The sequence below is a fragment of the Pseudomonas abieticivorans genome (genome assembly GCF_023509015.1).
Lineage (GTDB): Bacteria > Pseudomonadota > Gammaproteobacteria > Pseudomonadales > Pseudomonadaceae > Aquipseudomonas > Aquipseudomonas abieticivorans.
This window is the reverse complement of sequence record NZ_CP094975.1, coordinates 3,057,442-3,114,576: the sequence shown is the minus strand read 5'-3', so window position 1 is coordinate 3,114,576 and position 57,135 is coordinate 3,057,442. Positions and strand designations below refer to the sequence as shown.

Here is a 57,135-nt window from a genome sequence, read left to right as displayed (position 1 = left end):
ACCTTGGCTTGCACCAGCTCAACGCTGCTGCCGGCCAGGTTTTGCTGCTGGCTGCGGTCCACCGAAAACAGACGATCGGCCTGGGACACCGTGGATTGGTTGGTGGTGGAACGGTCGACCGCGCTGCTGGCGATCTGGCTGGCAGCCTGGTCGGCGCGCGCAACGCCTGACTGAATGGCGCTCAGACCGGCGTAATAGGCACTGCCCCCTGAGATTTGCATGTGAAACTCCATCAGGCGTAAAGCGAATGAGCGCCCATTGAAACAGAGCGCGTCAAAAAATACCCGTCAAAAACACTAATGGCACAGTGCCCTGCCATAGACAAAATCTAGTCCAGCAAATCCAGCTGCAGGTGCTCGGCCACCGCTGCGGCAGTCATCACCTTCAACCGTGGCACGCGGCCCAGGCAAGGTGCAGGCAAGCGTTCGGCCAAGGTGGCGAGATTCTCTTCAAGCCGTGAGGTCTTGCCATCGATCACGTTAGCCACCCAGCCGGCCAGTTGCAAACCGTCACGGGCAATGGCTTCGGCCGTCAGCAGGGCGTGATTGATGCAGCCCAGGCGCACACCCACCACTAGAATCACCGGCAGCTTGAGCGCCACGGCCAGGTCCGACAGGTTGGCTTGGTCAGACAGCGGCACACGCCAGCCACCCGCCCCTTCGATCAAGGTAAAGTCGGCCCCGTGGGCAAGAATGTCCCGCATTGGCCCCAACAGAGCCTGCACGCTCAAGGCCACGCCGGCTTCACGGGCGGCCAGGTGCGGCGCGATGGGCGGTTCGAAAGCGATCGGGTTGACCGCTTCGTAGCTTAACTGGATCGAGCTTTCGGCCATCAGGGCCAGGGCGTCGGCGTTGCGTAGCCCCTTGGGGGTGACTTCACAGCCGGAGGCCACAGGCTTGGCGGCCAAGGTGCTCAGGCCATTGAGCCGCGCGGCATGTAGCAGGCCGGCGGCGATGGTGGTTTTGCCGACATCGGTATCGGTGCCGGCGATGAAATAGCTCTGGCTCACTTCGCGTGCCCCTGTTCCAGCGGTTTGTGCAGCACGGCGTACACCACCTGGTAAGTCGCCGGCAGCCCCTGAGGTTGGCGAAAGCGCTCGTAGGCTTCAAGCAGCCCGGTCATGCGCGCGCGCCCGGTAAGGCCACCTGGCCTGCCGGGATTGATGTTGTGCGCACCAAGGGCTTTCAATTCATGGGTCAGCCCCCTTACATCAGCGTAGTACAGCACATGCGGCAGGCGCGTCAGGGTCGATAACTGCAGGCCGCTGGCGGCGCACAGTTGCTGGTAATCCTCGAAACGGCGGAAGCGGTTCACGTGCACCATGCCGTCTACCGCCTGCCAACTGTCGCGCAACTCTTGCAGGGTACCCACGCACAGGCTGGCGAAGGCAAAGGTACCGCCAGGCTTGAGCACACGCAGCGCTTCGCTCAGCACTGAGGCGAAATCGCTGCACCATTGCACCGCCAGGCTGGAAAACATCAAGTCGACGCTTGCACTGCGCAACGGCAAGCGCTCGGCGTCGCCCACCACGTAGTGGCTGGCACCGCCCAAGGTACGGGCATGGCGCAACATGCCTTCGGCAATGTCCACGGCAGTACCGGCATCGGCACCGTAACGCTCGGCCAAGGCGCGGCTGAAGTAGCCGGTGCCACTGCCCAGGTCGACCCAACGGGCCGGTTGCGCCATGGCGGGCAAGCGCTCGATCAACGCCGAACCGACGGCGCGCTGCAAGTCGGCAACGCTGTCATAACTGGTCGCGGCGCGGGAAAAGGAAGCTGCAACCTGACGTTTGTCAGGCAAGGCGCCAGGTAGCGTGGGCTGGGAAAGGTCAGTCATCACCGGACTCGTGCAGGAAAGCCTGGATGGCCGCCGCCAATTCATGCGGGTCCTCCAGGGGGAAAGCGTGGCTGGCCTGCTCGATCACGCCCACTTCGATATCAGGCAGCAGCGTCAGCAGGTCGTTGGCGGCTTCGGCAGGCACCAAGGCATCCAGCCCGGCAAACAGATGAAACTGCGGGCCAGGGTAATGTTGCAGCGCTGCGCGTATGTCCAGGTTCGCCAACAACTCCAGGCCATGGCGCAAACTGTCGACCGACGCCGTTGGCGCACCGGCATTGAGCAGGCGTGCCAGGCCGCGCGGGTCTTGGGCGGCGCCTTGGGCGCAGAGCAGGCTGAAGCGCTTGAGGGTGGCTTGCGGATCGCTCGCGCAACCGGCCAGGAAAGCATCGAAGGTTTCCCCGTGCATCGCGCTGGGCCACTCGGCCCGGGCCACGAAACACGGGTTGCTGGCCAGCGTGACCAGCCCGCAGCATCGGTCACCGCGCCGCGCCGCCAGTTCTGCGGCGAGCATGCCGCCTAGCGACCAGCCACCCAGCCAGACGTCTTGCGGCAGGTCGGCATCCAGCTCGTCCAACCATTCGGCCAGGTCACTGGTGGGTAAGTCCGGCAACGGCTCGATCTCGACCCGCAAGTGCTCATCCAACCCCTGCAAGGCCGCGGCCAGCGGCTCCAGCACCGAAATACCCAGGCCCCAGCCGGGCAGCAGAATCAAACGGTCACGCATCGCTCGGCTCCAGCAACGGGTAGCAGTCTGCCAATGCATTCAACAATAGCTGCACCTGCGCCTCGCTGTGGGCGGCCGACAGGGTGACACGCAAACGCGCGCTGCCCGCCGGCACGGTCGGTGGGCGAATCGCGGTGACCATCAACCCACGCTCGCGCAACATCTGCGAGAGTTTGACCGCACGCCCGGCGTCACCGATCAAGATCGGTTGGATGGGCGTGAAACTGTCCATCAATTGCAGGCCAATCTGCTCGGCGCCTTGGCGGAACTGGCGGATCAACGCATCCAAATGTTCGCGACGCCAATGCTCGCTGCGCAGCAACTCCAGGCTTTTGAGCGTGGCGCAGGCCAGCGCCGGCGGTTGGCTGGTGGTGTAGATGTATGGGCGGGCAAACTGGATCATGCTTTCGACCAATTCTTCACTGCCGGCAACAAAGGCGCCAGCGGTACCAAACGCCTTGCCCAGGGTACCCACCAGCACCTGTACGTCATCGCAGCCCAAGCCGAAATGCTCGACGATACCGGCGCCATTGTTACCCAGTGGGCCGAAGCCATGGGCGTCATCCACCATCAGCCAGGCGCCCTTGGCCTTGGCGGCGCGGGCCAGGGCCGGCAGGTCGGCAATGTCACCATCCATGCTGAACACGCCGTCGGTCACCACCAGGGTATTGCCGACGGCTTTCTCCAGGCGGTTTTCCAGGCTGGCGGCATCGTTATGCAAATAGCGGTTGAAGCGCGCCCCACTCAGCAGGCCGGCATCCAGCAACGAGGCATGGTTAAGGCGGTCTTCCAACACCGTGTCGCCCTGCCCCACCAGCGCCGTGACCGCACCCAGGTTGGCCATGTAGCCGGTGGAAAACAGCAGCGCACGCGGGCGTCCGGTCAAGTCGGCCAGGGCTTCTTCAAGGGCATGGTGGGGGCCACTGTGGCCGATCACCAGGTGCGAGGCACCGCCGCCCACGCCCCAGCGCTCGGCGCCAGCACGCCAAGCGGCAATCACCTCGGGGTGGTTGGCCAGGCCCAGGTAGTCGTTGTTGCAAAAAGCCAGCAGCGGCTGGCCATCGACCACCACCAAAGGCCCCTGCGGGGTTTCCAGCAAGGGCCGCTGGCGATACAGGTCTGCCGCCCGGCGCTCGGCCAGGCGAGCGCTCAGATTGAAGGCCATGAATCAGGCAGACGCAGCGTCGTAGAACAGTTCGCTGCTTTTCTGCTCGACCAACGCTTGTTCGATCGCGGCCTGGTGCACTTCATCGGCGTGCTCTTCGCGCGCTTCGGGCTGGATACCCAGGCGGGCGAACAGTTGCATGTCCTTGTCGGCCTGCGGGTTGGCCGTGGTCAGCAGTTTGTCGCCGTAGAAAATCGAGTTGGCGCCCGCCAGGAAAGCCAGGGCCTGCATCTGTTCGTTCATCGCTTCGCGGCCAGCGGACAGGCGCACATGCGATTGCGGCATCAGGATACGAGCCACGGCCAGCATGCGGATGAAATCGAAGGGGTCGATGTCTTCGGCGTTTTCCAGCGGCGTACCGGCGACTTTCACCAGCATGTTGATCGGCACCGATTCCGGGTGCTCCGGCAGGTTGGCCAGCTGGATCAGCAGCCCTGCGCGGTCGTCCAGCGACTCGCCCATGCCCAGGATCCCGCCCGAGCAGATCTTCATGCCCGCGTCACGTACGTAGGCCAGGGTTTGCAGGCGCTCGCCGTAGGTACGGGTGGTGATGATGCTGGCGTAGAACTCAGGCGAGGTGTCCAGGTTGTGGTTGTAGTAGTCCAGGCCTGCTTCAGCCAGGGCAGCGGTTTGCTCCTGGTCCAGCTTGCCCAGGGTCATGCAGGTTTCCAGGCCCATGGCCTTGACGCCCGCCACCATCTTCAACACGTAGGGCATGTCCTTGGCAGACGGGTGCTTCCAGGCCGCGCCCATGCAAAAACGGGTCGAGCCGATGGCCTTGGCGCGGGCGGCCTCTTCAAGCACCTTCTGCACTTCCATCAGCTTTTCTTTTTCAAGGCCGGTGTTGTAGTGGCCGGACTGCGGGCAGTACTTGCAGTCTTCCGGGCAGGCGCCGGTCTTGATCGACAGCAGGGTGGAAACCTGGACGCGGTTGGCATCGAAATGCGCCCGGTGCACGCTTTGCGCCTGGAACAACAGGTCGTTGAACGGCTGAACGAACAGGGCTTTGACCTCGGCCAGAGACCAGTCGTGACGAAGCGTTGCAGTTGTGCTGGCGCTCATGGGCGATTCCTTGTTTATGCTTGGGCTGGCGCTGGGGTCATGGATAACCCACAGGCGCGACACGGTTATTGGGCATATTTAAGGAAGACGCATGAACTGTCAACCTGGTCACGGACGCTCGGTTTACATCTGGTCAAAAAACAACCACACCTGCTTGTTATGCGATGAGCCCACCGATCAGGCCTACCCGCTATGCGTGCCCTGCGAGGCCGAACTGCCCTGGCTGGACCAGCGCTGCGAAAGGTGCGCCCTGCCCTTGCCTATCACCGGCATGCTCTGTGGCGCCTGCAACCGCCAATCGCCTGCGTTCACCCGAGTAGAGGCGCCTTGGCATTTCGGCTTTCCGCTGGACGCCTTGGTCAACCGCTTCAAACATCACGGCCGCTGGCCCATCGGGCGCTTGTTAAGCGAACTGCTAGGGCACTGGCTGGCGCACCGATTCGACGAAGGCCTACCCCGCCCAGGCTGCCTGCTGCCGGTGCCCATGGGCCGTAAACGCCTGCGCCAGCGCGGCTACAACCAGGCTGCCATGGTGGCCGGTTGGCTGGGCAAACAGCTGAACATCCCCTGCGACGAGCACATGTTGCTGCGCCCCCACGACACCCAGGCCCAGCAGGAACTGAACGCCCGCGCCCGCCTACGCAACCTGCAGGGCGCCTTCACCCTGGCCCCCGGCGCACGCATCAAGGGCCGCCACCTGGCGCTGGTCGACGATGTGCTGACCACCGGCGCCACCGCCCAGGCCCTGGCGCTGCTATTGCTCAAGGCCGGGGCTGCGCGGGTCGACGTGTACTGCCTGGCGCGCACGCCAAAGCCTGGCAGCGCTTGACTTGGCCAAGGCTTGCGGGCAACGTCCAACGCTATATAAAACCAGATACAGCGCGCCCCCCATGCCGATTTCCGCCCTGCTGACCCAGTACATTGCCCGCCGCCCGCAACGCATCGCCCTGCTGCAGCACATCGCCGAGCAAGGTTCCATTACCCGCGCCGCCAAAAGCGCCGGGCTGAGCTACAAGGCCACGTGGGATGCGATCGACGAACTGAACAACCTCACGCCCAAGCCGTTGGTCGAGCGTGCGGTCGGCGGCAAGGGTGGCGGTGGCGCCAAACTTTCAAGTGAAGGTGAACGGGTGTTGCGCCTGTACCTGCGCCTGCAATCGCTGCAAGCCCAGGTGCTGGAAGCAGCCGAAGAAGCCGGCGACCTCGACCTGCTCAGCCGCCTGATGATGCGCACCAGTGCGCGCAACCAATTGCAGGGCCGCGTCAGCGCCATCGTCGCCCAAGGCCGCAATGACCTGATCACCCTGGACCTGGGCGGCGAGTACGCCCTCACCGCCCAGATCACCCATGAGAGCACCGTGCAGCTTGAGTTAGAGGTGGGCAGCGAAGTAGTGGCGTTGATCAAGGCCGGCTGGTTGGAGTTACATGGCCCGCACGAAACTTGCCCGGCGCAGCACAGCGGGCTGCTGGGGCAAGTCGAGCAGATCATTACCGACCTCCAAGGGCCGAGCGAAGTGCGGATCGGCTTGCGGAACGGGCAGACGTTGTGTGCATTGGCGGACGCGGCGCGGGTTGATGAGTTGCGCCTGCAAGCGGGTGGCAGGGTGCTGGTTTCTTTCGCACCTGGGTATGTGTTGCTGGGGACGCCTTTGTAAACCGGCATACAGGCGATGCATCCTACAAAAAATCGGGAATCGGCTGATTTAGTTTCTTGATATTGGTCTGTAAGTTTCGCGATTACACATTTTTCGGATGATCTCGCGATGGCCAACCACGGCTACATGACCATAACGGGAACGACTCAAGGGCTTATTTCCGCGGGGTGCTCCACTCAGGACTCCATCGGTAACAAGTGCCAGGTCGAGCATCGTAACGAGATCATGGTGCTGTCCTTGACTCACAACATGGCCAACATCGGGAACGTCCATCGCTCTACCATTACCCCATCATCATCACCAAACACATCGATGCAGCCTCCCCACTACTGGCCCAAGCCTTGGCGAACAGGGGAGAGTTGCACTGCAAAATCTCCTTTTATCGAGTTTCCGAGTCCGGCGGCCGAGAAAAGTACTACACCATTGAAATCTCAGGTGGCCAGATCGCCAACCTCAACGTCGACATGCCCAACAACGTCTATGAGAACGGACAAAATCTAATATAGCGTCGTTCGAATGCACAAGGCTTTTTGAGAAAGGGTTATCAGCATGTTTCCAAAGCGCTTGGAAGAAGTGAGGCTGAGGGTAATATAGCTTATGGGGCAATTGACTTAGGAATGTCAGGGTATGGGCTACTGCGGGGCGTTATAAAACCTGAAAGCTGGCGCCTATTTAGGCACATACAACAGGACTATGTGCGCGGTTATAAAGCGATGGGGGAGATTTCGCTGCTCGTGGAAAGCTTCGGAAACGCAGCAACAATCATATCAATGCACGACGAGCTGAACAATGATAAGTGACAACCCGACCACCATTTATGCTATCTACTGCACCCTCTCTTTGGTCACGTTCATTGCATGCAGAACAGTTTCCAATTTTTCATCAGGCCCTCGCCCAACTTTTCGCTGGCCGCTCGCTAGCATTCTGCTTTCTTTTTTTTGCGGAACTGCACATATAAACATAGCAAAATTTGGAAAACCCTTATTCCTTGCCGAATATTTTTATTCTTTCGCAGACGACGAACTTATCCGCTGGACAGCATTAATAGCAGCAGTCTTTCAATGCAAATGCTTCCCCTCCGATAAAAAGCCAACACATTGGTTTTTTCGAAATAAAAAATACATGCCATAGCGAAACTGCCGGGGCAGCGTGCTCATGGCTTAAAAATTGATATCTGAGATTTTTCCTACAGCACTCTCGGACGTAGCTATCTGTCACCCTCACCTCCCGCACCCTATAGTCATTCCGTCGTTTCCAAATTAACGACCGGGCGTGCAAACCCGTGCTGCAGTGCTATGGCGCTTGATCTGTGCAACAGGCATATTTATGCCTGTTGTTCAGCTATGGTGGCTGTGCGCGGGAGACCTGCGGGTCTGCCGACTCTGGAGCTCGGTTTTGCACACCTGCGCACAGCCGCCACCCATCATGTGCAAATGATGCTGGCGGATCATTTAATGCTCCGGAAAAACATCATGAATGAACTAAATACTGCAACCCCAATCCTCCTTATCAACCCCAGCGCAACCCCTCGCGACCTGATCGAATTCGCCGACCGCCGCTTCCAAACCATCCGCAACCTGATGGGAAGCCTCTCCTGCATGAACACTAGCTTTGCAGAAGGCAAAGACCTCAGCGCTGTAGCCGATGTGGCTTATCAACTGTTGCATGAGGGGTGTGAAGCTCTGGCGGTGGCGCAGAATACGTGAGCCTCCAGCGCCTCGTCGGCTTTGTCGATGTTGTTTGCCTTCGTGAACACGCCCTGTAGGATGAACCTGCGAAAAAAATCGTTGAATATAGGCAGACGCCTTCGCGGATAAATCCTACAGAACGGTGGCATGTAGGAGCGGATTTATCCGCGAAGCAGACGACGCAACCTGCCTAACAAACCGCAGTGGCCTTTTCGCGGATAAATCCGCTCCTACAGGGCCTGCTGAAGAAGGTATTGCCAAATATGTACTGCAACCAATCCGTCACAACCACCGATTAGCGTCACCTGCCTAACCGCAGGGAGCCTGATCATGCAGCTATTAGAAGAAAACCAAACCACCGACCTTGAACAGATGGTTGGCCTCAGCCGTCGTAAATTCATTGGCGCCGGTGCGCTGTTCGGCGCAGCAATGTTTCTGGGTGGCGGCACATTGAGCCGCAGCGCGCTGGCGGCGGTCGTCAGCCAAAGCCCGTTGCTGGGCTTCGATCCGATCGCCGCCGCTACCGCCGACAGCATCAGCCTGCCGCCCGGCTACAAGGCCCAGGTGTTGATCAGTTGGGGCCAACCCCTGCACAAGGGCGGCCCCGCCTTCGACCCCAGCGGCCAAGGCAGCGCGCAAGACCAGGAAGCCCAGTTCGGCGACAACAACGACGGCATGAGCCTGTTCCCGTTCCCTGGCGAGCCCGACCGCGCACTGATGGCAATCAACAACGAATACACCAACTACCGCTACCTGTACGCCCATGGCGGCGCGCCGCAGTCGGCCGAGGAGGTGCGCAAGGCCCTGGCCTGCGAAGGCGTATCGGTGATCGAGGTACAGCGCAAGGGCGGCCAGTGGCAGTTCGTGCAGGGCTCGCCCTACAACCGACGCATCCACGGCAACGCGCCGATCACGGTCAGCGGCCCGGCAGCCGGCCACGACCTGCTCAAGACCGCCGCCGACCCCAGCGGCACCCACGTGCTGGGCACCTTCCAGAACTGTGCGAACGGCAAGACGCCATGGGGCACCTACCTCACCTGCGAAGAAAACTTCACCGACTGCTTCGGCAGCAGTAACAACGCGCAAGCCTACGATGCCGCGCAAAAGCGCTACGGCGTGACAGTTGCCAGTAAAGATGTGAACTGGCACCCCCACGATCCACGTTTCGACATGGCCAAGAACCCCAACGAACTGAACCGTCACGGCTGGGTGGTGGAAATCGACCCGTTCGATCCTAAATCCACACCAATCAAACGAACGGCCTTGGGCCGCTTCAAGCACGAAAATGCCGCCCTGGCGCAAACCGCCGACGGTCGCGCCGTGGTCTACATGGGCGATGATGAGCGCGGCGAGTTCATCTACAAGTTCATCAGCCGCGACGCCATCGCATCCGGCAAGCGCGACCTGCTCGACCATGGCACGCTGTACGTCGCCCGTTTCGACGCCGGCGACAACAACCCTGACCGGCCCAAGGGGCGCGGCGAATGGGTCGAACTGACCCACGGCAAACACGGCCTGGACGCCAGCAACGGCTTCGCCAGCCAAGCCGAGGTGCTGATCCATGCACGGTTAGCCGCCAGCCACCTGAAGGCCACGCGCATGGACCGCCCCGAGTGGATCGTGGTCAGCCCCAAGGACGGCCAGGTTTATTGCACCCTCACCAACAACATCAAGCGCGGCGAGGAAGGCCAACCGGCCGGCGGCCCCAACCCACGGGACAAGAACGTCTACGGGCAAATCCTGCGCTGGCGCGAGTCGGCAGGCGACCACGGCGCCATGACCTTCAGTTGGGACTTGTTCGTGGTGGCCGGCAATCCTCTCGCCCACCCCGGCAACACCAAGGCGGGCTCGGCCAATATCACCGCGCAGAATATGTTCAACAGCCCCGACGGCCTGGGTTTCGACGACGCCGGGCGCCTGTGGATACTGACCGACGGCGATGTCAGCAACACCGGCGACTTTGCTGGCATGGGCAATAACCAGATGCTCTGCGCCGACCCGCACAGCGGCGAGATCCGCCGTTTCATGGTTGGCCCGGTGGGCTGCGAGGTCACGGGCATCAGCTTCGCCCCCGACCACAAGACGCTGTTCGTTGGCATTCAGCACCCTGGCGAAAACGGCGGTTCGACCTTCCCCGAGCATTTGCCGGGCGGCAAACCCCGCTCTTCGGTCATGGCCATCAGCCGCGAGGACGGTGGCGTGATCGGCACCTGATCGCAGTGCCCCTTTAACGCTGCGTCTGCGCTACCATGGGAGGCCGGACGCGGCAGCCTGCTGCGCGCAGGAGTGAGCATGTCCCACCCGTTTGCAACACTGACACCCGATCTGGTCCTCGATGCCGTCGAAAGCATCGGCTTTTTGAGCGACGCCCGCGTCCTGGCGCTCAACAGCTACGAGAACCGGGTTTACCAGGTTGGCATCGAAGATGCCGAGCCACTGATCGCCAAGTTCTACCGCCCTGCGCGCTGGACCAACGAGGCGATACTGGAAGAACACGCCTTCACTGCCGAGCTTGCCGACTGCGAAGTGCCGGTGGTCGCGCCCATGGTGCACAACGGCGCCAGCCTGTTCGAGCACGCGGGCTTTCGTTTCACGCTGTTCCCGCGCCGCGGTGGCCGCGCGCCAGAGCCAGGCAATCTCGACCAGCTGTATCGGCTGGGCCAACTGCTCGGCCGCTTGCATGCCGTGGGCGCCACCCGCCCGTTCGAGCACCGCGAGGCACTGGGCGTGAAGAACTTCGGCCACGATTCCTTGGACACCCTGCTTGAAGGCAACTTCATCCCCCGCAGCCTATTGCCGGCCTACGAGTCCGTTGCCCGTGATGTGCTCAAGCGCGTGGAGCAGGTGTACAAGGAAACCCCGCACCAGAACATCCGCATGCACGGTGATTGCCACCCGGGCAACATGATGTGCCGCGACGAGGTATTCCATATCGTCGACCTGGACGACTGCCGCATGGGCCCGGCCGTACAGGACCTGTGGATGATGCTGGCCGGTGATCGCCAGGAATGCATGGGCCAGTTGTCGGAACTGATGGATGGCTACAGCGAGTTCCACGACTTCAACCCTCGCGAACTGGCGTTGATAGAACCCCTGCGCGCCCTGCGCCTGATGCATTACAGTGCTTGGCTGGCACGCCGTTGGGACGACCCGGCGTTCCCCCGTAGCTTTCCCTGGTTTGGCACCGAACGCTATTGGGGCGACCAGGTACTGGCCTTGCGCGAGCAACTGGCGGCACTCAATGAAGAGCCCTTAAAGCTTTTCTAGGAGTTGCTGCAAGCCATACGCCATACGCCATACGCCAACCTGCACTTACTTGAAGCTCGTAGCTTGAAGCTTCAAGCTGCTCCACCTTCTAAGGATTTTGCATGCAAGCCGCCAACCCGCGTCGCGGGTACATTCTGGGCCTCACGGCCTACATCTGCTGGGGTCTGTTCCCGCTCTATTTCAAAGCCATCCAGGCGGTGCCGGCGGTGGAGATCATCGTCAGCCGGGTGCTCTGGTCGGCGTTTTTCGGCTCACTGTTGCTCGTGGTCTGGAAACACCCCAACTGGTGGCGGGAACTGCGCGACAACCCGAGTCGGCTGGCGATCCTGGCCGGTAGCGGGTTGCTGATCGCGGCCAACTGGCTGATCTACGTGTGGGCGGTAAACAACGGGCGCATGCTTGAAGCGAGCCTGGGTTACTACATCAACCCGCTGGTGAACGTGTTGTTGGGCATGCTGCTTTTGGGTGAGCGCTTGCGGCGCATGCAGTGGGTGGCCGTGGCGTTGGCCGTGATTGGCGTTGCGCAGCAGATCTGGCACGTGGGCAGCCTGCCCTGGATCTCCCTGGCACTGGCACTGACTTTTGGCTTCTATGGGCTGATCCGCAAGCAAGCACCCGTCAAGGCGCTGCCGGGGCTGGTGGTGGAAACCTGGATGCTGGTGCCCGTGGCGATTGTCTGGTTGGCGCTGAACACCGAAGCGCAAAGCGCCCAGCCTGAGTTCTGGAGCAGCGCGCAGGGCTTGCTGTTGATGTTGGCGGGGCCCATCACCCTGGTGCCGCTGGTGAGCTTCAACGCCGCGGCCCGGCACTTGCCCTACACCACGCTGGGCTTTCTGCAGTACCTGGCGCCGACTCTGGTGCTGTTGCTGGCGGTAACCTTGTATGGCGAACACCTGACGGCCAGCAACCTCACGGCATTCCTATTCATTTGGGCCGGGCTTGCGGTGTACAGCGTCGATGCGTGGTTGAGCTTGCGCAGCAAGCGCTGATACCCCTCCACGCCGACTCCCCTGTGCAGGAGCGGCGTATTGGCTCAAGCATCCGTACGCAACACCAACTCCACCATCAAATCATCCGCCAAGGTTTCCAGCCGCGCCTGCAACTGATCCAGAGGCAGGTTCAACGGCACCCCCAATACAGCCTCGGCATGGAACAGCGGCTCGCTGCTCATCGGTGCCGGGCGCACGTCAGTGACCAGGCGCTCGACATTGACGCCCTGCTCGGTCAGCAAGCGGGTGATATCACGCACGATGCCAGGCCGGTCGTTACCGATCAGCTCCATGGCAATGGGTTTCCAGGTACACGCCTGCTCGATACCGCTCTCGGCGATCAGCACCCGGATGCCATGGTCGGCCAGGCCGTGCAGCGCCCCCACCAATTCCTCATAGGTCTCGTTAGGCACTGCCACCCGCAAAATGCCGGCGAACTGCCCGGCCATGCGCGACATGCGGCTCTCCAGCCAGTTGCCATTGTGCTCGGCGATGCATTGGGCGATGCGTTCGACCTGCCCTGGTTTATCGGGCGCGAAAACCGTCAATACCAAATGATCCATGCTGCCGCCCTCTTGTTATGGTGGCCCGTCTAAGCTGATGGGCTTGGGATCGGGAAAGTATAGGCAAGGCTTGGCCACACGCCTGAATCGGCCATTCGGAACAAAATCTGTATACGGTTTTTGTATTTATATGGAACAATTGGTCGATCCCTTGGAAACATCAGGTTCGCACTGTGACTGAGCATCCCATTTCAGTCGCAGAAGGACGCTTTTAGTCTGATTTTCACAACCGCAAATCATCATGTAGTATGCCGCAGCGCGGACTACATAATGCTGAATCGATGTCTGCCGAGGCGCCGGTGAAAATATGCAAAGCTTGCCCGCACATGCAGGCAAGCGAGCCCAGCCGCCCTTGCGGGCACGTTCTGGCAGCATGTTCAAAGCAGCGCGACAGGCTTTAAATAGAAGAGCTGAATAGCTGAGCAGAGTGAGGCAAGCAATGACTGAACACGTTCAAGTCGGTGGCCTTCAGGTCGCCAAAGTCCTGTTCGACTTCGTGAACAACGAAGCCATTCCCGGAACCGGCCTCAACGCCGAACAGTTCTGGGCCGGGGCGGAAAAGATCATCAACGACCTCGCTCCAAAGAACCGGGCGCTGCTGGCCAAGCGTGACGACCTGCAGGCGCAAATCGACGCCTGGCACCAGGCGCGCAAGGGCCAGGCCCACGATGCTGCGGCTTACAAAGCCTTCCTGCAAGACATTGGTTACCTGCTGCCAGAAGCAGCGGATTTCCAGGCCACGACGCAAAACGTCGATGACGAAATCGCCCGCATGGCCGGCCCACAGCTGGTTGTGCCGGTGATGAACGCCCGTTTCGCCCTCAACGCTTCCAACGCCCGCTGGGGCTCGCTGTATGACGCCCTGTATGGCACCGATGCCATCAGCGACGCTGGCGGCGCGGAAAAAGGCAAAGGCTACAACAAGGTCCGCGGCGACAAAGTCATCGCCTTCGCCCGCGCCTTCCTCGACGAGTCGGCCCCGCTGGCGGCCGGTTCACACGTCGACTCCACCGCGTACAAAATCGTCGACGGCAAGCTGGTGGTCGCCCTCAAGGGTGGCAGCAACAGCGGCCTGCGCAACGACGCGCAACTGATCGGCTACCACGGTGACGCCTCGGCACCCACCGCCGTACTGCTGAAAAACAACGGCCTGCACTTCGAAATCCAGATCGACGCCAGCACCCCGGTCGGCCAAACCGACGCGGCCGGCGTGAAGGACGTGCTGATGGAAGCCGCCCTGACCACCATCATGGACTGCGAAGACTCAGTCGCGGCCGTGGACGCCGACGACAAAGTGGTGATCTACCGCAACTGGCTGGGCCTGATGAAGGGCGACCTGGCCGAAGAAGTGGCCAAGGGTGGTGCCACCTTCACCCGTACCATGAACGCCGACCGCAGCTACACCGCGCCCAAGGGTGGCGAGGTCAGCCTGCACGGCCGTTCGCTGTTGTTCGTGCGCAACGTGGGTCACCTGATGACCATCGATGCCATTCTCGACAGCCAGGGCAACGAAGTGCCAGAAGGCATTCTCGACGGCCTGCTGACCAGCCTGGCGTCGATCCACAGCCTGAACGGCAACAACACCCGCAAAAACAGCCGTACCGGCTCCGTTTACATCGTTAAACCGAAGATGCACGGTCCGGAAGAAGCCGCGTTCACCAACGAGCTGTTCGGCCGCATCGAAGAAGTACTGAACCTGCCGCGCAACACCCTCAAAGTCGGGATCATGGACGAGGAGCGCCGCACCACGGTCAACCTCAAGGCCTGCATCAAGGCCGCCAGCGAGCGCGTGGTGTTCATCAACACCGGCTTCCTGGACCGCACCGGCGATGAAATCCACACCTCCATGGAGGCCGGCGCCGTGGTGCGCAAGGCCGCCATGAAAGCCGAGAAGTGGATTGGCGCCTACGAGAACTGGAACGTCGACATCGGCTTGAGCACCGGCCTGCAAGGCCGCGCGCAAATCGGCAAAGGCATGTGGGCCATGCCCGACCTGATGGCGGCGATGCTCGAACAGAAAATCGCCCACCCACTGGCCGGCGCCAACACCGCCTGGGTACCGTCGCCGACGGCTGCCGCGCTGCATGCGCTGCACTACCACAAGGTCGATGTGTTTGCCCGTCAGGCAGAACTGGCCAAGCGCGAGCGCGCATCGGTCGACGACATCCTGACCATCCCGCTGGCCAAGGACACCAACTGGTCGCCGGAAGAAGTACAGAGCGAGTTGGACAACAATGCCCAGGGCATCCTCGGCTACGTGGTGCGCTGGATCGACCAGGGCGTAGGCTGCTCCAAGGTGCCAGACATCCACGACGTGGGCCTGATGGAAGACCGCGCCACCCTGCGGATTTCCAGCCAACTGCTGGCCAACTGGCTGCGCCATGGCATTGCGACCGAGGAGCAGATCCTGCAAAGCCTCAAGCGCATGGCTCCCGTGGTAGACCGCCAGAACGCCAACGACCCGCTGTACCGCCCATTGGCGCCAGACTTCGACAGCAACATCGCCTTCCAGGCGGCGGTCGAACTGGTGATCGAAGGCGCCAAGCAACCCAACGGTTATACCGAGCCGGTGCTGCACCGCCGTCGCCGTGAGTTCAAGGCCAAGAACAGCCTGTAACCCACAGCACCCCGTGTAGGAGCGGATTCATCCGCGAACGGCGCGCCGCGGTCTTCCTGAAGAGCCGCAGCGTACCTTTCGCGGATGGATCCGCTCCTACCGTGTTATTTAGTTAAGCCCCAGTTCTTTTTTCGCCAGCTTCACCAGCTGCGCGCTATCGATCGGCTTGAGCAGAAAGTCCACCACGCTCAGGTGCATCGCTTCAATTGCGTCCTTCACCCCAGCATCCCCCGACATGATGATGATCGGCAAGGCCACACGGTCCGATTCGCGAATGCGGCGGATCAATTCCAGGCCGTTGACCGGGTGCATGCGCAAGTCGGTAATCAGCAAACCAATCGAGCGATCGACCGCCAGCCGCCCGAGCGCCGCTTCTGCGCTTTGCTCGGTCACGCAGGCTACGCCGTGCCAGTTGAGGATCTCGCACAGCAGGTTGAGCGAATCGCGGTCGTCATCGACCAACAAAGCCTGCAACGCCGGCAACTCCGGCGCCTGCATGGCCTCGCTCAATGCCGCACGCTCGGCATCGCTCAGGATATCTTGGTCGGGCATATGCCTCTCATTATGAAAAAACCAACGGGATCCATAGTTTCAGACCACGGCGATATGATTTTGCCACTGCAGTTCGTCGGTTGGTGGAGCGAATGGCAGCATGATGCTGACGAAATCGGCGATCTAGAAGCTTTTTTTATCGCTCGACGCATTTTTCAATCCGTTGCGAGTAGACGTGTAGCCTGCTACACATTTTCCAGCCGACAACGATGCATCCGATACATCGGGCAAGGCGTTTAGACTTACGTCCAATGGGCACTCAGGCCCCAGGGGCCGACCATGGCTGACGACAAGAACAATGCGGTATCGGTAATGAGTAAAGCGGACGCCTTCGCCCAGGCAGGGAAAACAGCGGTGCTGCAAAATATCCAGGGGACCTTGCAGTTCCTCCAGCGTTTTGCGCCCTTCAACAAGATGGAAACCAGCCACCTGGCGTTTCTGGTCGAGCAGTGTCAACTGCGCTTTTATGCGGCTGGGGAAAGCATCATCAAGCCCAGCGACGGGCCCATCGAGCACTTCTATATCGTCAAGCAGGGCCGCGTGGTTGGCGAACGCCAGCATGTCACCCGCCCCGGCACCGAAACCACCTTCGAGATCGCCAGCGGCGAGTGCTTCCCGCTGGCCGCCCTGCTGGGCGAGCGCGCCACCCGCACCGAGCACCTGGCAGCCGAAGACACCTTCTGCCTGCAGTTGAACAAGCCGGCGTTCATCAAGTTGTTCGAGTTGAGCGAGGCATTTCGCGATTTCGCCCTGCGCGGTGTCAGCAGCCTGCTCGACCAGGTCAACCAACAAGTACAGCGCAGCGCAGCGCAAACCCTGGGCAACCAGTATTCGTTGAACACCCGGTTGGGCGAGCTGGCCATGCGTCACCCGGTTACCTGCAGCCCGCAAACGCCGTTGCGCGAGGCGGTGGCCCTGATGCACGAACAGCAGGTGGGCAGCATCGTCGCGGTGGACGCGCACAAAGCCCCGCTGGGGATTTTCACCCTGCGCGACCTGCGCCAGGTAGTGGCCGATGGCTGCAGTGATTTCAACCAGCCGTTGCAGCAGCACATGACGCAATCGCCGTTTGCCTTGAGCCCGGATGCCAGCGCCTTCGATGCCGCCATCGCCATGACCGAGCGGCACATCGCCCACGTCTGCCTGGTCAAGGACCGGCGCCTGTGCGGCGTGGTATCGGAGCGCGACCTGTTCTCCCTGCAACGAATCGACCTGGTGCACCTGGCCCGTACCATCCGCACCGCTGGCCGCCTGGAAACCCTGGTATCGCTGCGCGGTGAAATAAGCCAGCTGGTCGAGCGCATGCTCGCCCACGGCGCCTCGTCGACGCAGATCACCCAGATCATCACCCTGCTCAACGATCACACCGTGTGCCGGGTGATCGAGCTGACCCTGCAAGACAAGGGCGACCCGGGCATACCCTTCAGTTGGCTGTGTTTCGGCAGCGAAGGGCGCCGTGAGCAAACGCTGTACACCGACCAGGACAACGGCATTCTGTTCGAGGCGCGTGACGCCGCCCATGCCGCCGAGATACGCGGCAAGTTGCTGCCCATTGCCCACCAGATCAACCAGGCGTTGGCGCAGTGTGGTTTCAGCCTGTGCAAAGGCAACATCATGGCCGGCAACCCTGAGCTGTGCCTGTCGCGAGCCGAATGGGCGCGGCGCTTTTCGGCTTTTATCCGTGAGGCAACGCCGGAGAACCTGCTGGCCTCCAGCATTTATTTCGACCTGCGGGTGGTGTGGGGCGACGAACAAGGCTGCGAGCAACTGCGCCGCAGTATCCTCGAGCAGGTGGCTGACAACCGTCTGTTCCAGCGCATGCTGGCCGAAAACGCCTTGCGCCAACGCCCGCCGGTGGGGCGTTTTCGCGAGTTCGTACTGACTCGCAAGGGTGGCGACAAAGCCGCCACCCTCGACCTCAAGGTGCAAGGCCTGACCCCCTTTGTTGATGGTGCGCGGCTGTTGGCCCTGGCCAACGGCATCGATGCCAACAACACCCTGCAGCGCCTGCGCCAACTGGTGGCCAAGGAAGTCATCGACAAGCTCGATGGCGCGGCCTATGAAGAGGCATACCACTTTATCCAGCAAACCCGCATGCAGCAGCATCAGGTGCAAATCCGCGAGAACCGTCCCTATTCCAACCGGGTCGACCCCGACAGCCTTAACCACCTGGACCGGCGCATCCTGCGCGAATCGTTGCGCCAGGCTCAGCGCCTGCAATCGAGCCTTAGCTTCCGGTACCAGCTATGAGCCTGTTCGCCTGGCTGCGCCCGCCCGCCCCGGCCCTGGACCACGGCCAACAACAGCGTCTGCAAGCCTTGCAACCCTGCAAGCCGGGGGCCGTGCACAGCCTGCGCGAACAGCGCTGGGTGGTGCTGGACCTGGAAACCAGCGGCCTGAACGTGAACCGTGACCAGGTGCTGTCGATTGGCGCCGTGGTGATCGAGGACGGCGCCATCGACTTGTCGCAGCAATTTGAATGCACCTTGCAGCAAACCGATCACAAACTCAGCCCCAGCGTGCTGCTGCATGGCCTGGGGCCCAGCGCCCTGGCAGCCGGCACCGAACCCGTCGAGGCGTTGCTGGCGCTCATGGCGTTTGTGGGGGACAGCCCCATCCTAGGGTTTCACGCGCCCTTCGATCAGCGCATGCTGGCCCGCACGCTGAAAACCCACCTGGGCTACCGCTTGGAGCATCGCTTTATCGACCTTGCCCAATTGGCCCCCCTGCTCAACCCCGACGTGACCCTGCGCGAAGCCGGCCTGGATGACTGGACCCGGCAATTCGGCCTGCAAGCCGACGAGCGCCACAACGCCAGCGCCGATGCCTTGGTCACCGCCCAATTGGCCTTGATCCTGTTCAGCCAAGCCCGACGCCAGGCCCTGGACAGCCCGTTACAGATCGAGCAACGGCTGGGGCAGTGGCAGCGGCGCCAGCAAGCGCAGCCTTACTAGGTCGCCCGTAGGAACGGATTTATCCGCGAAAAAAACACCATGGTTTATCAAGCAGACCGGGTTGGCTGCTTCGCGCATAAATCCGACTTACCGACAGCAGTGATGTCAGGAAACATTTCCCCGATAAGCGTCGATTGCACGTTCGATGACGCTCTGCCACAATCGCGAATAATTCTCGTTAGTTTAAACGCATTCAATCGGGGAACACCGTGTCGTCAGTCCAGAGCCTTAACAGTGAGCTGGTGGGGGCGCTTTATCGCGACCATCGCAGCTGGCTGCTTGCCTGGCTGCGGCGCAACATTGCCTGCCCGCACCGTGCCGAAGACCTGAGCCAGGATACCTTCGTGCGCCTGCTGAACCGCGACCAGTTGAGCACCCCCCGCGAGCCCAGGGCCTTTTTGGTAGCAATCGCCAAGGGCCTGTTATTCGACCACTTCCGCCGCGCAGCCTTGGAGCAGGCTTACCTGAACGAGCTGATGCTGATCCCGGAAGCCGAACAACCTTCGCCTGAACAACAGCAATCGATCCTGCAAGACCTGCAAGCCATCGACCGCCTGCTGGCCAAATTGTCGAGCAAGGCACGCGCCGCCTTCCTCTATAACCGCCTGGAAGGCCTGGGCCATGCGCAAATTGCCGAGCGCCTGGGCGTCTCGGTGCCACGCGTGCGGCAATACCTTGCCCAGGGCATGCGCCAGTGCTACGTCGCGCTGTACGGCGAACCGACATGAATGCGTTCAGTTCCAAACCGGTTTCGGCACGCGTGCTGGATGCCGCCATCGCCTGGCAGCTGTGCCTGGACTGCGGCAATGGCAGCCCGGTGGAGCGCGCCGAATTCGACAAGTGGTACGCCGCCGACGAAGAGCACGCCCGCGCCTGGATGCAACTGGGCATGCTCGACCAACGCTTCAAGATCGCCCCGGGGCCGGCGCGCAAGGCGTTGCTGCAACGGCGCTCGGGCGCGCGCAAGCTGGGCGGCGGCCTGGCCAGCATCGTGCTGCTGGCAGGTGTTGCCCTGCTGGCCGGCACCCGGGTATTGCCGGTGGACTACTGGTTGGCCGACGAGCGCACCGCCACCGGCGAACAACGCACGCTGAACCTGGATGACGGCACCGTGATCAAGCTCAACACCCACAGTGCCGTGGACGTGCGCTTCGATGACAAACGCCGGCTGATCGTGCTGCAGGAAGGCGAAATTTTCGTCGAGACCGGGCACAAAAATAACGACGCCAGGCCGTTTTTGGTGCAGACCGAAGACGGTAGCCTGCGCGCCCTGGGCACCCGCTTCCTGGTACGGCGCGAAGACCAAGGTACGCGCTTGAGCGTGCTTCAATCCGCCGTGGCGGCCCATGCCCAAGGCAGCAACAACGAGCAGGTATTGCACGAGGGCCAACAGGTGCTGATGCATCGCAATGGCCTGGACCTGGCCAGCGCCCTGCCCCCCGGCGCCGACGCCTGGACCCGCGGCATGCTGGTGGTCGACAACGCCCGCCTGGCAGACCTGGTCAAGGAGCTGGGACGTTACCGCAGTGGCCACTTGGGCGTGAGTGCCGAGGTGGCCGACTTGCGCATCACCGGCAGTTTCCCGCTCAACGACACCCAATTGGCGCTAACCGCCCTACTGCCGACGCTGCCTGTGCAAATCCAGCAGCACACCCCGTGGTGGGTGACTGTGGCGGCCAAAGTTGCGCCCGCCAAAACGCTCTGAAACGCATTCCCGATTCTAAATCTAAATTATTTTCGATCAGCCCTATCACTTTTCGATTCTCATCCGGCACCAAGGCAATTGCGAAATATTCCCTTTCAGGAGCCGCTCCATGTCCCGCGCCATCCATTCCTTCTTGCGCCCCAGCCTGATGGCGGTTGCCATTGCCATGGCCGTACCGTTCGTCGGCGGCACCGCCACTGCGGCGGAGCAATCCAGCAACGTGCGCAGCTACAACCTGCCAGCGGGACCTCTGGCCAGCACCCTCAACCAGATCGCCAGCCAAGCTGGCCTGACACTGGCCATCGACCCATCGCTGGTGGCGGGCAAACGTTCGGCACCAGTCAGTGGCCAAATGGACACCGTCAGCGCGCTGAGCAAGGCGCTCGGCGGCACGGGCCTGCAATTGCAGCAAAGCGGCGCCGGCACCTACAGCCTGGTCGCAGTGCCGGAAGGCAGCCTGGCCTTGCCGGAAACTTCGATCAACGCCAACAGCACTTCCGAAACCGCCTGGGGCCCGACCCAAGGCTACCTGGCCACCCGCACCGCCGCTGGCACCAAGACCGACACCGCGCTGGTCGAAGCACCACGCTCCATTTCGGTGGCCACCCGCGAGCAGATGACCGACCGCAACGTGCACAGCATTGATGACGCCGTGCGTTACATGCCCGGCATCGTCGCCAGTAGCTACGGCAGCGACACCCGTTACGACTGGATGCGCGTGCGCGGTTTCGAACCCACCCAGTTCCTGGACGGCCTACCCCTGCCCAAGGGCGTGTACGCCAACCCGAAAATGGAAACCTGGAACCTCGACCGCCTGGCCCTGCTGCGTGGCCCGGCTTCCTCGGTATACGGCCAAACCCCGCCGGGCGGCTTGCTGGACATGGTCAGCCGCCGCCCCAGCGAAGAAACCAGCCACGAGATCCGCGTGGAATACGGCAGCGACAACCACCGCCAGATCGATTTCGCCAGCACCGGCAAGATCGACGACGAAGGCCAGTTCCTCTATGGCATCAGCGGCGTGGTGCGCGACAGCGACACGCAGGTCGACCACATCGAAAACAAGCGCTACAACATCGCCCCCAGCCTGACCTGGAACATCGACCCGGACACCAAGCTGACCTTCCTCAGCCAATTCACCCGCGACGATACCGGCGTGACCAGCCAGTTCCTGCCGATCCAGGGCACCAAGATCAAATCCTCGCTGGGCGAAATCTCGCACCACAAGAACCTCGGCGACCCGGACTACGACTTCTACGATCGCACCTACTACTCGCTGGGCTACGCGTTCGAGCACCGCTTCAACGATACCTGGCAGTTCCACCAGAACCTGCGCTATACCAAGTCGGACCTGGCGTTCCAGACCACCACGGTCAACAGCTACATTCCCGGCCTGGCCGGCTACACCCTGGACGCCAACGGCAACCTGGGCCGCAGCACCACCAATGTCGATGAAGACATCAGCCAGTTCGCCCTGGACAACAACTTCCAGGCCGACTTCGCCACCGGCGACATCAGCCACACCGTGCTGATCGGTGCCGACCTGCAGCGCATCAACAGCAACTACCTGTCGATATTCGGAAGCGCCTCCAGCATCAACGTGTTCAACCCGGTCAATACCACGGTCAACACCCGCCCCGCCCGTTCGACGGCCTATTACGACTATGACCAGAAGACCTACCAGACCGGCCTCTACCTGCAAGACCAGATGGCCCTGGACAAGTGGCGCCTGACCTTGGGCGGTCGTGAAGACTGGGTACACGTGGGCACCAAGTTTTTCAACAAGGACGATGCCACCAATACCGAGCGCAACAAGAAATTCAGCGGCAACGCGGCCGTCAGCTATGTGTTCGATTCCGGCTTCGTGCCGTACCTGTCGTACGCCGAGTCGTTCCAGCCGGTCAGCGGCGCAGATGCATCCACCACCCAGACCTTCAAGCCAACCGAAGGCCAACAGTGGGAACTGGGCATCAAGTACCAACCACCGGGCAGCAACACCTTGCTCAGTGCGGCCGTGTATGAGCTGACCCAGAAGAACGTATCGGTCAACAACGTGGTCAATAACATCACCGTCACCAGCCAGACTGGCGAAGTGAAAGTGAAGGGCCTGGAGCTGGAAGCGGTTTCCGACGTAACCGAAAACCTCAAGCTGATCGCTTCCTACACCCTGGCCAAGTCCGAAGTGCAGGACGGCACCTACAAGGGCAACCGCCTGCAACTGATGCCCAACCAACAAGCGGCCCTGTGGGCCGACTACACCTGGCACAGCGGTTTGCTCGATGGCTTCGGCGTAGGCGGCGGCGCCCGCTACACCGGCAACACCTACGGCGACCAGGCCAACACCTGGCTGGGCAAGGCCGACGCCTACACCGTGTTCGACGCCACCCTGCACTTCGACCTTGGCCGCCTGGGCACCAGCCTCAAGGGCGCCTCGGTGGCACTGAACGCCACCAACCTGTTCGACAAGGACTACATCTCTACCTGCGACGGTTACTACTGCTACTACGGTGACCAGCGCAGCATTGTCGCGAGCGCTACTTACAAGTGGTAATTGCCTGACGTTTTACGCGTAAACACCATGGCCGTCCTGGGCTCTGTACGAAATGTGTTCCAGCGAAGGTCAGGCAAGGCGAAAACAGGCGAGGAAGCGGAGTTGACTGGTTGTCAATGAGCATTCCGATCGGACTCGCGCACGAGCCTGTTTTCAACGCAGCATGGCCGAGCTGGGATACATTTCGTACAGAGCCTAGTGACGGCTTTGGTCTTTCTGGACTGACACCATGAAATCCACCACCATCCGCCGCTGGTCGTTCATTCACACCTGGTCCAGCCTGATCTGCACGCTGTTCCTGTTGTTGCTGGCCCTGACCGGTTTACCACTGATATTCCACCACGAAATCGAACACCTGACGGGCAATGCCCCGCAGTTGCGCGAGATGCCCGCCACCACCCCGCAGTTGGACCTGCAGCAACTGGTCGAAGCCGCCAAGGCCCATCGCCCAGGCGAGGTGATGCAATATTTTGGCTGGGACGATGATGATCCCAACGGCGTCTGGTCGATCATGGCGGCCACGGCTGGCACCGACCCTAACGACTCGCACACCTTCATGCTCGACGCCCGTACCGGCGAAGCGGTGGAAACGCCGGGTGCCAACGGCGGCTTCATGATGGTGATGCTACGCCTGCACGTGGACATGTACGCCGGGTTGCCAGGCAAGCTGTTCCTGGCCTTCATGGGCGTGCTGTTCGTGCTGGCGATCGTCTCGGGTGTAGTGCTGTATGCGCCGTTCATGAACCGGTTGAAATTTGCTACCGTGCGCCCCAACAAGTCGAACCGGCTGCGCTGGCTCGACCTGCACAACCTGATCGGCGTGGTCACCCTGACCTGGGCGCTGGTAGTAGGCGTGACCGGCGTAATCAGCGCCTGCGCAGACCTTGTGATCGCGGCTTGGCGCAATGACAGTTTGAGCGCCATGGTCGAGCCCTACCGCAATGCACCGCCACTGCAACAGTTGGCGCCCGCCTCGCGGCTGCTGGAGATCGCCCAACAGGCGGCGCCAGGCATGGTCGCGGACTTCATTGCCTTCCCCGGCACGCGATTTTCCAGCGAGCACCACTACGCGGTGTTCATGAAAGGCAGCACGCACCTGACCTCGCACTTGCTGACGCCGGTGCTGATCGACGCCAGTAACCTGCACGTCACGGCAGTCGGCCAGCGGCCTTGGTACATGGACGCCATGGGCTTGTCGCAGCCACTGCATTTTGGCGACTACGGCGGCCGGCCAATGCAGATCTTGTGGGCACTGCTGGATGTGCTGACCATCATCGTACTGGGCAGCGGGGTTTACCTGTGGTGGGTGCGCCGTCGCAGCAAGGCGGTGGTGGCATGAAGCGCGCTTCTGGATTCTGGCCGGTGTTTGCCTGGCCGCTGTTGATTGCCTTGATCGGTGGCGCCGGGTTGTTTGCCGCGTTGTTGGGCGATGGCTGGTGGGACAGCCTTTCCTGGCTGGGGTTGGGGATACCGGCCGTGCTCAGCCTGACGGGGTTGCGGCGGGCTTTTCGCGGATAATCGCGCCGCCCCTGTAGGAGCGGATTTATCCGCGAAAAAAATCGCCGCGGTGTCTCTGGTCCTGCGCGGTGCGGCCTTCGCGGATGAATCCGCTCCTACAAGGGGGTTGCAACAGCGGGTCTATTCGCGAACCAGGCGACACGGTCTTCCATTATGATAAACCCTCGCTCACCCGAGGGTTCACCATGTCCACCCCTAGCATGACCCTGTTCCACAACGCCGCCTCGCCCTACGTACGCAAAGTCATGGTGCTGTTGCACGAGACCGGTCAACTTGGGCGCGTGGCCTTGCACACCTGCGTGCTCAGCCCGGTCAGCCCGCACGAGAACCTGAACGCGGAAAACCCCGCCGGCAAGATCCCGGCCTTGCGCCTGGCCGATGGCGCCGTGCTGCACGACAGCCGGGTGATTCTCGATTACCTCGACCAACAACATGTCGGCAACCCGCTGATCCCTCGCGAAGGCTCGGCCCGCTGGCGGCGCCTGACCATCGCTTCGCTGGCCGACGCAATACTCGATGCGGCGCTGCTGATTCGCTACGAAACCGCCATGCGCCCGGTGGAAAAACACTGGCAGGAATGGCTGAACGGCCAGGCCGAAAAGATCGTGCGCACCGTGGCCTATCTGGAAAAAGACGCCATGGCCGAACTGGCCTCGACCTTTGACGTGGCCGCGATCAGTGTCGCCTGCGCCTTGGGTTACCTGGACTTCAGGTTGGCGCATTTGGGCTGGCGGGACCAGGCGCCGCAGTTGGCGGCCTGGTATGCCGAGGTGGCGCAGCGCAGTTCGATGGTGGCCACGCAGCCAGCCTGATGGATCGGGTTGCCCGTTCGCGGATGAATCCGCTCCTACAGGAGCGGGTTTATCCGCGAAGGCGCCCTAAACTCAACACTCAGGGTCGCCCGCCGTAAACCGCCGTGCCGGGTTCACCGCCGCGCCCATCTCGCGCAGCGCCTTGGCGCCGATCAGCAGCGGATAGTTGAAGCTGCTGCGGTCAACCAGATTCACCTCCACCGTCTGCTTCAAACCACCCATGCACATCTCAAGGTCGACCACCGGGCGCTTGGCCACTTCGGTGGTCTCGCCTTCGTCATCTTCGTCGGCACGGCTCTTGATGCGGCTGATGCGCGACACCTTGTGCTCGAACACCTTGCCATCCGCGCCTTTGGTGGCCAGGCGGAAACGCACCCAGTCATCGCCGTCACGCTTGAACAGCTCAATGTCCTTGGCCGACAGCGAAGCGGTCAATGCGCCGGTGTCCATCTTGGCTTTCAGGGTTTGCCCGCCGATCTCCGGCAGCTTGATGTACTCGTATCGCCCGTACAGGGTCGGCTCGGCCGCCATGACCGGCAAGGCCAACAGTGACAACAGCGCAAGAACGGATTTCACCGGGTGGTTTCCTCAAGTCGAAAAGGCAAGGTTCGTGTTTAGACACGGGGCCTTTGATAGGTTCGCTCGCCAGCATAGCGAAAAAATAGTGAAACATTTGCAAGGCACCGAATGGCCGCAAGGATTTGGCGTGTGGCCACGACCTGCTTATCATTGCCGGCCCCGTACAGACTTCAAGAGTCGACTTATGCGCCGCCTGCTCACCGGCTGTTTCGTGACACTGCTGCTATTGCTCAACACCCTGACCCTGATCGGCCCGCTTATGGTGTTCGCCTTGCTCAAGCTGATCGCCCCCGGCGGGCGAGCAATTGGACCGCCTGCTCGGCGGGCAGATCAGCGAGGTTATCGTCGACATCCGCTCACGGGGCATCGACCCGGCGCTGATCAAAGGCGATTACGAAAACGATCCGGCGTTCCGCCAGAGCGTCCAGAACTGGGTCAACCAGCTCTGGACCGAGAAGGACGCGCGCATCGACCGCCTGCACGCCGAGATGAATTAACCGCCTACGCCCCAGATACCGCCCAGGCTCTTGAGCAGGGTACCGCCCACGCCTTGCTGGCCCAGGTACTGCAGGATCACCGGGGCAAACTGGCCGACCATGCCGCTGTCCATGCCCAAGGCGCTGAAGGCGTTGTTCATGTCGCCGGTGGTTTTCACGTTACCCAGGGCGTTGTTCAGCGTCGAGGAATCGCCACCGGACTTGCCCATCAGGCCGCCCAGGCCGTTCAAACCACCCAGGGCGCTGTTGCCCGACAACTGGTCGAGCCCCGGTACCGATTTGCTCAACTGCGAATAATCGGCGCTGCTCAGTTTGTTCTTGGCCAGGCCCAGCATCGCCCCGGTACCGCCCACCGCCTGTTGCGGGGTGACATTGAGTTGCGTGCCCAGCGTGTTCAAAAGGCCTGCGGCCTGAGGCGCCGCTGCCACAGCGGCGCCGTTCTTGTCGCTGCCGCCCTGCATCGACGAGGCGGCATTCACCGCATCGTTCAGGTTGAAGGCAAACACCGGGCTGGCGGCCAGTGCCGTCAATGTCGCCAGGGTGATACCGCGCAGAATCTTCATCATGAACCCCTTGTGCCAATAGGCCGCACGCCGATGGATGGCCTGCGGCAAAAATCGATGATTTGACCGTGAATCATCCGTTTGCGTTCCTCACCGAAATAAATTGTAGCGCGTTGGCATCCAGTTCCTTACCGGCGCCGTATATCAAGCACGGACAGATCACTGGCCGCCCTTCTACAACAAGGAACACCACCATGATGCGCATTTCGATGAAGGCCCCCCTGCTTGGCAGCCTCATGACCCTGGCCCTGAGCACCCCTTTGATCGCCCTGCCGACCCAGGCAGCCGACATGGCCATGGCCAATGTGATGGTCGGCGGCCAGAACATGCTACCCAGCAAGGATATCGTCGACAACGCGGTCAACTCCGCCGACCACACCACCCTGGTGGCCGCCGTGAAAGCCGCAGGCCTGGTTGACACCCTCAAAGGCAAAGGCCCGTTCACCGTGTTCGCACCGGTCAACTCGGCGTTCGCCGCCCTGCCTGCCGGTACCGTCGATACCCTGCTCAAGCCTGAAAACAAAGCCACCCTCACCCACATCCTGACCTACCACGTAGTGGCCGGTAAGCTGGACATGATGGAACTGGCCAAGCGCATCAAGGCCGGCGGCGGCAAGGCCGAACTGACCACCGTCAGCGGCGGCAAGCTGTGGGTGTACATGAATGGCCCACACAACATCGTGGTCAAGGATGAGAAAGGCGGCGTAGCTGACATCAGCACCTATGACGTGATGCAATCGAACGGCGTGATCCACGTGATCGACAAGGTCTTGATGCCCAAGAGCTGATTGGACACCATCATGAATGGAACAGGCGCGCCTCGTGAACTAGGCTCAGACAGCCACCGACCTCATATGGGGCGAGTCGAGGCGCGCGAGTTCGTTTTGTTCAGGAGAAAGGCCATTTCCACCGTCGACACCGATCTACTGCGCCAACTGCTGGCCGAATGTTCGCTGGGTAACCGGCGCTCATTCGAGCAGCTCTATCGAATTACCAGTGCACGGCTGCACGGCGTGGCCTTGCACTGTGTGCGGCGGCGCGAGCTGGCCGAGGAAATCGTGCAGGAGAGCTTCGTGCGAATCTGGAACAACGCCTCGCGCTACGACGCCAACCTCTCGGCCCCCCTGACCTGGATGGTCAATATCACCCGCAACCTGGCCATCGACCTGCTGCGTCGGCGTCATGAAGAGCCGTTGAGTGACCTGCAACTGGAGACTCTGGCCGACGACAGCCCAGCCGCCGACGAACAGTTGAGCAGCGCCCGCGAGGCGAAAGCTTTGGGCCGTTGCCTGGATGACCTGGAAGGCATGCAACGCCAGTCGATCCTGACTGCTTATTTCCATGGGCTGAGTAACGCCGACCTGGCCTCGCACCTGAATGCGCCGCTGGGCTCGGTCAAGTCGTGGATCCGCCGAGGCATGGAGCGCCTGCGCAGGTGCCTTGAATCATGAACTACCAGAACCCCACCCTGCGCCGCGCCTTGGCCGCCGATTACGCCATCGGCCTGATGCCCGCCAGTGCTCGCCGCCGTTTCGAAAAACTGATGCTCGACGACCGCGCCCTGCGCCTGGAGCTGGCACAGTGGCAAGACACCCTGGCCAGCCTGCACGAGCCCATCGCCGACCAACCGGTGCCCGAGCATGTGTGGCAAGCCGTGGTCGCACGGATCGAACCGCAACAGCTGCACGTGCCGGCAAAACGGCCGTTCTGGAATTGGCTGCGGGTTGGCGCCCTGGCCGCCAGCATCGCGGTAGCCGTGACTTTGGGCGTGGTCTACAACCAGGATTCGGCGCGCTACAGCGCCACGCTGGTGACCGCCAGCAATCAGCCTTCGATCAAGATCCAGGCCTACGCCCAATACTTGCAAGTGGAGCCAGTCGACTTGCCCGCGGCACCTGCCGACAGCAGCATGGAATTGTGGGCCATCCCGGCAAATGGCAAGCCGGTTTCGCTGGGGCTGATGCCCGAGGGTGGCAAAGGCCGAATCAGCCTGAATGAAAGCCAGCAAAAACTGCTGGGCGAGCCGATTGCCTTGGCAGTCAGCCTGGAACCCCGTGGTGGTTCGCCGACCGGGCAGCCGACCGGGCCGGTGTTGTTGCATGGCAACGTGGTGGTTTTGTAACCCCATATTGCAAGCTCAGCTTTCTTCATTCAGCGGCGGGTAGTTTTTGCGAGAATGCATGGTTGTAACTGAAACCGTACATTCCGACACAAGGCCCGCTGCTGATGAATACGTCGTTTACCTGTGTGGGCTGTGGCAAATGTTGCCGCGATCATCATGTGCCGCTGACGCTGGTCGAGGCCCGTGACTGGGCGCGATCGGGTGGCAACGTGATCGTATTGGCCGAGGCTTTCCTGGCCAATGGCCTGGGTATCAGCGAATCCCAGCGTGAACACGCCTTGCGTCGTTCGGCCGTGGTGCGCAGCGGTAACACCGACCTGCATTTGGCGATCACGTTCGCGGCGTTCAACCCGGGAGCCTGTCGTAATCTGGACAGCGAGAACCTGTGTACCATCTATGACACGCGGCCTTTGGTGTGCCGGATCTACCCCATGGAGATCAACCCGCACATTCCCTTGAACCCGTTAGCGAAGGAGTGCCCGCCCGAATCATGGGAAAGCGGCACGCCGTTGATCGTTGGCTCGACATTGGTGGACTTGGAGTTGGCACAGCTGATCGAACGCTCGCGCCAGGCCGATCGAGACGACATCGGCGCCAAGGTGGCGATTTGCGAGCGATTGGGGATTCAGGTCACGGCACTCAAGGGCGACGGCTTTACCGCCTATTTGCCCGACATGGCGGCGTTCAGCGCAGCGCTGCAACAGGTCGAACCGAACGCGGCGCCAGCCTCCAACACTCACTGGACCCTGCACCTGTCCGGGCCAGACGTCGCGCAACAGGTTCAGAGCCAAGGCGCCCTGGCTACCGTGGAAGGCGCGGCGAGCTACACCTTCATACCATTACGAGCCGCCTGACCGCGGGCAGAAAAAAGGCGGCTTGCGCCGCCCCTCTTCAGTTATGCCGCACTGAACAGCTTGTGCGGGTCGATGACAAATTTCTTCGGCACCCCGGCATCGAACTCGCCATAGCCCTGCGGCGCCTGGTCAAGGCTGATCACCTGCACGCCCACCACTTCGGCGATGTTGATGCGGTCCCACATGATCGCTTGCATCAACTGGCGGTTGTACTTCATGACCGGGGTCTGGCCAGTGTGGAAGCTGTGGGATTTGGCCCAACCCAAGCCGAAGCGAATGCTCAGCGCGCCGACCTTGGCGGCGGCATCCACCGCACCCGGGTCTTCGGTCACGTACAGGCCGGGGATGCCGATCTTGCCGGCCACCCGTACCACCCCCATCAGCGAGTTGAGCACCGTGGCCGGGGCTTCATGCTGGGCGCCGGCATGGCCATGACCGCGGGCTTCGAAGCCCACCGCATCCACCGCGCAGTCGACTTCTGGCTCACCTAACAGGTCGGCGATCTGTTCGTGCAGCGGGGTGTCCTTGGACAGGTCGGCAATTTCAAAACCCTGGGCCTTGGCGTGGGCCAGGCGCACCGGGTTCACGTCACCGATGATCACCACCGCAGCACCCAACAAGCGCGCCGAAGCTGCGGCGGCCAGGCCAACCGGGCCGGCACCGGCCACGTAGACTGTGCTACCGGGGCCCACGCCCGCCGTCACGGCACCGTGGTAACCGGTGGGCAAGATGTCGGAAAGGCAGGTCAGGTCGCGAATTTTCTCCATGGCGCGGTCGCGGTCGCCAAGCCTGAGCAGGTTGAAGTCGGCGTAGGGCACCAGCACGTATTCAGCCTGGCCTCCCACCCAGTCACCCATGTCGACATAGCCATAGGCACCACCGGCCCGCGCCGGGTTGACGGTCAGGCACACGCCGGTGTGTTGCTCCTTGCAAGAGCGGCAGCGGCCACAGGCCACATTGAAGGGTACCGACACCAGGTCGCCGACCTTGAGGTTTTCGACATCCTTGCCCACCTCAAGCACTTCGCCGGTGATTTCGTGGCCCAGCACCAACCCGACCTGGGCAGTGGTACGGCCACGTACCATGTGTTGATCAGAGCCACAGATATTGGTTGAAACCACACGCAGAATCACACCATGCTCGATGCGTTTACCACGTGGGTCCTGCATTTTCGGGAAGGGAATTGTTTGCACCTCGACCTTGCCACTGCCCAGGTACACCACACCGCGATTACCAGACATGCTTTCACCTCGCTGTTGTTTTTATGAGTTACAGCTTTGTGGCCTCTTCGCGGATAAATCCGCTCCTACAGGAAATCACTGCAGGAGCGGATTTATCCGCGAACAGACCCAATCAGAGCACTACCGTGCGCCCCCCATTCAGGAACACCCGCCGCTCAATGTGATACCCGACGGCCCGCGCCAGGGTCTGGCACTCGATGTCGCGCCCCTTGGCAATCAGGTCTTCGGCGTAGTGGCTGTGGTCAACCACTTCCACGCCCTGGGTGATGATCGGGCCTTCATCCAGGTCGTTGTTGATGTAATGCGCCGTGGCGCCCACCAGCTTCACGCCTTTGTTGTAGGCCTGGTGGTACGGTTTGGCGCCCTTGAAGCCGGGCAGCAGGGAGTGGTGGATATTGATCGCCCAGCCGTCCAACTGGCGGCACAGTTGGGGTGACAGCACTTGCATGTAGCGAGCAAGGATCACCAGTTCCGCGCCGGTTTGCTCGATCACCTCCATCACCTTGCGCTCCTGCGCGGGTTTATCGAGGGGGTCGAGGGGGAAATGGTAGTAGGGAATTGCGTGCCAGCGCGCCAACGGTTCCAAATCAGGATGGTTGGACACCACCGCGACGACGTCCATGGACAGTTGGCCGATGCGCTGGCGGTACAGCAAATCATTGAGGCAGTGATCGGCCTTGGACACCATGATCACCACCTTGGGCCGGTATTGCGGGGCCGTCAGCTCGAAGACCATGCCAAAGGCCTGGCCGCGCTCGACCAGGCCTTCGCGAAAGCCTTGCTCGTCGAAGCCGTCAGGCTGGCGAAATTCCACGCGGATAAAAAAGCGCGAAGACAGCCGGTCATCGAACGAATGGTGCTCGGTGACATAGCAGCCCTGCTCGAACAGGTAGCGGGTGACCGCGTCCACCGTGCCCAGCACACTGGGGCAATCGGCAGTCAGAATCCAGGTATCGGGGGCGCGGCTCATGGGTAGGCTCCGGTTCGGTGGGGTGGCTTTCGCGGATGAATCCGCTCCTACAGGGATCTCATATGCCCCTGTAGGAGCGGATTTATCCGCGAAAAGAATCAGGCAATAACGTTCAGGCCGAACTCGGCCGAGGCATCCTGCAACCACAACCACCAGTAATCGGAGAAGCTGCGGCGTACCAGCAGCTCCCAGGTTTCGTCACCCGTGCGGCGGATCACCAATTGCGACTTGGCGAACACCGTGCCCACCGCCTTGCCCACCGGGAAGTTGTCCGGGTGCACGTCGTAGCTGGTGGACTTCATCAGCACGTCGCGCACGTTGGGGCCGCTCAGTTCGAGGACCTGCTGGCCGCCGCTGACGTTGACCACCGAGATGTGCTGGCCCGCCAAGGCTTCGCGCAGAGCCTTTTCGCTGGCCACTTCCTGGCCGCCCGGCACGATCAACAGCCACTCGTCCGGGCCCATCCACTGCAGCGACGTATCGCCGTTGGCGACCATGCTCAGGGCCGTCGGCAGCTCCAGGCCCAAGGCCTTGTGCACGCCGCCGGCGAAGGCGGCGTCATGGCCGTTGCCACGAAGGGTGAGGTGGCCCAGCAGCTTTTTCTCGCGCAGGGTCACGCCTGCGTTCTTGCGGCCCTTGCCCACCAGGCTGAACAGGTCGGCATGGTGCAGCGAGGATTCGGCCTTGGCGCCCGAAGCCGGGCGTTGTTCGTATACGTTGACTGTGGTCATGTGGACACCTGTCATAAAATTTTCAGACGTTCTGCTGATCGCCTTTCGGGTCGAAGAACACCGAAGAGCAGATCTGCGCCTCGATCACGCTGCCATCGGCCAGCGGTGCGAACACCGTTTCGCCGATGCGCTTGAGGCCGCCCTTGACCACCGCCAGGGCAAACGAGTGGCCCAGGGTGGAACTCATGTAGCTGGAGGTCACGTGGCCGACCATCGCCATGGGGATGGTCTGTTTGGTGTCGAGCACCAGTTGCGCGCCCTCCGGCAGCACTTTGTTCGGGTCCACGGGCTTGAGGCCCACCAGTTGCTTGCGCTGCTCGCGCACGCAGTCTTCGCGGTTCATGCCCCGCCAGCCCAGCCACGAGAACGGCTTGGTACGGCCTACGCACCAGCCCATGTTCAAGTCGTCCGGGGTCATCGAGCCATCGGTGTCCTGGCCGACGATGATGAAACCCTTCTCGGCGCGCAGCACGTGCATGGTCTCGGTGCCATAAGGCGTGAGGTTGTATTTCGCGCCGGCTTCGGCGATCTGTTCAAGCACACCCATGGCGTAGTCGGCCTGGATATTCACCTCATAGGACAGCTCGCCGGTGAACGAGATACGGAACACCCGCGCCGGCACGCCGCCGACCAGGCCTTCCTTCCAGGTCATGAACGGGAAGGCGTCCTTGCCCAGGTCGATATCGGTCACTTCGCTGAGCAGCTTGCGGCTGTTGGGGCCGGACAGCGTCAGGGTCGCCCAGTGGTCGGTGACCGAAGTGAAGTACACCTTCAGGTCTGGCCACTCGGTCTGCTGGTAGATTTCCAACCATTGCAGCACGCGCGCAGCACCGCCGGTGGTGGTGGTCATCAGGAAGTGGTTGTCGGCAAGGCAGGCGGTCACGCCGTCGTCGAAGACCATGCCGTCTTCCTTGCACATCAGGCCATAGCGGGCCTTACCCACGTCCAGCTTGGTCCAGGCGTTGGTGTAGATGCGGTTGAGGAATTCGCGCGCGTCCGGGCCCTGGATATCGATCTTGCCCAGGGTCGAGGCGTCGAGCAGGCCGACGCTGTCACGCACCGCCTTACACTCGCGCGCAACGGCCGAATGCAGGTCTTCGCCACGCTTGGGGAAGTACCACGGGCGCTTCCACTGGCCGACGTCTTCGAATTCGGCGCCGTTTTTCACATGCCAGGCATGCAGGGCAGTGAAGCGCACCGGCTCGAACAGGTGGCCGCAATGACGGCCGGCAATCGCGCCGAACGTGATCGGCGTGTAGTTGGGGCGGAACATGGTGGTGCCCATCTCGGTGATCGAGATGCCGCGGCTGCGCGCCGCGATGGCCAGGCCGTTGATGTTGCCCAGCTTGCCTTGGTCGGTACCGAAGCCCAGCGCGGTGTAGCGTTTGACGTGCTCGACCGACTCGAAACCTTCACGGGTAGCCAGTTCGATGGCCGCGGCGGTGACGTCGTTTTGCAGGTCGACGAACTGCTTGGGCGCCCGTGCGGTGGCCTTGTCGTGCGGCACCTGGAACAGCGCCAAGGTAGGCTCTTCCTTACGGACCAGGGCTTTGGGCACGGTGCCTTCAACGATCTTGAAGCCGGCTTCGGCCGCCGCGCGAGCGCCGCCTTCGAAGCCATCGCTGAGGGCATCGGCCAGCGCGAACACGCCGTTCACACCCCCCACGCACACGCGTTTTTGTGGGGCATCGCCTGGCACGAAACCAAGGATGTCTTCACGCCAGATCGGCTTGCCGCCCAGGTGTGAAGCCAGGTGCACCACCGGGCTGTAGCCGCCGGAGGTGCCTACCAGGTCGCATTCCAGCCACTCGCCGGGGCTGGTGACTTTATGGCCATTGACGTCGATGGCGGCGACACGGGCAGCGGTCACGTGCTTGCTGCCACGGGTTTCGATCACAGCACTGCCGGTCAGGATGCGGATACCCTTGGCGCGCGCCTCTTCCACCAGCGCGCCGCGCGGGTTGTGGCGTGCATCGGCGATGGCCACTACCTGCAGGCTGGCGTCAAGCCAATCCAGGGCCACCCGGTAGGCGTAATCGTTGTTGGTCGACAGCACCAGTTTTTTACCCGGTGCCACGCCGTAGCGGCGCACGTAGGTCGACACGGCACCGGCGAGCATGTTGCCGGGGACGTCGTTGTTGCCGTACACCAGCGGGCGTTCGTGAGTGCCGGTTGCCAATACCACGCGCTTGGCGCGAACCCGGTGCAAGCGCTGGCGCACTTGGCCGATCGGTGCGCGGTCACCCAGGTGGTCGGTCAGGCGCTCGTGAATGGTCAGGAAGTTATGGTCGTGGTAACCGTTGACGGTGGCGCGTGGCAGCAATACCACTTGCGGCAGCGATTTAAGCTCGTCCACCACCTGCGCGACCCACTCGGCCGCCGGTTTGCCATCCAGGCTTTCGCGGGTGTCGAGCAGGCTGCCGCCGAACTCTTCCTGCTCATCGGCCACGATCACGCGGGCACCACTGCGGGCAGCTGCCAATGCAGCAGCCAGGCCCGCAGGGCCTGCGCCGACGATCAACACGTCGCAGTGCTGGTTGAAGTTGTCGTAGGTGTCGGGGTCGTTCTCGACAGGCGAGCGACCCAACCCTGCGGCCTTGCGGATGTACTTCTCGTAAGTCATCCAGAAGGACTGCGGGTACATGAAAGTCTTGTAGTAGAAGCCCGGCGGCATCAGCTTGCCGCCGACCTTGCCTAGGATGCCCATCATGTCGGTGTTCACGTTCGGCCAGCCATTGGTGCTGGTGGCGACCAGGCCCTGGTAGAGCGCCTGCTGGGTGGCGCGCACGTTGGGGATCTGGGTGGCTTCGGTGGCGCCGATCTGCAACACCGCGTTCGGCTCTTCGCAGCCGGCGGCAAAAATGCCCCGTGGGCGCGAGTACTTGAAGCTGCGCCCGACAATGTCCACGCCATTGGCCAGCAATGCCGAGGCTAGGGTGTCGCCTTCAAAGCCCTGGTAGGTCTGGCCGTTGAAGGTGAAGGTGACTTTCTTGCTGCGGTCTACGCGACCGCCATTGGACAGGCGATTGACCTGGCTCATACCTTTTCTCCCACACCACTGGCAGCCGATTGCGGGCTGGCCGCCTTGGCCGTCACTTGCGGCTTGGCGCCGATCGGATAGGTCTCGAGAATCTCGTACGTCACCGTGTCGCGGGTGGCGTTGAAGTACTGGCGGCAACCGGCCGCGTGTATCCACAGTTCGTGGTGGATACCGCGCGGGTTGTCGCGAAAAAACATGTAGTCGCCCCACTCTTCATCCGAGCAGGCGCCTGGGTCCAGCGGGCGCGGGATGTGCGCCTGGCCCGAGGCGTGGAATTCTTCTTCGGAGCGCAGTTCGCCGCAATGAGGACAGAAGATATGCAACATGAGGAAATTCTCCTGTTAGTGGGCGACCGCGGCAGCGCCGTGCTCGTCGATCAATGCGCCGTTGTGGAACCGGTCGATGGAAAAAGGTTTGGCCAGCGGGTGCATCTCGCCTTTGGCCAGGCTTGCGGCAAACACGTTGCCTGAGCCTGGGGTGGCCTTGAAGCCGCCGGTGCCCCAACCGCAGTTGAAAAACATGTTTTCCACGGGGGTCTTGGAGATGATCGGGCAGGCGTCCGGGGTGGTGTCGACAATGCCGCCCCATTGGCGGTTCATGCGTACTCGCGAGAGCACCGGGAACATTTCCATGATGGCCTGGATGGTGTGTTCGATCACCGGGTAGGAGCCGCGCTGGCCGTAGCCGACCCAGCCGTCGATACCCGCACCGATCACCAGGTCGCCCTTGTCGGACTGGCTGATGTAACCGTGCACGGCGTTGGACATGATCACGCTGTCGATGATCGGCTTGATCGGCTCGGACACCAGCGCCTGCAGCGGGTGGGACTCGATCGGCAGGCGGAAGCCCGCCAGCTTGGCCATGTGCCCGGAGTTACCGGCCGTGACCACGCCCACGCGCTTGGCGCCGATGAAACCCTTGTTGGTTTCGACGCCGATGCACACGCCGTTTTCCTTGCGAAAGCCGATCACTTCGGTCTGCTGGATCAGGTCCACACCCAGGGCGTCGGCCGCGCGGGCAAAGCCCCAGGCCACCGCGTCGTGACGGGCTACGCCGCCGCGGCGTTGCACGGTGGCGCCGATGATCGGGTAGCGGGTATTTTTAGAGCAGTCCAGGTACGGAATTTCGTCGGCCACTTGCTGGCCGTTGAGCAGTTCGCCGTCCACGCCGTTCAGGCGGTTGGCGCTGACACGGCGCTCGGAGTCGCGCATGTCTTGCAGGGTATGGCACAGGTTGTACACCCCGCGCTGGGAGAACATCACGTTGTAGTTAAGGTCCTGGGACAGGCCTTCCCACAGCTTCATGGCGTGCTCGTAGAGGTGCGCCGATTCGTCCCACAGGTAGTTGGAGCGCACGATGGTGGTGTTGCGCGCGGTATTACCGCCGCCCAGCCAGCCCTTCTCGACCACGGCCACGTTGGTGATGCCGTGTACCTTGGCCAGGTAGTAAGCAGTGGCCAGGCCATGGCCGCCACCGCCGACGATGACCACGTCATAAACTTTTTTCGGGGTGGGCGTGCGCCACATGCGCTGCCAGTTTTCGTGGTGGCTGAGTGAGTGCTTGAAGAGGCCGAAGCCCGAATAGCGTTGCATAGTCGTTACTCCAGAACAGGCGCTCAGCGGTAAACCGGGAAATCGGAGCACAGGGCGGCGACATTGCGCGCCACGTCGGCTTCTACGTCGGCATCGCCCAGGTTGTCGAGAATGTCGCAAATCCAGCCGGCCAGCGCCGTGCACTGGGTCACCTTGAAACCTCGGGTAGTGACCGCCGGGGTGCCAATGCGCAGGCCCGAGGTCACGAAGGGCGACTGCGGATCGTTAGGCACCGCGTTCTTGTTCACGGTGATGTGCGCGCGGCCCAAGGCAGCGTCGGCGTCTTTGCCGGTGAGGCCCTGGCGAATCAGGCTGACCAGGAACAGGTGGTTATCGGTACCGCCGGATACCACATCGTAGCCGCGCTCGATAAACACGCCGGCCATGGCCTTGGCGTTGTCGATCACTTGCTGTTGGTAAGCCTTGAAGCCAGGTTCCAGCGCTTCCTTGAAGCACACGGCCTTGGCGGCGATCACGTGCATCAGCGGGCCGCCCTGGCCGCCAGGGAACACGGCGGAGTTGAATTTCTTTTCCAGTTCTTCGTTGGCACGCGCCAGGATCAGGCCGCCACGGGGGCCACGCAGGGTCTTGTGGGTGGTAGTGGTGACCACGTCGGCGAATGGGATCGGGTTGGGGTACAGGCCCGCGGCAACCAGGCCGGCAACGTGGGCCATGTCCACGAACAGATAAGCACCGACCTTGTCGGCAATTTCACGAAAGCGCGGGAAATCCAGGGTTTTGGAGTAGGCCGAGAAGCCGGCGATGATCATCTTCGGCTGGTGTTCGACCGCCAGGCGCTCGACTTCGTCGTAGTCGATCAGCCCGGTGTCGGTGTCGATGCCGTACTGCACGGCGTTGTACAGCTTGCCGGAAAAGCTCACCTTGGCGCCGTGGGTCAAGTGGCCGCCGTGGGCCAGGCTCATGCCCAGCACGGTGTCGCCGGCCTGCAACAGGGCGAGGTAGACGGCAGCATTAGCCTGGGAGCCGGAGTGCGGTTGCACGTTGGCATAGTCGGCGCCGAACAATTCTTTGGCGCGGGCAATGGCTAGGGCCTCGACCTTGTCCACGTGCTCGCAACCGCCGTAGTAGCGCTTGCCGGGGTAACCTTCGGCGTACTTGTTGGTCAGGCCGCTGCCCTGGGCCTGCATCACGCGCTTGCTGGTGTAGTTCTCCGAGGCGATCAGCTCGATGTGATCTTCCTGGCGTTGCTCTTCGGCATTCATCGCCGCCAGCAGTGCATCATCGTAACCCTGGATCTGGTCTTGCTTGCTGAACATCGCGGTTCTCCCGGCAGCGGCGTGGCGCCTGACGTATTGGGTACAGGGGCCGCTCATTGGAGGGCCCCCTTTGAATGCGATGGTAGGGCCCGCGCAGGCAGGTCAAATGCCTACGGACGCCACGCAAAGGTGCGTTTACGACATGGGCATGAATCTCCCGAAACAAGGGCAATCAAGAGCTGATATCCGCCAGCGACATTCCTGGTTTAAAGTGCTGGGCTACACGAACACAAGGAACCGGCCATGAACGAGCAAAGCCAGCAGTTTGCCAGCGACAATTATTCGGGCATCTGCCCCGAGGCATGGGCCGCCATGGAACAGGCCAACCAGGGCCATCAGCGCGCTTATGGCGACGACGAATGGACCGCCATGGCCGCCGATCACTTTCGCAAGCTGTTCGAAACCGACTGCGAAGTGTTTTTCGCCTTCAACGGCACGGCCGCCAACTCCCTGGCGCTGTCGGCGCTGTGCCAGAGCTACCACAGCGTGATCTGCTCGGAAACCGCCCACGTCGAAACCGACGAATGCGGCGCGCCGGAGTTCTTTTCCAACGGCTCCAAGCTGCTGACCGCACGCAGCGAAAACGGCAAATTGACGCCCGAGTCCATTCGTGAGATCGCGCTCAAGCGCCAAGACATCCACTACCCCAAGCCACGGGTGGTCACCCTGACCCAGGCCACCGAAGTGGGCAGCGTGTACCGCCCCGACGAACTCAAGGCCATCAGCGCCACCTGCAAGGAACTGGGGCTGAACCTGCACATGGACGGCGCACGGTTCTCCAACGCGTGCGCCTTTCTTGATTGCTCGCCAGCCGAGTTGACCTGGAAATCCGGTGTCGACGTGTTGTGCTTCGGCGGCACCAAAAACGGCATGGCCGTGGGCGAAGCCATCCTGTTCTTCAACCACGACCTGGCCGTGGACTTCGACTACCGCTGCAAACAGGCCGGGCAACTGGCCTCCAAGATGCGCTTTCTGGCCGCGCCCTGGGTAGGCATCCTGGAAAATGGCGCCTGGCTCAAATACGCCAAGCACGCCAACGGCTGCGCGCAACTGCTCAGCCAATTGATCAGCGATATCCCAGGGGTGAAGTTGATGTCGCCGGTGGAGGCCAACGGGGTGTTCTTGCAGATGCCGGAGCCGGCAGTGGAGGCATTGCGCAATAAAGGCTGGCGTTTCTACACCTTTATCGGTGGCGGCGCGCGGTTCATGTGCTCGTGGGATATCGAAGAGACGCGAGTGCGGGAATTGGCGGCGGATATTCGGGCGGTGATGAGCTAAGGGCCACTGCGCGGATAAACCCGCCCCTACGAACTTTGCAGGAGCAGATTTATCCGCGAACCAGGCGAGGCGAAAACTACAATTTAAACCCACCCATCTGCCGCGCCAGGTCATCGGCCAGCCCACGCAATGTCTGGCAGTCTTCGCGGCCACCGCATACTTCGCCGGCCGTGGCCCGCGCCAAGTCAGAAATGCCCTGCACGTTACGGTTGATCTCTTCGGTTACCGCCGACTGTTCTTCAGTCGCCGTGGCCACCTGATGGTTCATGTCGCTGATACGCTCGACTTGCCCGGTAATGGCCATCAGCGAAGCGCCGGTCTTCTGGCTGGCCTGTACGCCCGTACCGGTAGCCGCCTGGCCGGTCTGCATCGAAGCCACCGCATTGTCAGCGCCCTGCTTGAGCCGGCCAATCATCTGCTGAATTTCGTCGGTAGACACCTGGGTGCGGCGCGCCAGCGTGCGCACCTCGTCAGCCACCACGGCAAAGCCACGGCCCATTTCACCGGCGCGTGCCGCTTCGATGGCGGCGTTCAACGCCAGCAAATTGGTCTGTTCGGAAATACTGCGGATGACTGCCAACACCTGGTCGATGGACGCAACCTGCAGCGCCAATTCGCCCACCGCGCCCGAGGCCATGCCAATCTCGTTGGACATGCTCTCGATATGCTTGATCGACTGGCCCACCACCTGCCCCGCCTGCACCGCCTCTTCCCGTGCGGTTTGCGAGGCCACCGCAGCGTTGCCAGCGTTCTGGGCGATTTCCTGCACGGTCAGGCCCATCTCATGCACGGCCGTGGCCACCATGTCGGTCATTTCCTGCTGGCGCCCGGCACGCTCGGCGGTGTTGTCCACCACCTTGGCCACCTGCCCCACCGCCGTACGCAAGCGCTCGCTGGTGCCCAGCACCTCACGAATCATGTCGCGCTGGCTGGCCAGGAAACGGTTGAAACCACGGGCCAGGTCGCCCAGTTCGTCAGCACGGGAATCGTCCAGGCGATGGGTCAGGTCGCCGCCGCCACTGCCGATGGCCACCAGTGCCGCCGTCACCTGGCGAATCGGCCGGACCAGACCGCGGGCCAATAGCACCACCAGAAACAGGCAAACCAAGGCCACGCCCAAGCCGATCAGGCTGGTCAGCCACATGGCGTGGCGCGCCTGGGCATAGATCTGCGCCTCGGGCACCTCGGCCACCAGCGTCCAGTTCAGGTCACGCAGGGGCAGGCTCAAGGCCAGGAAATCTTCGCCGTCACGCTGGAAGCGGCTGCTGGTCAGGCCTTTCTGGCCTAACAAGGCGGTGGCAGCCTCGGCACCCACTTGCTCGGCCAACTGGCGCTTACCGCTCAGGTCTGCCTGCGGGTGCACCTGAATCAAGCCGTCGGTGCGCACCAGGTAAACCTTGCCGCGCTCGCCAAAGCTGAAGTTGTGGATCAGCTCCGACAGCTCGCTCATGCTCAGGCCCAGCCCGGCAATCCCCAAGGTCTTGCCAGACTGCTCCACGCGCATGTCGATAAACAGCGTTAACGCGCCGGTGGCGGTGTCGTTATCGATGTTCAGGGTGCGCGGTTTGCCGCTGTCCAGGAAATCATAGAACCAGCTGTCCTTGGGGTTGCTGCGGCTCAGGGTACGGTCCAGGCCCTTCTCGGTGTAATAGTGGTTGCTCTGGGCACCGGCGATCAGTGCAGTAAACGCCTTGTGCTCGCTGCGCAACCCTTCCAGGTACTGCACGAACTGCGGCGCTTGGGCACTGTTTTCGCCCTCGGCCAGCCACTGGCGCACCATGGTGTTGCTGGCAATGTCCTTGGCCGCCGTGAGCGGTTGCACAAGGATGCGCTCGATATCGTTACGAATGGCCTCAACGCTGGCGGGCAACGCCGTTTCCAGCAGGTAGCTTTGCGCCAGGCGGTTGACCACTACGGTATAGATGCCGACCACGATGAGGATGCTGGCCAGCAAAGCCGTGCCCATGCTCAAGATCAATTGCCACTGGATACTGCGCCGCCAGAACTGCATGGTGTTTCCTCAAATTGTCATCACTGCGTATCCGTAAAAGACTGCACAAGCCGTGCCGATTGTATACATCCAGTAACACAATCTTTGGCAACTAGCTTATCGGCCACGCACGAGCGCCCATGAGCCGGTATCCGACCATGGGCAAAAAATTTGCAGGAAGTGTTTAAGGCCATGCCCGGCGGGCACGGCCTGCGATCAGGTTTTGCTGATCGTGCGGGAAATCACATCAACCGTGGCGTTGACTTGCTCTTGATAACGGTTGAGTGCCTCTTTGTGCTCTTTTTGCATGGCGACCTGTTGGGAACACAGTGTCAGCGCAGCCATGATCAGCAGTTTGTCGCCGATGAGCGTGGGAGCCTTGCGTTTGATATCGGCCAAGGTCGATTTCAGCATCGAGACGGCATCAAGCAGGGCCTGCTCTTCACCGACCGGGGCCTTGAGCGAATACTCGTTGCCCAGGATGGAGAAGACGTTGACCGCCTCCCTGTCCGTACTCATGCGCTGACGGCACCGGCGCTGGCGCGTTCAACCAGGGCTTGGATACGGGCAGTAGTGGCGCCCTGCTTCTCTTCCTGTTCCATCAGGCTCAGTTGCAGGCCGTCGTTTTCTTCCTTGGCCTGGGCCAGTTCAGTGCTCAAACGGGTATTGGTTTCAGCCAGTTGCTGGTTCTGTTGCACCAGGTCGCTGACCAGTTGTTCCAGTTGACTCAGGGATGCTTCCAACATGATCGAATCTCAAGTATTTCAGGGGCGCACAAGATAAAGAAAACTCACCTTGCAAGCCAGGGTTTATCGGCATTTGCGCAGCTAATTTCATCTGCACACGGCCCCACATGGACTGCCATTTGGCGGATCGGTTCCGCCCCTTCGTCGCCCCCTTCTGGCCTTTGGTCATCGCGGTGCGACATTTGGTCCCTAAAGACTTGGCTGAAATGACCGATAGGTGTGCCATTCCCCCCTTGTTGTCGCACGGATCGCGCCCGCACTCCGGTAACTACCCATGTCCCTTAGAAGTATGAATATCGCGCCCCGAGCGCTGCTCGGCTTTGCCTTTATCGGCACCCTGATGATTGTGCTCGGCGTTTTCTCGCTGGTGCAGATGGGCAACATCCGCAGCGCGGGCGTGAACATCGAAACCAACACCATGCCCAGCATCACTAACCTCGACGACATACGCCAGTTGAGCCTGCGCCTGCGTGTGCAAGCCTTCCGCATGCTGACCACCCGTGAGCCGGCCATCCAGCAACAGATCAATAGCACCTTGACCCAACGTAACCAGCAACTGGCCAGTGCCCAGGCGACCTACGCCAAGCTGATCAGTGGTGATGAGGAACAACGGGCCTATCAGGATTTCCAACGCCTGATCGGCGAGTATCGGGACCTCGAAGCGCGCATGCGTTCGCTGAACGATGCCGGCAAAGTAGTCGAACTGACCGCCTTGGTGACCCATGAGCTGCAAGCCAACTCCGACCAACTGACCGCCTCGCTGGACAAGCTGGTCGAGATCAACACCCGGCAAACGGCCGACGCCAACAAGGTCGCGGCCAACCAGTACTCCACCGCCTTCACCTTGGTGGTGATCCTGCTGATCATCGCCAGCATGCTGACCTTCGTTTTTGCCTGGCTGCTGACCCGCAGCATTGTGCAGCCGATCGATCGGGCGCTGGCCGCTGCCGAGGAAATTGCCGAAGGCAACCTGACCCGCACCATCCATATCGATGGTAACGATGAGGCCGCACGCCTGCTAAGCGCCATGGAGAAGATGCAAAACAAATTGCGCGACACCCTGCAGCGCATCTCGGGCTCCGCTACCCAACTGGCGTCGGCCGCCGAAGAGCTCAACAGCGTTACCGACGAAAGCGCGCGCGGCCTGACCCAACAGAATCACGAGATCGAACAGGCGGCGACTGCCGTCAACGAAATGACCAGCGCCGTGGAAGAAGTGGCGCGCAACGCCGTCAGCACTTCCGAAGCGTCCAAGGACGCCACCAGCTCGGCCAGCGACGGCCGTGACCTGGTGCAGGAAACCGTGGGCGCCATCGAGCGCATGAGCAGCGACGTGCAAAGCACCGCCGACCTGATCGGCAACCTGGCCGAAGAGTCCCGTGACATCGGCAAGGTGCTGGACGTGATTCGCGGCTTGGCCGACCAGACCAACCTGCTGGCCCTGAACGCCGCTATCGAAGCTGCGCGCGCCGGTGAAGCCGGCCGTGGTTTTGCCGTGGTGGCCGATGAAGTACGTGCCTTGGCACATCGCACCCAGCAGTCCACCTCGGAAATCGAGCGGATGATCGGCAGCATCCAGGGCGGTACCGAACAGGCGGTGAATTCCATGCGCAACAGCACCGAACGCGCCGAGTCGACCCTGAACATCGCCAAAGGCGCGGGCCTGGCACTGGATACCATCAACGGCGCCATCGTGCAGATCAACGAACGTAACCTGGTGATTGCCAGCGCCGCCGAAGAGCAGGCCCAGGTGGCCCGCGAAGTGGACCGCAACCTGGTGAACATCCGTGATTTGTCAGTGCAATCGGCGGCTGGGGCCACCCAGACCACTGCGGCCAGCGCCGAGTTGTCGCGTTTGGCGGTGGACCTGAACAGCATGGTTTCGCGGTTTAGCCTGTGATTTGAGGTGCTCTTTTCGCGGATAAATCCGCTCCTACACGGCTGCCGTAGGAGCGGATTCATCCGCGAAGCAGGCGCCTGGGTCTAAAACTCGATCCGCACATCGCCTTTCGGCACGCTGCAGCACGACAGGATGTAACCCTCCGCCACGTCGTCGTCGGTGATCCCGCCGTTGTGCTCCATCTCGACTTCCCCACCCAACTTCAGCACCTTGCAAGTACCACAGATACCCATGCCGCAGGCCTTGGGGATCATCAGGCCAAGCTTGGCGGCTGCCGCGTGCACGGTTTCGCCCGGGGCCACGCGGATGCTCTTGCCCGCAGCGGTGAACTCCACTTGATGCAGGTCGGCCGAATCCACTTCCGGCGCATCGGCCGCTTCCGCAGCCTGTTCCACGGCGTCGGCGCGCACTTCGGGTGGCGTCGCGCCAAACGACTCTTCATGGTAGCGCGACATGTCGAAGCCATTGGCTTCCAGCAAGCGCTTGACCGCATTCATGTAGGGCGTGGGGCCGCAGCAGAATACTTCACGCTCCATGAAGTCCGGGGCGATCAGGTCCAGCAGCTTGTGGTTAAGGTAACCGCGATAGCCGGCCCAGGGCTCGCCCAGGCCGTGTTTTTCGCAAATCAGGTGCAGGCTGAAGTTGTCGATCCGCGAGGCCATGTGCTCAAGTTCGCGGTGGTAGATGATGTCCTTGGGCGAACGGGCGCTGTGCACGAACACCATGTCGACGTTGGCGTTGGTATCGTAGAACCAACGCGCCATCGACATCACCGGGGTAATACCCACACCGCCGCTGAGGTACAGCACCTTGGGCGCCGGCGCGTCGATGGCGTTGAACAGCCCGACCGGGCCATGCACCGCTAGCTCCTGGCCCTCGTGCAAGGTGTCGTGCAGCCAGTTGGAAACCCGCCCGCCCGGCACGCGCTTGATGGTGATCGAAAAGCTGTAGGGCACCGACGGCGAGCTTGAGATGGTATAGGAGCGCATCACCGGCTCGCCTTCGATTTCCAGCTCCAGGGTCACGAACTGCCCGGGCTTGAAAAAGAACAAAATCGGCTGGTCGGCCATGAAACAGAAGGTGCGCACGTCCCAGGTTTCCTGGATTACCTTGACGCAACGGACGATGTGCCGGCCGTTGGCCCAGGTCTGGGTGTTGACGGGGCTCAGGAAGCTGTTGGACATGCTTATCTCCACGGCCGACTGTCGGCCTCATGGAGAAGGATTCTGCGTGGGCGCAACGGCAGTCACTTTCCTATCTGCGACATTCACATGCTTATGGCGACCAGCCCCATAGGGTAAGGGCTGGCGCGTCGGGAACGGAATTGGCCATGTCGCCCATGGATAAGGTTCGCGACGCGCCCAGGCACACACTCCATCGCAAATACACCCGCTTCAACGAGCCTTGCGCTGCAAACCGTATCAGCCACTTTTCGCGGCCACACAGATGGCCATGAGGACACACACGATGGACGTCACTGCAACTCTAAGCCTGGGCGACCCACTGGAACCCGCACGCAAGGCCACCGCACAAATGCTGCAGAACCGCGAGCGTACCTTCTCGCTGCCGCAGCCGTTCTACAGCGACGAGCGGTTGTTCGAAATCGACATGCAAGAGATCTTCCTGAAAGAATGGCTGATCGCCGGCATGACCGCCGAGATCCCGGCCAAAGGCAACTTCATCACCCTGCAGATCGGCAAGAACCCGATCATCGTGGTGCGTGGCGTGGACGGCGTGGTGCACGCCTTCCACAACGTGTGCCGCCACCGCGGTTCGCGCCTGTGCACCAGCGAAAAGGGCAAGGTCGCCAAGCTGGTGTGCCATTACCACCAGTGGACCTACGAGCTGGACGGCCGCCTGTTGTTCGCCGGCACCGAGATGGGCGCCGACTTCGACATGAAGCAGTACGGCCTCAAACCGGTGAACGTGAAAACGGCCGGTGGCTACATCTTCATCAGCCTGGCCGAGAACCCGCCGGCCATTGATAACTTCCTGGCCACGCTCACCCATTACATGGAACCGTACGACATGGAAAACACCAAGGTGGCGGTGCAAACCACCTTGATGGAAAAAGCCAACTGGAAGCTGGTGCTGGAAAACAACCGCGAGTGCTACCACTGCGGTGGCTCGCACCCGGAACTGTTGAAAACCCTGCTGGAATGGGACGACGTCACCGACCCGCGCGCCGACCAGGCATTCAAGGACCACGTGGCCGCCTCCGCCGCCGCCTGGGAAGCCGAGAAAATCCCTTACGCCCACGCCAGCCACGGCCTGCGCAACCGCATCGTGCGCATGCCGCTGCTCAAAGGCACCGTGTCCATGACCCTGGACGGCAAGGTCGGCTGCAAAAAACTGATGGGCCGCATCCAGAACCCCGACCTGGGCTCGATGCGCATCCTGCACCTGCCGCACTCCTGGAACCACTGCATGGGCGATCACATCATCGTGTTCACCGTGTGGCCGATCAGCGCCCAGGAAACCATGGTCACCACCAAATGGCTGGTGCACAAGGACGCCGTCGAAGGCGTGGACTACGACGTGGAGCGCATGCGCCAGGTGTGGGACGCCACCAACGACCAGGACCGCCGCCTGGCCGAGGAAAACCAGCGTGGCATCAACTCCACTGCCTATCAGCCTGGGCCGTACTCCAAGACCTATGAGTTTGGCGTAGTGAACTTCATCGACTGGTACAGCGAGCGCCTGCTGAGCAACCTGGGGGCAGAGCCTGCCGCCTACCTGAAGGGCGTAGCCGTACACGAATAACCCCACGCTTTCGCGGATACCCCGCTCCCCCTTGTAGGAGCGGACTTTATCCGCGAAAGCCCCACCCCGATACAACTGCCTAAAAAACAACCAACCCGCTCAAACACCCCGCTACGTGGGCCACGCGCCCTACATCAACAACTTATCCACAGGCCCACCCACAGCAATTGTGGGCAACTCCCTTTGCAGCTGTGGAGAAATCGAAGAAAAACCGTGACTTATCCCAAAAGCCAATTTTATGACTGCACTGATCAATTTTTGATCAATACTCTGTAAGCCACGTATTTCGTGGCCTGTAGATGTACGCAAACACCTTATCCACAGAAGCGCCAACAGACTTTGTGTGCAACTTTGGATAACCCAAGCCGGGGTTGTGGAAAACCGCTGAAGCTCACGATTTAAAAGGCTTCCATAGGTTTTGTGGCTGAAGAAAGTGCCAATTGATCAAATAACGACCAATAGTGTCGAGCCCTTACACAGTAAGGCTTACAGCCATAAGCGAACAGATTATCCACAGGGCAACCCACGCGAATTGTGGGCAACCCGGCAGCAGCGTTTTATCTTATGCACAGCGAAAACCCAGTAAAAACCGTCAGTTAGCTTGGCTAATTTTCGTACAACCGGCTACAGGGCGCAGCCGGCGGGGCGTGTGGCATTGCGCGAACAACTTATCCACAGAGTGGCCAACAGGGATTGTGTGTAATTTGGGAAACGTCCTACATCCTTGTGCATATCCGTCGCGATACCCTGCGCAACGTCGTCTCATAGACGTCCGGGTTTAGCGACCCGCACCGGTTGTACCGCAGCACCATGTCGCTTATTAAAATAAGCGCTATGGCGGCTGCGTGTGGGAGGCCTTCGGGCCTGCCGGCACCGGTCCGGTTCGCTAACCTGCACGCAGCTGCCACCCTTTTCGGGCCGCAGCTCTCGTTAACTGACAGGAGTTGAACCATGACCGAAGACGTCACTCCCCCCTTACCCACGCACCACACCAGCGCCCTGCCCTTCGGCACCTGCGGCGCAGATAACCTGCCGCTATTCATCGTGCGCGAAGGCATCGGCCTGGAAGACGCCTTGGTGCACGTGTCCCACTTGCTGCGTTGCGCCCACGATTCGGCCTACGAACTGTGCGACAGCGCCACTCGCCAGCGCGGGCTGGTGTGGTCGACCGTGCATTCGATCGAGGCGGCCAAGGGGTTGGTGGATGCGCTACTCGAAAGCCCCCTGTAGCTGGGCCACAGGCCTTCGCGTCATACCACAACGGCACCTTCACACCACGCGAGCGGTGTCATGACAGAAAAACGGAAAGCCCATGCTGAATTTTATTAAAGAGACAGTGCGCTCGCGAAAGATACTTTTCACGAGCGCTAGCAGCATGGTCGTCATCTTGAAGATCTGCTCAATAGCACCCGCCTTGCTCTTGGGCAAATTAATTGATGGGCTTTACAATAGAGAAACCATCGACATCCATAACATCATCACGTTACTGAGCGCATTTGTGCTGCTAATCATCGTTCAGTCAGTCATAAACCCACTGCAAGCCTACCAACTTGTAAAACTTGTGCAAACCACACTAAAAGACAGCTCCATTGCCTGGACTAAAACCATACTGGCAAAAGAATTTGACGCCTTCTCGGCACTGAGGGTAGGTAGCCTCATAAAATCCGTGGAGCGAGGAATAACAGCACATGAAAAGCTGCTCACATTTTTCATCTTGACCGGCGTACCGCTTATCATTGAAGTCGCGATTGTCGCTCTGGTCTTCCTCTACGTCGGGGGCGGCTGGCTCTTCCTTTCGCTGTTTTGCATCTCTGGTATTTTCTTGACCGTCTGCCACTACCTTATCAATTGGAGGCGGCCACACTTGCGCGCGGTAAACGATGAAGAGGATATCCTTGCCAGTCGACTTTACGAAACGTTGCAAGCCGGCAAGTCTTTGAAGCTTGAGCGGGCGATTGACACGGCACTTCACCCCCTGTGCAATGCCTATGGAAGCTATGCAGAAGCTGCCATCAAAGTCGCCAGTTCGGGGGCGATCATGGGTTCTGTGAAAATTATATTCATTGGCCTCTCTACGGCTGGGGTACTGGCTTGGGGGATACAAGACCAACTGACCCAGCAGCCGCAACTCAGTATTGGTGAGCTCGTCGCGCTATTTTCAATAGCAGGCAGTTTCCTCGCCAATATCAGCGGCCTCTCCGATGCGTACAGAACGCTGGACCAATTTCTCGTAGACAAGCAGCGACTGCAACACTTGTTAGGTCTGCCTGAGCCTTTTGAACTGGCTAAAAATCGGCCATTGCCCCACCCAACCCTTTCAACGCTCAGCTTGGGCTCAGCTAATATGAACTCTCGCACCCCACACAATAGACCTCTGATTTTCAATTCAAGCGAGTCAGTGGCGATCATAGGCCCAAGCGGCGCGGGTAAAACAACTCTGCTGGAGGGCTTGGCCGGGACGTTAGTGGCTTATCGTGAGCATATCGCCGTAAACGATCAGCCTCTAGAAACATTCGGTATGGACGCTTTTTTCAACCAAGTCAGGTACTGCCCGCAAAGCCCGATTTTCCTTGAAGGCCCTTTCGGCCAGTCAGTTCTATATGGGCAAGAAGCCTCGCCAGCGTTAGCGCTGTCCATAGCAGAACTTGGTCTTGGCGACATCGCAACAAATCGAATTATCAGCGAAGGTGCGAAGAACATCTCCGGCGGCGAAGCTAAGCGCCTGTCGCTGCTGCGACTGATAAACCGCCCTGGGCGGTTCAACCTTTTTGACGAGCCGACGGCATCGCTGGACCACGAATCAGCGCAGCCCGTATGGGCAGCCCTCTTTTCGGTGTTTCGGGGTAAAGGGTTGATCTGTGTGACCCACGACGTGCAAGCCCTTCAGTTCTTCGACCGAATCATCATTTTGAAAGGGAACGTCGTGATCGCTGATGCACCCTGGCGTGCACTCAAGGACCAAAAAATCCTGAGTGACACGCTCTTGGAGATGAACATCAAATCGGAGTAGCCGACTTATCGCACCACGCCTTCCTCTATCAGCAACTTGAGAATTGCCTCGGCGCTGGCTTGGGGCGTCAAGTCTTTCAACACCTGCCCGCCCCCCCCACTCGCCTTCGCCGTAGCCGCCTTCATCCGGTCCGCGCCGCTCTTGGCCTTGATCACCTTCAAGCGCTTGGGCCGTGGCTTGGCTACCTGCAGCGTGACGCTTGTGTATAACTGGTCTTCAACGATTTCCACTTCATGCGGCGCCAACTCGCCCCGCTGTGCTGGGCCGTAGGCACTCTGCCGGGGCTTGGGCGCAGCGTTATCCACAGTTGCGAGCATGGGCAGGCGCACTTTCAGCCGGCGGCGTTGGCCGCGCGGCAAGGCTTGCAGCACCTGGGCGACGCCGTTGTGGATAGATTCGACCTCGGCCAGGCCGACCACCACTGGCCAGCCCAAACGCTCGGCCAGCAAGAATGGCAACATACCGGAACCTTCGCCGGTTTCCGCCTGGCTGCCGGTGAGCACCAGTTGGGCACCAGCCTCACGCAGGTGGTCGGCCAGTGCCGGCAGGGCGTCGGCGCCGGGGTGTTGTTCCAGCACATGCAGTTGCTTGAGGCCCATGCCCAGGTAGGCGCGCAGCGCCGGCTCTGCCACGTCGCCGGCGTGCAGCACCTGCAAGTTATCCCCAGCCAGTTGCAGGCCCAGTTCCACGGCACGCGAGTCCTGCTCGGCGCGGCGGGCGCGGCCAGAGGTGGGATGGCTGCCGATGGAGACCAGGCTGATCACTTTGGTGTTCATGCGGCGATTCCTGTGCGGGCTTCGTTACGGTAGGCCTCGACGGCGGCAATCAACGCCTGCAGGATCGCGGCGCTGTCGCCGATCACCGACAAGTCGGCGCGCTTGATCATGTCGCAGGTTGGGTCCAGGTTGATCGCCACCACCTTGTCGCAGGCACCAATGCCCTGCAAATGCTGGATGGCACCCGAGATACCCACGGCCACGTAGACTCGGGCCGTGACCCAGGTGCCGCTGGCGCCCACTTGGCGGTCGCGGCTCATGAAGCCATCGTCCACGGCCACCCGCGAGGCGCCTTCGGTGGCGCCCAAGGCGTGGGCGGTGCGGTGGAACAGGTCCCAGTCCTTGACGCCATTGCCACCGGAGAAAATGAATTCGGCCTCGGCCATGGGAATGGCTGCCGGGTCGACCGCCACCGCGCCCAGGTCCTCGATGCGCGACAGGCTGCGCAACGGCGCTGTGGATAACGCCACTGGCAATACTTCATGACGGGTTTCATCCACAGGCTCGGCGCACTCGGCGGCCGCCAGGATCAAGCGTGGCATCGCCCGCGCGAGGTCTTGCTGCCCGGCACCGGCGCGGCCTATGCACTGACCGCCCTTGACCTGCCATACCCGCGTGGCGGGTCGCTCGCCCAAGCTTGCGCCCAAGCGACGGCCCAACTCACCGCCGCCGGTGCGGCTGTCTGGCAATAACCAGTGCCGTGGGCTGAACTGGTTATCCACAGCGCGCAACCCTTGGATGCGCTGCTCCGGTGCATAACCTTCAAATTCGTCACCGCAAATCTGCAGCAAGCGATCGACACCGTTGCTGGCGAAAGCAGTTTCCTTGTGCTCGCCAAACACAACGGCCAGCACGGCACCGTCCTTGCCCGCCAATTGATGCGCCAGGCCCAGCAGGTCGCGGTCGTGGCTGCTCAGGCGGCCACCCACCATGTCCGGCACCACAGCGATGTAGAACGCCGGGTTGGCTACCTGATGCAACGGCAGTTGCACGTCTGCCACGGCACTGCGCTTGATCGCACCGCCCTGCTGGGCACCACTGCGATCGATGCGTTTGACCCCGTTGGGGCCAATAAAGCCCACGGCATGGGGATTCTTGCGGATGACGCCAGCTGGGCCCATCCATGAGGTTTGCACTGGCTGCATGGCTGCATGCAACGGGTGCAGACGATTGCGGGCGATCCACTCGGCACGTGGGTCGCGGCGGATAATATCGCTCATCAATGCACCTCCGCAGGTTCGCGCTTGATAGGGGCAGGTTTGGCGGGTGTCACGTCTTCCAACAAAGCGTCGGCTACCAACTCGGCGATGTCCTTGATCAAGGGGCGTGGCTCGACCACGCCTTCCAGCATCGCGGTGCATTGCGGGCAACCCACGGCGACCACTTCTGCCTGGGTTTCACGGATATCGTCCATGCGCATGTCGGGGATACGCTGCTTGCCAGGGATATCAGTGATCGGCGCACCGCCGCCACCGCCGCAGCAGCGGGACCTGAAGCCTGAACGCTGCATCTCGCGCACCTCGATGCCCAGCGCCTTGAGCACATCGCGCGGCGCCTGGTATTCACCGTTGTAGCGGCCCAGGTAGCACGGGTCGTGATAGGTCACGCTTGCGCCCTTGTGCTGGCCCAGGTTGAGTGCGCCGTTGGTCACAAGTTCTGCCATGTAGGTGCTGTGGTGCAGCACTTCGTAGACGCCGTCGAAAGCGCCGTATTCATTTTTCAGCACGTGGAAGCTGTGCGGGTCGCACGTGACGATGCGTTGGAAGCGGTACTTGGCCAGGGTGCGAATGTTGCGGTTGGCCAGCAGCTGGAACGTCGCTTCGTCGCCCAGGCGACGGGCCACGTCACCGCTGTCGCGCTCTTCCAAGCCCAGCACGGCGAAGTCGACTTTGGCCGCCTTCAGCACTTTGACGAAGGCGCGCAGGGTGCGCTGGTTGCGCATGTCGAAAGCACCGTCGCCCACCCAGAACAGCACGTCGGCTTCGTGTTTGTCGCTCATCAGGTTCAGGTTCAGGTCGGCCGCCCAGTTCATCCGACCACCGGGGGCGAAACCGCCTGGGTTGTCGGTGGCGATCAGGTTGTCCAGCACCTCGGCGCCCTTGTTGGGCGTGGCGCCTTTTTCCAGGGTCAGGTGGCGGCGCATGTCGACGATGGCGTCCACGTGCTCGATCATCATCGGGCACTCTTCCACGCAAGCGCGGCAGGTGGTGCACGACCATAGGGTGTCGGCGTCCACCAAGCCGTTGACGATGGGCTGGTGCGGGTTGCCGGCGTGCTCGCCAATGGCTTTGCCAGGGTACGGGCTACCGGCAAACTTGGCATCGGTGCCGCCAGCCAGGCCGACCACCATGTCCTGAATCAGTTTTTTCGGGTTCAACGGCTGGCCGGCAGCGAACGCCGGGCACGCCGCTTCGCACTTGCCGCACTGCACGCAGGCGTCAAAACCGAGCAACTGGTTCCAGGTGAAGTCCTTGGGCTTTTCTACGCCCAGCGGCGCATGCGGGTCTTCCAGGTCCAGTGGCTTGAGGCCCGTGGAACGGCCACCGCCAAAGCGCTCGGCGCGACGGTGCCAAGCCAGGTGCAGGGCCCCGGCGAAGGCATGTTTCATTGGCCCGCCCCAGGTCATGCCGAAGAACAATTCGGACACGCCCCACAACACGCCTACACCAAGGATGACAGCCAGCACCCAGCCGCCAAAGTCAGCGGGCAGGATGCCAGCCACTGGCAAGGTGAGCAGGAAAAAACTTACGGCGAATGCCAGCAGGCTTTTCGGCAGGCGCATCCACGGCCCTTTTGACAGGCGCGCGGGGGGATTGAGGCGGCGTTTGAACACGAACAGCGCACCGACGAACATCAGCACCGTGGCGAACAGCAGCGCATAGCCAAGGATGCGATTGTGCAGGCCAAAACCATGCACCAGGATCGCCAGCACCGCGGCCAGTACGAAGCCGCCGGCCGTGGCCACGTGGGTGTTGGCCATGTATTTGTCACGGGCGACCACGTGGTGCAGGTCGACCATGTAGCGCTTGGGCATGGCGAACAGGCCGCCCAGCAAGTCGACTTTCGCCGCCCGGCCCTGACGCCACATCCGCGCCCTGCGCAACGCGCCGAGGGCGGCAAGGCCAACGGCCGCGAACAGCAGGATGGGAAGAAGAGTGTTTAGCATGGGGGACTCCCACCAATACATCTGAAAAAACACACCCCCCTTGTAGGAGCGGATTTATCCGCGAAAAGCACGCCACTGTGTATCAGGCAAACCGCGTGGCACTTTTCGCGGATAAATCCGCTCCTACTGGGGGGATAGGAGGCCTTAGAAATCTTTACACAACCGCAGCGCGTCATAGATCGCAGCGTGGGTGTTGCGCTGCGCCACACAGTCACCGATGCGGAACAGCAGGTAGCCGTCACCGCCCTGGCTCAACGAAGGCTGCGGCTGGATCGCGAACAGGGCGTCGATGTCGATTTGGCCCTTGTTGCGCGAGCCTTGCTTGAGTGCGTAGTAGATTTCTTCGTCCGGGCGCACGCCGTTCTCGACCACCACCTGGTCCACCACACGCTCTTCCTTGGCCCCGGTGTATTCGTTCTCCAGCACCGCTACCAGCTTGTCGCCCTCGCGGTAGACCTTTTCCAGCATCAGGTCACCGGTCATGATCACTTCCTTGGGGTACATGCTGCGGTAGTACGTGGGGAACGACGTACCGCCGATGGCCACGCCCGGCTTGATGTCGTCGGTGACGATCTCGACCTGGCTGCCCTTGTCGGCCAGGAAATCGGCCACCGACATCCCGGTGAATTCGCAGATGGTGTCGTACACCAGCACGTTCTTGCCCGGCGCTACCTTGCCATCCAGCACGTCCCAGCTACTGACCACCAGACCTTCGGCGGCGCCCCAGTGTTCGTTCTGCTCCAGGAACGGGTGGCCACCCACCGCCAACACCACGACGTCGGGGCGCAGGTCCATGATGGTGTCGGCATCGGCTGCCGTGCCCAGGCGCAGGTCGACTTTCAAGCGTGCCAGTTCCAGCTGGAACCAGCGGGTAATGCCGGCGATCTGGTCGCGTTGTGGTGCTTTGGAGGCGGTGGTGATCTGCCCGCCGATGAATTCTTTTTTCTCGAACAGCGTCACGTCGTGGCCGCGCTCGGCCGACACCCGCGCCGCTTCCATGCCCGCGGGGCCTGCGCCTACCACCACGACCTTGCGTTTCACGCCGGTGGTCTTTTCGATGATGTGCGGCACGCCCATGTATTCACGGCTGGTGGCGGCATTCTGGATGCACAGCACGTCTAGGCCTTGGTACTGGCGGTCGATGCAGTAGTTGGCACCCACGCATTGTTTGATCTGGTCAATCTGGCCCATCTTGATCTTGGCGATCAGGTGCGGGTCGGCGATGTGCGCACGGGTCATGCCGACCATGTCCACGTAGCCGCCCTCCAGAATGCGCGTGGCCTGGTTCGGGTCCTTGATGTTCTGCGCGTGCAATACCGGAACCTTGACCACTTCCTTGATACCGGCAGCCAGGTGCAAGAACGGCTCCGGTGGATAACTCATGTTGGGGATAACGTTGGCCAGCGTGTTGTGGGTGTCGCAACCGGAACCCACCACGCCGAGGAAATCGATCATGCCGGTGTCGGAGTAGTACTTGGCGATTTCCTTCATGTCCTCGTGGCTCAGGCCATCGGGGTGGAATTCATCGCCGCAGATACGCAGGCCCACGCAGAAATCGTCGCCCACTTCCTTGCGCACGGCCTTGATCACTTCCATGCCGAAGCGCATGCGGTTCTCAAAGCTGCCACCCCATTCGTCGGTGCGCTTGTTGACCCGTGGGCTCCAGAACTGGTCGATCATGTGCTGGTGTACCGCCGACAGTTCCACACCGTCCAGGCCGCCAGCCTTGGCCCGCGCCGCAGCACTGGCGTAGTTGCCGATTACCCGCCAGATTTCTTCCGGTTCGATGGTCTTGCACGTGGCGCGGTGTACCGGCTCGCGGATGCCCGACGGCGACATCAGCGTAGGCCAGTGCTCGCCGTCCCAGCGCGAACGGCGGCCCATGTGGGTAATCTGGATCATGATCTTGGCGCCATGCTTGTGCATGGCGTCGGCCAGGTTCTGGAAGTGCGGGATGATCTTGTCGGTGGCCAGGTTGACCGACTTCCACCAGCCCTGCGGGCTGTCGATGGCAACGCTGGACGAGCCGCCGCATATGGCCAGGCCGATGCCGCCTTTGGCTTTCTCTTCGTAGTATTTGACGTAACGATCAGTGGTCATGCCGCCATCGGTGGCATACACCTCGGCGTGCGCGGTGCTGAGCACGCGGTTGCGGATCGTCAGCTTGCCGATCTGGATCGGCTGGAACATCGCTTCGAAAGCCATGACGGTTATTCCTCGACTTACAACGGCTTGACGGTAAACAGGCCATCTTCGTGGCCCTCTTGCGATCCGCCGTACACCTGTTCGGCGACGGTGCGGATGGAGCTGCCACTGGCCGCCAGGATCTGGTCCATGGCGCCGGCAAACCAGCCGGTGAACATGTAGTCCACCTTGCGGCCG

50 protein-coding genes and 4 pseudogenes (2 of these 54 cut by a window edge) are annotated in these 57,135 nt (G+C 61.5%); 27 read left to right on the top strand and 27 right to left on the bottom strand.

The features are described from left to right. From L9B60_RS14145 to bioB, 6 genes are all read right to left on the bottom strand, one after another. Window positions 1-221 carry the 5' portion of a pyrroloquinoline quinone biosynthesis protein PqqE gene (locus L9B60_RS14145; protein ID WP_249679425.1) on the bottom strand. It extends 76 nt beyond the left edge of the window, so only the first 221 of its 297 coding nucleotides appear in the window; its start codon is at window positions 219-221; its stop codon lies off the left edge, out of view. A gap of 107 nt (window positions 222-328) precedes the next feature. Beyond that, complete coding sequence (gene bioD, locus L9B60_RS14140) at window positions 329-1,009, bottom strand: dethiobiotin synthase (RefSeq protein ID WP_249679424.1); 681 nt, start codon at window positions 1,007-1,009, stop codon at window positions 329-331. Next, window positions 1,006-1,836, bottom strand: coding sequence for a malonyl-ACP O-methyltransferase BioC (gene bioC, locus L9B60_RS14135; RefSeq protein ID WP_249679423.1), 831 nt, complete (start codon window positions 1,834-1,836; stop codon window positions 1,006-1,008). Before bioC ends, bioD begins: the two co-directional genes overlap by 4 nt. Next, window positions 1,829-2,563 (bottom strand): alpha/beta fold hydrolase, encoded by a 735-nt coding sequence (locus tag L9B60_RS14130; protein WP_249679422.1) that lies wholly within the window; start codon window positions 2,561-2,563, stop codon window positions 1,829-1,831. The genes bioC and L9B60_RS14130 overlap by 8 nt, the downstream gene beginning before the upstream one ends. After that, complete coding sequence (bioF, locus tag L9B60_RS14125; protein ID WP_249679421.1) at window positions 2,556-3,728, bottom strand: 8-amino-7-oxononanoate synthase; 1,173 nt, start codon at window positions 3,726-3,728, stop codon at window positions 2,556-2,558. Before bioF ends, L9B60_RS14130 begins: the two co-directional genes overlap by 8 nt. A 3-nt stretch (window positions 3,729-3,731) precedes the next feature. Continuing rightward, window positions 3,732-4,790, bottom strand: a complete 1,059-nt coding sequence (bioB, locus tag L9B60_RS14120; protein ID WP_249679420.1) for a biotin synthase BioB — start codon at window positions 4,788-4,790, stop codon at window positions 3,732-3,734. A 91-nt stretch (window positions 4,791-4,881) separates the two neighbouring features. Here bioB and L9B60_RS14115 point away from each other — a divergent pair, with 91 nt between their 5' ends. The 8 genes and pseudogenes from L9B60_RS14115 to rarD all read left to right on the top strand — a co-directional run bounded on the left by L9B60_RS14115 (window position 4,882) and on the right by rarD (window position 12,389). Next, window positions 4,882-5,619 (top strand): ComFC family protein, encoded by a 738-nt coding sequence (locus L9B60_RS14115; RefSeq protein WP_249679419.1) that lies wholly within the window; start codon window positions 4,882-4,884, stop codon window positions 5,617-5,619. A 61-nt stretch (window positions 5,620-5,680) separates the two neighbouring features. Further along, entirely contained in the window at window positions 5,681-6,445 is a 765-nt protein-coding gene (locus L9B60_RS14110) for a TOBE domain-containing protein (protein WP_249679418.1), read from the top strand. Window positions 6,446-6,553: 108 nt separating this feature from the next. Then, window positions 6,554-6,933 (top strand): annotated as a pseudogene (gene tssD, locus L9B60_RS14105) (type VI secretion system tube protein TssD); the annotation flags it as partial. A 33-nt stretch (window positions 6,934-6,966) separates the two neighbouring features. Beyond that, window positions 6,967-7,245: pseudogene (locus L9B60_RS30565) on the top strand (DUF4225 domain-containing protein); the annotation flags it as partial. Window positions 7,246-7,740: 495 nt separating this feature from the next. Further along, window positions 7,741-8,151, top strand: a complete 411-nt coding sequence (locus L9B60_RS14100) for a hypothetical protein (protein WP_249679417.1) — start codon at window positions 7,741-7,743, stop codon at window positions 8,149-8,151. Window positions 8,152-8,463: 312 nt separating this feature from the next. Further along, on the top strand, window positions 8,464-10,347 hold the full coding sequence (locus L9B60_RS14095) for a PhoX family protein (protein ID WP_249679416.1): 1,884 nt from the start codon (window positions 8,464-8,466) through the stop codon (window positions 10,345-10,347). Between the two features lie 78 nt (window positions 10,348-10,425). Then, window positions 10,426-11,400 carry a serine/threonine protein kinase gene (locus L9B60_RS14090; protein WP_249679415.1) on the top strand — a complete coding sequence of 325 codons (975 nt, stop codon included), beginning with the start codon at window positions 10,426-10,428 and terminating at the stop codon, window positions 11,398-11,400. Window positions 11,401-11,501: 101 nt separating this feature from the next. After that, window positions 11,502-12,389, top strand: coding sequence for an EamA family transporter RarD (gene rarD / locus L9B60_RS14085; protein ID WP_249679414.1), 888 nt, complete (start codon window positions 11,502-11,504; stop codon window positions 12,387-12,389). A 44-nt stretch (window positions 12,390-12,433) separates the two neighbouring features. Here rarD and L9B60_RS14080 read toward each other — a convergent pair whose 3' ends face one another. After that, window positions 12,434-12,952, bottom strand: a complete 519-nt coding sequence (locus L9B60_RS14080; RefSeq protein ID WP_249679413.1) for a glycine cleavage system transcriptional repressor — start codon at window positions 12,950-12,952, stop codon at window positions 12,434-12,436. A 439-nt stretch (window positions 12,953-13,391) separates the two neighbouring features. Here L9B60_RS14080 and L9B60_RS14075 point away from each other — a divergent pair, with 439 nt between their 5' ends. Further along, complete coding sequence (locus tag L9B60_RS14075) at window positions 13,392-15,569, top strand: malate synthase G (protein ID WP_249679412.1); 2,178 nt, start codon at window positions 13,392-13,394, stop codon at window positions 15,567-15,569. Between the two features lie 108 nt (window positions 15,570-15,677). On the opposite strand, the gene L9B60_RS14070 is transcribed toward L9B60_RS14075, so the two are convergent. Then, a complete protein-coding gene (locus L9B60_RS14070) occupies window positions 15,678-16,121 on the bottom strand; it encodes a response regulator (RefSeq protein WP_249679411.1) in 444 nt (147 codons plus the stop codon). Window positions 16,122-16,433: 312 nt separating this feature from the next. On the opposite strand from L9B60_RS14070, the gene L9B60_RS14065 reads away from it, so the two are divergent. From L9B60_RS14065 to L9B60_RS14030, 8 genes are all read left to right on the top strand, one after another. Beyond that, entirely contained in the window at window positions 16,434-18,371 is a 1,938-nt protein-coding gene (locus L9B60_RS14065; RefSeq protein WP_249679742.1) for a putative nucleotidyltransferase substrate binding domain-containing protein, read from the top strand. Further along, a complete protein-coding gene (locus L9B60_RS14060) occupies window positions 18,368-19,075 on the top strand; it encodes a 3'-5' exonuclease (protein WP_249679410.1) in 708 nt (235 codons plus the stop codon). The genes L9B60_RS14065 and L9B60_RS14060 overlap by 4 nt, the downstream gene beginning before the upstream one ends. A 209-nt stretch (window positions 19,076-19,284) precedes the next feature. Then, window positions 19,285-19,803: an RNA polymerase sigma factor gene (locus tag L9B60_RS14055; protein WP_249679409.1), complete on the top strand. Its 519-nt coding sequence runs from the start codon at window positions 19,285-19,287 to the stop codon at window positions 19,801-19,803. After that, window positions 19,800-20,780 (top strand): FecR domain-containing protein, encoded by a 981-nt coding sequence (locus L9B60_RS14050; protein ID WP_249679408.1) that lies wholly within the window; start codon window positions 19,800-19,802, stop codon window positions 20,778-20,780. The genes L9B60_RS14055 and L9B60_RS14050 overlap by 4 nt, the downstream gene beginning before the upstream one ends. Before the next feature lie 109 nt (window positions 20,781-20,889). Beyond that, window positions 20,890-23,328 (top strand): TonB-dependent siderophore receptor, encoded by a 2,439-nt coding sequence (locus tag L9B60_RS14045; protein WP_249679407.1) that lies wholly within the window; start codon window positions 20,890-20,892, stop codon window positions 23,326-23,328. Window positions 23,329-23,557: 229 nt separating this feature from the next. Then, window positions 23,558-24,667: a PepSY-associated TM helix domain-containing protein gene (locus tag L9B60_RS14040; protein ID WP_249679406.1), complete on the top strand. Its 1,110-nt coding sequence runs from the start codon at window positions 23,558-23,560 to the stop codon at window positions 24,665-24,667. Next, entirely contained in the window at window positions 24,664-24,846 is a 183-nt protein-coding gene (locus L9B60_RS14035) for a DUF4175 domain-containing protein (protein ID WP_249679405.1), read from the top strand. The genes L9B60_RS14040 and L9B60_RS14035 overlap by 4 nt, the downstream gene beginning before the upstream one ends. A gap of 185 nt (window positions 24,847-25,031) precedes the next feature. Beyond that, a complete protein-coding gene (locus L9B60_RS14030; RefSeq protein ID WP_249679404.1) occupies window positions 25,032-25,658 on the top strand; it encodes a glutathione S-transferase in 627 nt (208 codons plus the stop codon). 72 nt (window positions 25,659-25,730) lie between these two features. Here the strand turns inward: L9B60_RS14030 and rloA2 are convergent, their stop codons facing one another. Beyond that, window positions 25,731-26,234 (bottom strand): retropepsin-like aspartic peptidase RloA2, encoded by a 504-nt coding sequence (gene rloA2, locus L9B60_RS14025; RefSeq protein ID WP_249679403.1) that lies wholly within the window; start codon window positions 26,232-26,234, stop codon window positions 25,731-25,733. Window positions 26,235-26,569: 335 nt separating this feature from the next. Here rloA2 and L9B60_RS14020 point away from each other — a divergent pair. Next, window positions 26,570-26,734: pseudogene (locus tag L9B60_RS14020) on the top strand (acyltransferase); the annotation flags it as partial. Here the strand turns inward: L9B60_RS14020 and L9B60_RS14015 are convergent. Then, complete coding sequence (locus L9B60_RS14015; protein ID WP_249679402.1) at window positions 26,731-27,297, bottom strand: DUF2780 domain-containing protein; 567 nt, start codon at window positions 27,295-27,297, stop codon at window positions 26,731-26,733. The pseudogene L9B60_RS14020 and the gene L9B60_RS14015 overlap by 4 nt on opposite strands. 194 nt (window positions 27,298-27,491) lie before the next feature. On the opposite strand from L9B60_RS14015, the gene L9B60_RS14010 reads away from it, so the two are divergent. The 4 genes from L9B60_RS14010 (at window position 27,492) to L9B60_RS13995 (ending at window position 30,273) form a co-directional block, all read left to right on the top strand. Next, window positions 27,492-28,085 (top strand): fasciclin domain-containing protein, encoded by a 594-nt coding sequence (locus L9B60_RS14010; protein WP_249679401.1) that lies wholly within the window; start codon window positions 27,492-27,494, stop codon window positions 28,083-28,085. Window positions 28,086-28,151: 66 nt separating this feature from the next. Next, a complete protein-coding gene (locus L9B60_RS14005; protein WP_249679400.1) occupies window positions 28,152-28,748 on the top strand; it encodes a sigma-70 family RNA polymerase sigma factor in 597 nt (198 codons plus the stop codon). Then, window positions 28,745-29,419 (top strand): anti-sigma factor, encoded by a 675-nt coding sequence (locus tag L9B60_RS14000; protein WP_249679399.1) that lies wholly within the window; start codon window positions 28,745-28,747, stop codon window positions 29,417-29,419. Before L9B60_RS14005 ends, L9B60_RS14000 begins: the two co-directional genes overlap by 4 nt. Before the next feature lie 104 nt (window positions 29,420-29,523). After that, window positions 29,524-30,273: a YkgJ family cysteine cluster protein gene (locus L9B60_RS13995; protein ID WP_249679398.1), complete on the top strand. Its 750-nt coding sequence runs from the start codon at window positions 29,524-29,526 to the stop codon at window positions 30,271-30,273. 41 nt (window positions 30,274-30,314) lie between these two features. Here L9B60_RS13995 and fdhA read toward each other — a convergent pair whose 3' ends face one another. The 7 genes from fdhA to glyA all read right to left on the bottom strand — a co-directional run bounded on the left by fdhA (window position 30,315) and on the right by glyA (window position 39,124). Beyond that, a complete protein-coding gene (fdhA, locus tag L9B60_RS13990) occupies window positions 30,315-31,514 on the bottom strand; it encodes a formaldehyde dehydrogenase, glutathione-independent (protein ID WP_249679397.1) in 1,200 nt (399 codons plus the stop codon). 112 nt (window positions 31,515-31,626) lie between these two features. Next, window positions 31,627-32,484, bottom strand: a complete 858-nt coding sequence (purU, locus tag L9B60_RS13985) for a formyltetrahydrofolate deformylase (RefSeq protein ID WP_249679396.1) — start codon at window positions 32,482-32,484, stop codon at window positions 31,627-31,629. Window positions 32,485-32,582: 98 nt separating this feature from the next. Then, window positions 32,583-33,215, bottom strand: a complete 633-nt coding sequence (locus tag L9B60_RS13980) for a sarcosine oxidase subunit gamma (RefSeq protein WP_249679395.1) — start codon at window positions 33,213-33,215, stop codon at window positions 32,583-32,585. Window positions 33,216-33,237: 22 nt separating this feature from the next. After that, window positions 33,238-36,255: a sarcosine oxidase subunit alpha gene (locus tag L9B60_RS13975; RefSeq protein ID WP_249679394.1), complete on the bottom strand. Its 3,018-nt coding sequence runs from the start codon at window positions 36,253-36,255 to the stop codon at window positions 33,238-33,240. Then, on the bottom strand, window positions 36,252-36,581 hold the full coding sequence (locus L9B60_RS13970; protein WP_249679393.1) for a sarcosine oxidase subunit delta: 330 nt from the start codon (window positions 36,579-36,581) through the stop codon (window positions 36,252-36,254). The genes L9B60_RS13975 and L9B60_RS13970 overlap by 4 nt, the downstream gene beginning before the upstream one ends. A 15-nt stretch (window positions 36,582-36,596) precedes the next feature. Further along, a complete protein-coding gene (locus L9B60_RS13965; RefSeq protein WP_249679392.1) occupies window positions 36,597-37,847 on the bottom strand; it encodes a sarcosine oxidase subunit beta family protein in 1,251 nt (416 codons plus the stop codon). A gap of 23 nt (window positions 37,848-37,870) precedes the next feature. Further along, entirely contained in the window at window positions 37,871-39,124 is a 1,254-nt protein-coding gene (gene glyA, locus L9B60_RS13960; RefSeq protein WP_249679391.1) for a serine hydroxymethyltransferase, read from the bottom strand. A gap of 243 nt (window positions 39,125-39,367) precedes the next feature. Between glyA and L9B60_RS13955 the strand changes: the two genes are divergently transcribed. Beyond that, the gene (locus L9B60_RS13955; RefSeq protein WP_249679390.1) at window positions 39,368-40,402 is read left to right on the top strand and encodes a threonine aldolase family protein; all 1,035 of its coding nucleotides are present in this window, start codon (window positions 39,368-39,370) and stop codon (window positions 40,400-40,402) included. Between the two features lie 76 nt (window positions 40,403-40,478). On the opposite strand, the gene L9B60_RS30715 is transcribed toward L9B60_RS13955, so the two are convergent. The 4 genes and pseudogenes from L9B60_RS30715 to L9B60_RS13940 all read right to left on the bottom strand — a co-directional run bounded on the left by L9B60_RS30715 (window position 40,479) and on the right by L9B60_RS13940 (window position 43,138). Further along, on the bottom strand, window positions 40,479-41,207 hold the full coding sequence (locus L9B60_RS30715; RefSeq protein WP_438866141.1) for a methyl-accepting chemotaxis protein: 729 nt from the start codon (window positions 41,205-41,207) through the stop codon (window positions 40,479-40,481). 135 nt (window positions 41,208-41,342) lie between these two features. Next, window positions 41,343-42,368, bottom strand: a pseudogene (locus L9B60_RS30710) (HAMP domain-containing protein); the annotation flags it as partial. Between the two features lie 240 nt (window positions 42,369-42,608). Beyond that, a complete protein-coding gene (locus L9B60_RS13945) occupies window positions 42,609-42,911 on the bottom strand; it encodes a cell division protein ZapA (RefSeq protein ID WP_249679388.1) in 303 nt (100 codons plus the stop codon). Next, window positions 42,908-43,138, bottom strand: a complete 231-nt coding sequence (locus L9B60_RS13940) for a hypothetical protein (protein WP_249679387.1) — start codon at window positions 43,136-43,138, stop codon at window positions 42,908-42,910. The genes L9B60_RS13945 and L9B60_RS13940 overlap by 4 nt, the downstream gene beginning before the upstream one ends. A gap of 274 nt (window positions 43,139-43,412) precedes the next feature. On the opposite strand from L9B60_RS13940, the gene L9B60_RS13935 reads away from it, so the two are divergent. Then, the gene (locus L9B60_RS13935) at window positions 43,413-45,038 is read left to right on the top strand and encodes a methyl-accepting chemotaxis protein (RefSeq protein WP_249679386.1); all 1,626 of its coding nucleotides are present in this window, start codon (window positions 43,413-43,415) and stop codon (window positions 45,036-45,038) included. 83 nt (window positions 45,039-45,121) lie between these two features. On the opposite strand, the gene gbcB is transcribed toward L9B60_RS13935, so the two are convergent. Beyond that, window positions 45,122-46,222: a glycine betaine monooxygenase reductase subunit gene (gene gbcB, locus L9B60_RS13930; protein ID WP_249679385.1), complete on the bottom strand. Its 1,101-nt coding sequence runs from the start codon at window positions 46,220-46,222 to the stop codon at window positions 45,122-45,124. 283 nt (window positions 46,223-46,505) lie between these two features. Between gbcB and gbca the strand changes: the two genes are divergently transcribed. The 3 genes from gbca to L9B60_RS13915 all read left to right on the top strand — a co-directional run bounded on the left by gbca (window position 46,506) and on the right by L9B60_RS13915 (window position 50,811). After that, window positions 46,506-47,801: a glycine betaine monooxygenase oxygenase subunit gene (gene gbca / locus L9B60_RS13925; protein ID WP_249679384.1), complete on the top strand. Its 1,296-nt coding sequence runs from the start codon at window positions 46,506-46,508 to the stop codon at window positions 47,799-47,801. A 951-nt stretch (window positions 47,802-48,752) separates the two neighbouring features. Beyond that, complete coding sequence (locus L9B60_RS13920; RefSeq protein WP_249679383.1) at window positions 48,753-49,031, top strand: DUF6124 family protein; 279 nt, start codon at window positions 48,753-48,755, stop codon at window positions 49,029-49,031. Window positions 49,032-49,113: 82 nt separating this feature from the next. Then, window positions 49,114-50,811 (top strand): ATP-binding cassette domain-containing protein, encoded by a 1,698-nt coding sequence (locus L9B60_RS13915; RefSeq protein WP_249679382.1) that lies wholly within the window; start codon window positions 49,114-49,116, stop codon window positions 50,809-50,811. Window positions 50,812-50,816: 5 nt separating this feature from the next. On the opposite strand, the gene etfB is transcribed toward L9B60_RS13915, so the two are convergent. The 5 genes from etfB to L9B60_RS13890 all read right to left on the bottom strand — a co-directional run. Next, a complete protein-coding gene (gene etfB, locus L9B60_RS13910) occupies window positions 50,817-51,587 on the bottom strand; it encodes an electron transfer flavoprotein subunit beta (RefSeq protein ID WP_249679381.1) in 771 nt (256 codons plus the stop codon). After that, window positions 51,584-52,807 carry an electron transfer flavoprotein subunit alpha gene (etfA, locus tag L9B60_RS13905; protein WP_249679380.1) on the bottom strand — a complete coding sequence of 408 codons (1,224 nt, stop codon included), beginning with the start codon at window positions 52,805-52,807 and terminating at the stop codon, window positions 51,584-51,586. The genes etfB and etfA overlap by 4 nt, the downstream gene beginning before the upstream one ends. Then, on the bottom strand, window positions 52,807-54,753 hold the full coding sequence (gene dgcB / locus L9B60_RS13900; RefSeq protein WP_249679379.1) for a dimethylglycine demethylation protein DgcB: 1,947 nt from the start codon (window positions 54,751-54,753) through the stop codon (window positions 52,807-52,809). The genes etfA and dgcB overlap by 1 nt, the downstream gene beginning before the upstream one ends. 144 nt (window positions 54,754-54,897) lie before the next feature. Continuing rightward, window positions 54,898-56,958, bottom strand: a complete 2,061-nt coding sequence (gene dgcA / locus L9B60_RS13895; RefSeq protein WP_249679378.1) for a dimethylglycine demethylation protein DgcA — start codon at window positions 56,956-56,958, stop codon at window positions 54,898-54,900. A gap of 17 nt (window positions 56,959-56,975) precedes the next feature. After that, window positions 56,976-57,135: the 3' end of a DUF5943 domain-containing protein gene (locus L9B60_RS13890; protein WP_249679377.1), read on the bottom strand. Its footprint extends 371 nt past the window's final position; the window shows 160 of its 531 coding nt (coding positions 372-531); the start codon falls outside the window, past its right edge — the gene reads right to left on this strand; its stop codon occupies window positions 56,976-56,978.

Excerpts from the sequence above, each read along its gene's own strand:
- bioC (WP_249679423.1), bottom strand. The coding sequence starts at position 1,836 with ATGACTGACCTTTCCCAGCCCACGCTACCTGGCGCCTTGCCTGACAAA.
- L9B60_RS14130 (WP_249679422.1), bottom strand. The coding sequence starts at position 2,563 with ATGCGTGACCGTTTGATTCTGCTGCCCGGCTGGGGCCTGGGTATTTCG.
- bioF (WP_249679421.1), bottom strand. The coding sequence starts at position 3,728 with ATGGCCTTCAATCTGAGCGCTCGCCTGGCCGAGCGCCGGGCGGCAGAC.
- bioB (WP_249679420.1), bottom strand. The coding sequence starts at position 4,790 with ATGAGCGCCAGCACAACTGCAACGCTTCGTCACGACTGGTCTCTGGCC.
- L9B60_RS14115 (WP_249679419.1), top strand. The coding sequence starts at position 4,882 with ATGAACTGTCAACCTGGTCACGGACGCTCGGTTTACATCTGGTCAAAA.
- L9B60_RS14110 (WP_249679418.1), top strand. The coding sequence starts at position 5,681 with ATGCCGATTTCCGCCCTGCTGACCCAGTACATTGCCCGCCGCCCGCAA.
- L9B60_RS14100 (WP_249679417.1), top strand. The coding sequence starts at position 7,741 with ATGGCGCTTGATCTGTGCAACAGGCATATTTATGCCTGTTGTTCAGCT.
- L9B60_RS14095 (WP_249679416.1), top strand. The coding sequence starts at position 8,464 with ATGCAGCTATTAGAAGAAAACCAAACCACCGACCTTGAACAGATGGTT.
- L9B60_RS14090 (WP_249679415.1), top strand. The coding sequence starts at position 10,426 with ATGTCCCACCCGTTTGCAACACTGACACCCGATCTGGTCCTCGATGCC.
- rarD (WP_249679414.1), top strand. The coding sequence starts at position 11,502 with ATGCAAGCCGCCAACCCGCGTCGCGGGTACATTCTGGGCCTCACGGCC.
- L9B60_RS14080 (WP_249679413.1), bottom strand. The coding sequence starts at position 12,952 with ATGGATCATTTGGTATTGACGGTTTTCGCGCCCGATAAACCAGGGCAG.
- L9B60_RS14075 (WP_249679412.1), top strand. The coding sequence starts at position 13,392 with ATGACTGAACACGTTCAAGTCGGTGGCCTTCAGGTCGCCAAAGTCCTG.
- L9B60_RS14070 (WP_249679411.1), bottom strand. The coding sequence starts at position 16,121 with ATGCCCGACCAAGATATCCTGAGCGATGCCGAGCGTGCGGCATTGAGC.
- L9B60_RS14065 (WP_249679742.1), top strand. The coding sequence starts at position 16,434 with ATGAGTAAAGCGGACGCCTTCGCCCAGGCAGGGAAAACAGCGGTGCTG.
- L9B60_RS14060 (WP_249679410.1), top strand. The coding sequence starts at position 18,368 with ATGAGCCTGTTCGCCTGGCTGCGCCCGCCCGCCCCGGCCCTGGACCAC.
- L9B60_RS14050 (WP_249679408.1), top strand. The coding sequence starts at position 19,800 with ATGAATGCGTTCAGTTCCAAACCGGTTTCGGCACGCGTGCTGGATGCC.
- L9B60_RS14045 (WP_249679407.1), top strand. The coding sequence starts at position 20,890 with ATGTCCCGCGCCATCCATTCCTTCTTGCGCCCCAGCCTGATGGCGGTT.
- L9B60_RS14040 (WP_249679406.1), top strand. The coding sequence starts at position 23,558 with ATGAAATCCACCACCATCCGCCGCTGGTCGTTCATTCACACCTGGTCC.
- L9B60_RS14035 (WP_249679405.1), top strand. The coding sequence starts at position 24,664 with ATGAAGCGCGCTTCTGGATTCTGGCCGGTGTTTGCCTGGCCGCTGTTG.
- L9B60_RS14030 (WP_249679404.1), top strand. The coding sequence starts at position 25,032 with ATGTCCACCCCTAGCATGACCCTGTTCCACAACGCCGCCTCGCCCTAC.
- L9B60_RS14015 (WP_249679402.1), bottom strand. The coding sequence starts at position 27,297 with ATGAAGATTCTGCGCGGTATCACCCTGGCGACATTGACGGCACTGGCC.
- L9B60_RS14010 (WP_249679401.1), top strand. The coding sequence starts at position 27,492 with ATGATGCGCATTTCGATGAAGGCCCCCCTGCTTGGCAGCCTCATGACC.
- L9B60_RS14005 (WP_249679400.1), top strand. The coding sequence starts at position 28,152 with ATGGGGCGAGTCGAGGCGCGCGAGTTCGTTTTGTTCAGGAGAAAGGCC.
- L9B60_RS14000 (WP_249679399.1), top strand. The coding sequence starts at position 28,745 with ATGAACTACCAGAACCCCACCCTGCGCCGCGCCTTGGCCGCCGATTAC.
- L9B60_RS13995 (WP_249679398.1), top strand. The coding sequence starts at position 29,524 with ATGAATACGTCGTTTACCTGTGTGGGCTGTGGCAAATGTTGCCGCGAT.
- fdhA (WP_249679397.1), bottom strand. The coding sequence starts at position 31,514 with ATGTCTGGTAATCGCGGTGTGGTGTACCTGGGCAGTGGCAAGGTCGAG.
- purU (WP_249679396.1), bottom strand. The coding sequence starts at position 32,484 with ATGAGCCGCGCCCCCGATACCTGGATTCTGACTGCCGATTGCCCCAGT.
- L9B60_RS13980 (WP_249679395.1), bottom strand. The coding sequence starts at position 33,215 with ATGACCACAGTCAACGTATACGAACAACGCCCGGCTTCGGGCGCCAAG.
- L9B60_RS13975 (WP_249679394.1), bottom strand. The coding sequence starts at position 36,255 with ATGAGCCAGGTCAATCGCCTGTCCAATGGCGGTCGCGTAGACCGCAGC.
- L9B60_RS13970 (WP_249679393.1), bottom strand. The coding sequence starts at position 36,581 with ATGTTGCATATCTTCTGTCCTCATTGCGGCGAACTGCGCTCCGAAGAA.
- L9B60_RS13965 (WP_249679392.1), bottom strand. The coding sequence starts at position 37,847 with ATGCAACGCTATTCGGGCTTCGGCCTCTTCAAGCACTCACTCAGCCAC.
- glyA (WP_249679391.1), bottom strand. The coding sequence starts at position 39,124 with ATGTTCAGCAAGCAAGACCAGATCCAGGGTTACGATGATGCACTGCTG.
- L9B60_RS13955 (WP_249679390.1), top strand. The coding sequence starts at position 39,368 with ATGAACGAGCAAAGCCAGCAGTTTGCCAGCGACAATTATTCGGGCATC.
- L9B60_RS30715 (WP_438866141.1), bottom strand. The coding sequence starts at position 41,207 with ATGGTGGCCACGGCCGTGCATGAGATGGGCCTGACCGTGCAGGAAATC.
- L9B60_RS13945 (WP_249679388.1), bottom strand. The coding sequence starts at position 42,911 with ATGAGTACGGACAGGGAGGCGGTCAACGTCTTCTCCATCCTGGGCAAC.
- L9B60_RS13940 (WP_249679387.1), bottom strand. The coding sequence starts at position 43,138 with ATGTTGGAAGCATCCCTGAGTCAACTGGAACAACTGGTCAGCGACCTG.
- L9B60_RS13935 (WP_249679386.1), top strand. The coding sequence starts at position 43,413 with ATGTCCCTTAGAAGTATGAATATCGCGCCCCGAGCGCTGCTCGGCTTT.
- gbcB (WP_249679385.1), bottom strand. The coding sequence starts at position 46,222 with ATGTCCAACAGCTTCCTGAGCCCCGTCAACACCCAGACCTGGGCCAAC.
- gbca (WP_249679384.1), top strand. The coding sequence starts at position 46,506 with ATGGACGTCACTGCAACTCTAAGCCTGGGCGACCCACTGGAACCCGCA.
- L9B60_RS13920 (WP_249679383.1), top strand. The coding sequence starts at position 48,753 with ATGACCGAAGACGTCACTCCCCCCTTACCCACGCACCACACCAGCGCC.
- L9B60_RS13915 (WP_249679382.1), top strand. The coding sequence starts at position 49,114 with ATGCTGAATTTTATTAAAGAGACAGTGCGCTCGCGAAAGATACTTTTC.
- etfB (WP_249679381.1), bottom strand. The coding sequence starts at position 51,587 with ATGAACACCAAAGTGATCAGCCTGGTCTCCATCGGCAGCCATCCCACC.
- etfA (WP_249679380.1), bottom strand. The coding sequence starts at position 52,807 with ATGAGCGATATTATCCGCCGCGACCCACGTGCCGAGTGGATCGCCCGC.
- dgcB (WP_249679379.1), bottom strand. The coding sequence starts at position 54,753 with ATGCTAAACACTCTTCTTCCCATCCTGCTGTTCGCGGCCGTTGGCCTT.
- dgcA (WP_249679378.1), bottom strand. The coding sequence starts at position 56,958 with ATGGCTTTCGAAGCGATGTTCCAGCCGATCCAGATCGGCAAGCTGACG.